Source organism: Pseudomonas sp. FR229a (genome assembly GCF_030209115.1).
Lineage (GTDB): Bacteria > Pseudomonadota > Gammaproteobacteria > Pseudomonadales > Pseudomonadaceae > Aquipseudomonas > Aquipseudomonas moraviensis_A.
This window is the reverse complement of record NZ_JARVSP010000025.1, coordinates 281964-329252: the sequence shown is the minus strand read 5'-3', so window position 1 is coordinate 329252 and position 47289 is coordinate 281964. Positions and strand designations below refer to the sequence as shown.

General features: G+C 60.1%; 46 protein-coding genes and 1 pseudogene (1 of these 47 cut by a window edge). 21 read left to right on the top strand and 26 right to left on the bottom strand.

Annotation, left to right across the window (positions count from 1 at the left end; translation table 11 throughout):
- Nucleotides 1-370: 370 nt before the first annotated feature.
- A complete protein-coding gene (locus tag QRN33_RS21630) occupies nucleotides 371-970 on the bottom strand; it encodes an FMN-dependent NADH-azoreductase (protein WP_042607457.1) in 600 nt (199 codons plus the stop codon).
- A gap of 233 nt (nucleotides 971-1203) precedes the next feature.
- Entirely contained in the window at nucleotides 1204-1518 is a 315-nt protein-coding gene (locus QRN33_RS21625; protein ID WP_042607456.1) for a hypothetical protein, read from the bottom strand.
- A gap of 49 nt (nucleotides 1519-1567) precedes the next feature.
- Between QRN33_RS21625 and QRN33_RS21620 the strand changes: the two genes are divergently transcribed.
- From QRN33_RS21620 to QRN33_RS21605, 4 genes and pseudogenes are all read left to right on the top strand, one after another.
- The gene (locus QRN33_RS21620; RefSeq protein ID WP_016771199.1) at nucleotides 1568-2491 is read left to right on the top strand and encodes a PA3225 family LysR-type transcriptional regulator; all 924 of its coding nucleotides are present in this window, start codon (nucleotides 1568-1570) and stop codon (nucleotides 2489-2491) included.
- 14 nt (nucleotides 2492-2505) lie between these two features.
- Nucleotides 2506-3306 (top strand): annotated as a pseudogene (locus tag QRN33_RS21615) (alpha/beta fold hydrolase); the annotation flags it as partial.
- Between the two features lie 6 nt (nucleotides 3307-3312).
- A complete protein-coding gene (locus QRN33_RS21610; protein ID WP_042607454.1) occupies nucleotides 3313-3876 on the top strand; it encodes a peptidylprolyl isomerase in 564 nt (187 codons plus the stop codon).
- 88 nt (nucleotides 3877-3964) lie between these two features.
- Nucleotides 3965-5797 carry an ABC transporter ATP-binding protein gene (locus tag QRN33_RS21605; RefSeq protein ID WP_123417976.1) on the top strand — a complete coding sequence of 611 codons (1833 nt, stop codon included), beginning with the start codon at nucleotides 3965-3967 and terminating at the stop codon, nucleotides 5795-5797.
- A gap of 108 nt (nucleotides 5798-5905) precedes the next feature.
- Here the strand turns inward: QRN33_RS21605 and QRN33_RS21600 are convergent, their stop codons facing one another.
- Entirely contained in the window at nucleotides 5906-7030 is a 1125-nt protein-coding gene (locus QRN33_RS21600) for a GNAT family N-acetyltransferase (protein ID WP_285410014.1), read from the bottom strand.
- A gap of 281 nt (nucleotides 7031-7311) precedes the next feature.
- Between QRN33_RS21600 and QRN33_RS21595 the strand changes: the two genes are divergently transcribed.
- On the top strand, nucleotides 7312-8634 hold the full coding sequence (locus tag QRN33_RS21595; protein WP_039760990.1) for a putative porin: 1323 nt from the start codon (nucleotides 7312-7314) through the stop codon (nucleotides 8632-8634).
- A gap of 184 nt (nucleotides 8635-8818) precedes the next feature.
- Here QRN33_RS21595 and QRN33_RS21590 read toward each other — a convergent pair whose 3' ends face one another.
- The 5 genes from QRN33_RS21590 to aceK all read right to left on the bottom strand — a co-directional run bounded on the left by QRN33_RS21590 (nucleotide 8819) and on the right by aceK (nucleotide 17051).
- The gene (locus QRN33_RS21590; protein WP_123417979.1) at nucleotides 8819-9058 is read right to left on the bottom strand and encodes an anti-sigma factor family protein; all 240 of its coding nucleotides are present in this window, start codon (nucleotides 9056-9058) and stop codon (nucleotides 8819-8821) included.
- Entirely contained in the window at nucleotides 9052-9663 is a 612-nt protein-coding gene (locus tag QRN33_RS21585; RefSeq protein WP_042607450.1) for an RNA polymerase sigma factor, read from the bottom strand. The genes QRN33_RS21590 and QRN33_RS21585 overlap by 7 nt, the downstream gene beginning before the upstream one ends.
- Nucleotides 9664-9798: 135 nt before the next feature.
- Nucleotides 9799-10920 (bottom strand): beta-ketoacyl-ACP synthase III, encoded by a 1122-nt coding sequence (locus tag QRN33_RS21580; protein ID WP_042607449.1) that lies wholly within the window; start codon nucleotides 10918-10920, stop codon nucleotides 9799-9801.
- Between the two features lie 328 nt (nucleotides 10921-11248).
- Nucleotides 11249-15160 carry an ATP-dependent RNA helicase HrpA gene (gene hrpA / locus QRN33_RS21575; protein ID WP_285410013.1) on the bottom strand — a complete coding sequence of 1304 codons (3912 nt, stop codon included), beginning with the start codon at nucleotides 15158-15160 and terminating at the stop codon, nucleotides 11249-11251.
- Nucleotides 15161-15329: 169 nt separating this feature from the next.
- Nucleotides 15330-17051, bottom strand: a complete 1722-nt coding sequence (gene aceK, locus QRN33_RS21570; RefSeq protein ID WP_285410012.1) for a bifunctional isocitrate dehydrogenase kinase/phosphatase — start codon at nucleotides 17049-17051, stop codon at nucleotides 15330-15332.
- Nucleotides 17052-17265: 214 nt separating this feature from the next.
- Between aceK and QRN33_RS21565 the strand changes: the two genes are divergently transcribed.
- Nucleotides 17266-18174, top strand: a complete 909-nt coding sequence (locus QRN33_RS21565; protein ID WP_285410011.1) for a DMT family transporter — start codon at nucleotides 17266-17268, stop codon at nucleotides 18172-18174.
- A gap of 119 nt (nucleotides 18175-18293) precedes the next feature.
- On the opposite strand, the gene QRN33_RS21560 is transcribed toward QRN33_RS21565, so the two are convergent.
- Entirely contained in the window at nucleotides 18294-19157 is an 864-nt protein-coding gene (locus QRN33_RS21560; RefSeq protein WP_285410010.1) for a DMT family transporter, read from the bottom strand.
- A 447-nt stretch (nucleotides 19158-19604) separates the two neighbouring features.
- On the opposite strand from QRN33_RS21560, the gene QRN33_RS21555 reads away from it, so the two are divergent.
- Together QRN33_RS21555 and QRN33_RS21550 are read left to right on the top strand one after the other, a co-directional pair.
- Complete coding sequence (locus QRN33_RS21555) at nucleotides 19605-20141, top strand: hypothetical protein (RefSeq protein ID WP_285410009.1); 537 nt, start codon at nucleotides 19605-19607, stop codon at nucleotides 20139-20141.
- A gap of 43 nt (nucleotides 20142-20184) precedes the next feature.
- Nucleotides 20185-20361 (top strand): hypothetical protein, encoded by a 177-nt coding sequence (locus tag QRN33_RS21550; protein WP_161806070.1) that lies wholly within the window; start codon nucleotides 20185-20187, stop codon nucleotides 20359-20361.
- Between the two features lie 47 nt (nucleotides 20362-20408).
- Here the strand turns inward: QRN33_RS21550 and QRN33_RS21545 are convergent, their stop codons facing one another.
- Both QRN33_RS21545 and cysK read right to left on the bottom strand, forming a co-directional pair.
- Nucleotides 20409-21347, bottom strand: coding sequence for an aspartyl/asparaginyl beta-hydroxylase domain-containing protein (locus QRN33_RS21545; protein ID WP_039760974.1), 939 nt, complete (start codon nucleotides 21345-21347; stop codon nucleotides 20409-20411).
- Nucleotides 21348-21531: 184 nt separating this feature from the next.
- The gene (gene cysK / locus QRN33_RS21540) at nucleotides 21532-22506 is read right to left on the bottom strand and encodes a cysteine synthase A (protein ID WP_064362519.1); all 975 of its coding nucleotides are present in this window, start codon (nucleotides 22504-22506) and stop codon (nucleotides 21532-21534) included.
- A 141-nt stretch (nucleotides 22507-22647) separates the two neighbouring features.
- On the opposite strand from cysK, the gene QRN33_RS21535 reads away from it, so the two are divergent.
- Complete coding sequence (locus QRN33_RS21535) at nucleotides 22648-23724, top strand: DUF748 domain-containing protein (protein WP_285410004.1); 1077 nt, start codon at nucleotides 22648-22650, stop codon at nucleotides 23722-23724.
- On the opposite strand, the gene QRN33_RS21530 is transcribed toward QRN33_RS21535, so the two are convergent.
- Nucleotides 23721-24218, bottom strand: a complete 498-nt coding sequence (locus QRN33_RS21530; protein WP_285410002.1) for a helix-turn-helix domain-containing protein — start codon at nucleotides 24216-24218, stop codon at nucleotides 23721-23723. The genes QRN33_RS21535 and QRN33_RS21530 overlap by 4 nt on opposite strands.
- A gap of 225 nt (nucleotides 24219-24443) precedes the next feature.
- Here QRN33_RS21530 and QRN33_RS21525 point away from each other — a divergent pair, with 225 nt between their 5' ends.
- Nucleotides 24444-25289 (top strand): AAA family ATPase, encoded by an 846-nt coding sequence (locus tag QRN33_RS21525; protein WP_285410000.1) that lies wholly within the window; start codon nucleotides 24444-24446, stop codon nucleotides 25287-25289.
- Between the two features lie 12 nt (nucleotides 25290-25301).
- Nucleotides 25302-26480 (top strand): vWA domain-containing protein, encoded by a 1179-nt coding sequence (locus tag QRN33_RS21520; protein ID WP_007956512.1) that lies wholly within the window; start codon nucleotides 25302-25304, stop codon nucleotides 26478-26480.
- 88 nt (nucleotides 26481-26568) lie between these two features.
- Here QRN33_RS21520 and QRN33_RS21515 read toward each other — a convergent pair whose 3' ends face one another.
- The 4 genes from QRN33_RS21515 to QRN33_RS21500 form a co-directional block, all read right to left on the bottom strand.
- Nucleotides 26569-27492, bottom strand: a complete 924-nt coding sequence (locus tag QRN33_RS21515) for a 5-oxoprolinase subunit C family protein (protein WP_285409998.1) — start codon at nucleotides 27490-27492, stop codon at nucleotides 26569-26571.
- Entirely contained in the window at nucleotides 27489-28193 is a 705-nt protein-coding gene (pxpB, locus tag QRN33_RS21510) for a 5-oxoprolinase subunit PxpB (protein ID WP_285409996.1), read from the bottom strand. The genes QRN33_RS21515 and pxpB overlap by 4 nt, the downstream gene beginning before the upstream one ends.
- Nucleotides 28190-28942: a 5-oxoprolinase subunit PxpA gene (locus tag QRN33_RS21505; RefSeq protein ID WP_285409994.1), complete on the bottom strand. Its 753-nt coding sequence runs from the start codon at nucleotides 28940-28942 to the stop codon at nucleotides 28190-28192. The genes pxpB and QRN33_RS21505 overlap by 4 nt, the downstream gene beginning before the upstream one ends.
- Before the next feature lie 62 nt (nucleotides 28943-29004).
- Complete coding sequence (locus QRN33_RS21500) at nucleotides 29005-30291, bottom strand: MFS transporter (RefSeq protein ID WP_258640765.1); 1287 nt, start codon at nucleotides 30289-30291, stop codon at nucleotides 29005-29007.
- Nucleotides 30292-30450: 159 nt separating this feature from the next.
- On the opposite strand from QRN33_RS21500, the gene QRN33_RS21495 reads away from it, so the two are divergent.
- Entirely contained in the window at nucleotides 30451-31365 is a 915-nt protein-coding gene (locus QRN33_RS21495; RefSeq protein ID WP_281922619.1) for a LysR family transcriptional regulator, read from the top strand.
- A 145-nt stretch (nucleotides 31366-31510) separates the two neighbouring features.
- Here the strand turns inward: QRN33_RS21495 and QRN33_RS21490 are convergent, their stop codons facing one another.
- Genes QRN33_RS21490 through QRN33_RS21480 form a run of 3 tightly spaced genes read right to left on the bottom strand, consistent with a single transcriptional unit; the run spans nucleotide 31511 to nucleotide 33355 of the window.
- Nucleotides 31511-32053, bottom strand: coding sequence for a DUF2937 family protein (locus QRN33_RS21490; protein ID WP_042607436.1), 543 nt, complete (start codon nucleotides 32051-32053; stop codon nucleotides 31511-31513).
- Between the two features lie 12 nt (nucleotides 32054-32065).
- On the bottom strand, nucleotides 32066-32842 hold the full coding sequence (locus QRN33_RS21485; RefSeq protein WP_024012022.1) for a class II glutamine amidotransferase: 777 nt from the start codon (nucleotides 32840-32842) through the stop codon (nucleotides 32066-32068).
- A 15-nt stretch (nucleotides 32843-32857) separates the two neighbouring features.
- Nucleotides 32858-33355: a hypothetical protein gene (locus QRN33_RS21480; RefSeq protein WP_064362536.1), complete on the bottom strand. Its 498-nt coding sequence runs from the start codon at nucleotides 33353-33355 to the stop codon at nucleotides 32858-32860.
- A gap of 225 nt (nucleotides 33356-33580) precedes the next feature.
- Between QRN33_RS21480 and QRN33_RS21475 the strand changes: the two genes are divergently transcribed.
- Together QRN33_RS21475 and QRN33_RS21470 are read left to right on the top strand one after the other, a co-directional pair.
- The gene (locus QRN33_RS21475; RefSeq protein WP_285409989.1) at nucleotides 33581-35635 is read left to right on the top strand and encodes a S9 family peptidase; all 2055 of its coding nucleotides are present in this window, start codon (nucleotides 33581-33583) and stop codon (nucleotides 35633-35635) included.
- 191 nt (nucleotides 35636-35826) lie between these two features.
- A complete protein-coding gene (locus tag QRN33_RS21470) occupies nucleotides 35827-36300 on the top strand; it encodes a Crp/Fnr family transcriptional regulator (RefSeq protein WP_116659273.1) in 474 nt (157 codons plus the stop codon).
- Here the strand turns inward: QRN33_RS21470 and QRN33_RS21465 are convergent.
- Nucleotides 36297-36581, bottom strand: a complete 285-nt coding sequence (locus QRN33_RS21465; RefSeq protein WP_042607431.1) for a hypothetical protein — start codon at nucleotides 36579-36581, stop codon at nucleotides 36297-36299. The genes QRN33_RS21470 and QRN33_RS21465 overlap by 4 nt on opposite strands.
- A gap of 80 nt (nucleotides 36582-36661) precedes the next feature.
- Here QRN33_RS21465 and QRN33_RS21460 point away from each other — a divergent pair, with 80 nt between their 5' ends.
- From QRN33_RS21460 to QRN33_RS21445, 4 genes are all read left to right on the top strand, one after another.
- Nucleotides 36662-37348, top strand: coding sequence for a spermidine synthase (locus QRN33_RS21460; protein WP_042607430.1), 687 nt, complete (start codon nucleotides 36662-36664; stop codon nucleotides 37346-37348).
- 48 nt (nucleotides 37349-37396) lie between these two features.
- Entirely contained in the window at nucleotides 37397-37768 is a 372-nt protein-coding gene (locus QRN33_RS21455; protein WP_003222612.1) for a YajD family HNH nuclease, read from the top strand.
- A gap of 130 nt (nucleotides 37769-37898) precedes the next feature.
- A complete protein-coding gene (locus QRN33_RS21450; RefSeq protein ID WP_007911337.1) occupies nucleotides 37899-38369 on the top strand; it encodes an RNA methyltransferase in 471 nt (156 codons plus the stop codon).
- An 81-nt stretch (nucleotides 38370-38450) separates the two neighbouring features.
- Nucleotides 38451-38828: a YgaP family membrane protein gene (locus tag QRN33_RS21445; RefSeq protein ID WP_285409985.1), complete on the top strand. Its 378-nt coding sequence runs from the start codon at nucleotides 38451-38453 to the stop codon at nucleotides 38826-38828.
- Between the two features lie 118 nt (nucleotides 38829-38946).
- On the opposite strand, the gene QRN33_RS21440 is transcribed toward QRN33_RS21445, so the two are convergent.
- The gene (locus tag QRN33_RS21440) at nucleotides 38947-39396 is read right to left on the bottom strand and encodes a YcgN family cysteine cluster protein (protein WP_016771232.1); all 450 of its coding nucleotides are present in this window, start codon (nucleotides 39394-39396) and stop codon (nucleotides 38947-38949) included.
- Nucleotides 39397-39560: 164 nt separating this feature from the next.
- Between QRN33_RS21440 and QRN33_RS21435 the strand changes: the two genes are divergently transcribed.
- Nucleotides 39561-40154, top strand: a complete 594-nt coding sequence (locus tag QRN33_RS21435) for a nitroreductase family protein (protein ID WP_042607428.1) — start codon at nucleotides 39561-39563, stop codon at nucleotides 40152-40154.
- Between the two features lie 125 nt (nucleotides 40155-40279).
- Here the strand turns inward: QRN33_RS21435 and QRN33_RS21430 are convergent, their stop codons facing one another.
- From QRN33_RS21430 to QRN33_RS21415, 4 genes are all read right to left on the bottom strand, one after another.
- Entirely contained in the window at nucleotides 40280-41212 is a 933-nt protein-coding gene (locus tag QRN33_RS21430) for a D-2-hydroxyacid dehydrogenase (protein ID WP_065617454.1), read from the bottom strand.
- 105 nt (nucleotides 41213-41317) lie between these two features.
- Nucleotides 41318-41611, bottom strand: a complete 294-nt coding sequence (locus QRN33_RS21425) for a YcgL domain-containing protein (RefSeq protein WP_041478850.1) — start codon at nucleotides 41609-41611, stop codon at nucleotides 41318-41320.
- Nucleotides 41608-42741 (bottom strand): ribonuclease D, encoded by a 1134-nt coding sequence (gene rnd, locus QRN33_RS21420; protein WP_064362548.1) that lies wholly within the window; start codon nucleotides 42739-42741, stop codon nucleotides 41608-41610. Before rnd ends, QRN33_RS21425 begins: the two co-directional genes overlap by 4 nt.
- Before the next feature lie 163 nt (nucleotides 42742-42904).
- Nucleotides 42905-44554, bottom strand: a complete 1650-nt coding sequence (locus tag QRN33_RS21415) for a phosphoethanolamine transferase (protein WP_285409980.1) — start codon at nucleotides 44552-44554, stop codon at nucleotides 42905-42907.
- Nucleotides 44555-44954: 400 nt separating this feature from the next.
- Between QRN33_RS21415 and QRN33_RS21410 the strand changes: the two genes are divergently transcribed.
- A complete protein-coding gene (locus QRN33_RS21410; RefSeq protein ID WP_285409978.1) occupies nucleotides 44955-46127 on the top strand; it encodes a cyanate transporter in 1173 nt (390 codons plus the stop codon).
- A 176-nt stretch (nucleotides 46128-46303) separates the two neighbouring features.
- Entirely contained in the window at nucleotides 46304-47239 is a 936-nt protein-coding gene (locus tag QRN33_RS21405) for a LysR family transcriptional regulator (protein WP_285409976.1), read from the top strand.
- A gap of 3 nt (nucleotides 47240-47242) precedes the next feature.
- Here the strand turns inward: QRN33_RS21405 and QRN33_RS21400 are convergent, their stop codons facing one another.
- Nucleotides 47243-47289: the end of a 5-carboxymethyl-2-hydroxymuconate Delta-isomerase gene (locus tag QRN33_RS21400; protein ID WP_065617457.1), read on the bottom strand. 319 nt of this gene lie beyond the right edge of the window; the window shows 47 of its 366 coding nt (coding positions 320-366); its start codon lies off the right edge, out of view; it ends in the stop codon at nucleotides 47243-47245.

Sequence of the window (47289 nt, the reverse complement as noted above, 5' to 3'; positions counted from 1 at the left end):
AAGCAAACCGGAGCCGCTGCGCCCGGATCGATCCCGCAGCGAAGGAACCCCGAGCCTAAGCGAGCGGGCCGAACGTTGGGGCACAGCCTTTTGGTTACTTTTTGGCGTTTGAAAAAGTGACCCGCTGTAAGAGCGGAACCGCCAGCCGCAACACCGCAGAAACGGATATTCACCCAAAACCCCAAGAACCTGGTCGGCCCAAAGGCCGCCAAGAAAACCCAGACAAAAAAAAGCCCGATCTCGCTAAAGCGTTCAATCGGGCTACAGCACTCAGGAGCAAAAGTGCAAAGGGAGGTTCGATGCGCGTGGAACCTTGAAGGGGTTGCGCCAGGTCACTAGACCATCCAGCGATTATCTGGCGATTAACCGATCAAGCAACCTGAGACAATTTGGCGTTGGCCTGATTCAGCCCCTTCTCCTGGAAGTCACCGCCAAGGTTCATGCCCTCGGCATGGATAAAGGTCACGTCGTTGATGCCGATGAAACCCATCACCTGACGCAGATACGGTTCCTGATGATCCGCCGGACCACCGGCATACACACCACCGCGAGCGGTCAACACAAAGGCACGCTTGCCATTGAGCAAGCCTTGCGGCCCGGTCTCGGTGTACTTGAAGGTCACTCCGGCACGCAGCACATGGTCAAGCCAGGCCTTGAGCGTGCTCGGGATTGCAAAGTTGTACATCGGTGCAGCCATCACCAGCACGTCGGCGGCGAGCAGCTCATCAGTCAATTCGTTGGAACGATCCAGCGACGCTTGTTCGCTGTCGTTGCGCTGTTCGGCGGGTTTCATCCAGCCACCCAGCAAGTTGGCGTCCAGATGCGGCACCGGGTTCACGGCGAGGTCACGCACGGTGATCTGATCGGCAGGGTGCGCGGCTTTCCACTGAGCGATGAAGGTCTGGGTCAGTTGACGGGAAACCGAGTCTTGCTGGCGGGCACTGCTTTCGATGATCAGAACGCGGGACATGGTGTGTAGCCTCCATCCGAGAATGTTGTAAGTCGATGGAGTGAAGGTTAAACAGAGTCGAATCGATGAAAAAGCGCAAATATCCGCTGTAACCCATCGATAAATTCGTTTATAAGCTAAACCCACAAACCCCTGTGGGAGCGAGCCTGCTCGCGATAGCGGTGTATCAGATACACCCATGTCGACTGACACAGCGCTATCGCGAGCAGGCTCACTCCTACAAGTGGAAACCGTTATTTCGGGGTGCAGGTCAGTTTGATGCGCAGCTTGATGATCTCGCGGGTGAACTTGGCCGTGGCGTTTTTGTGCGTGCCGGCCGGCACATCGATGCTGCGCGTGCGTGGTGCTTCCGGGCCGTTGCTGAATACGGCCCGGCAGGTCGCGTCGACATCACCGTAATTGGCCACGCGGATCGAGCCGATGTCGTTATCGGTGTCGAAGGTCTCGTAGTCGATCTTCATGCCGTTGAGATCCTTCTGCACATCGATCGGATAGGCAAACGCGGTCAACGGCAGCAGCGCCAGCACCACACAACAGAATTTTTTCATTCGGCAGTCTCCATGAGGGACGGCCAGCTTAGGACAAGAGGAGCTATTGATGAAAGCGCCCCGCGTGACCCTTGATCAATGGCGAACGTTGCAGGCCGTGGTCGACCACGGCGGATTCGCCCAGGCCGCCGAGGCCCTGCACCGTTCGCAGTCATCGGTGAGCTACACCGTCGCCCGCATGCAGGATCAGCTCGGCGTGCCGTTGCTGCGCATCGACGGCCGTAAAGCCGTGCTCACCGAGGCCGGCGGGGTGTTGCTGCGCCGTTCGCGGCAACTGGTGAAACAGGCCAGCCAGCTGGAAGACCTCGCCCATCACATGGAGCAAGGCTGGGAAGCCGAAGTGCGGCTGGTGGTCGATGCCGCCTACCCGAGCGCGCGGATCGTCCGCGCCCTGACTGCGTTCATGCCGCAGAGTCGCGGCTGCCGCGTGCGTCTGCGCGAAGAAGTATTGTCGGGCGTTGAGGAAGTGCTGCTCGAAGGCGTCGCGGATCTGGCCATCACCGGCCTGAGCATTCCGGGTTACCTCGGCGCTGAGCTGAGCGATGTCGAATTCGTCGCCGTCGCCCATCCTGATCACCCGCTGCATCGGCTCAATCGCGAGCTGAGCTTTCAGGATCTGGAAACCCAGATGCAAGTGGTGATCCGCGACTCCGGTCGCCAGCAGCCGCGCGATGTCGGCTGGCTCGGCGCCGAACAGCGCTGGACCGTCGGCAGCCTCGCCACCGCCGCGACCTTCGTCAGCAGCGGCCTGGGTTTTGCCTGGCTACCGCGACACATGATTGACCGGGAATTGAAGGATGGCTCGCTCAAGCTGCTACCGTTGGACCGGGGCGGCAGCCGCAACTCCAGTTTCTATCTGTATTCGAACAAGGACAAACCCCTGGGCCCGGCCACGCAAATCCTCATCGAGTTGTTGCGCACCTTCGACACCTTGCCGCTGGATGCCCCGTTCGCCGCCCCCGAGCAAGCCTGAGACGGAGTTCACCGATGGCGTATTTCGAGCACGAAGGTTGCAACCTGCACTACGAGGAATATGGCCACGGTACGGCGTTGCTGCTGGTTCACGGGCTCGGCTCGAGCACGCTGGATTGGGAAATGCAGATCCCGGCGCTGGCCGCGCGGTACCGGGTGATCGTCCCGGACATTCGCGGCCACGGGCGCTCGGACAAACCCCGCGAGCGCTACAGCATCGCCGCATTCAGCGCCGACCTGCTGGCCTTGATCGAACACCTGCGCCTCGGCCCGGTGCACTACGTCGGGCTATCGATGGGCGGGATGATCGGTTTTCAGCTGGCCGTCGATCAGCCGCAAGCGCTCAAGAGCCTGACCATCGTCAACAGCGCGCCACAGGTCAAATTGCGCACGCGCGATGATTATTGGCAGTGGTTCAAGCGCTGGAGCCTGATGCGCCTGCTCAGCCTGGAAACCATCGGCAAAGCTTTGGGCGGCAAACTTTTTCCCAAGCCGGAACAGGCTGATCTGCGGCGGAAAATGGCTGAACGCTGGGCAAAAAACGACAAACGTGCTTATCTCGCCAGCTTCGATGCAATTGTTGGCTGGGGCGTTCAGGAACGACTTTCCCGGGTGTCCTGTCCAACGCTCGTCATCAGCGCCGACCGTGATTACACCCCGGTGGCGTTAAAGGAAACCTATGTAAGACTGCTGCCGGATGCGCGGCTGGTGGTCATCGCGGACTCGCGCCATGCCACCCCGCTCGATCAACCCGAACGCTTCAATCAAACGCTGCTGGATTTTCTCGCCACAGCCGACCTTCACTCTCAGGATCACTGCCCCATGCTGAAAAAACTCGCCCTCGCCGCCGGCTCTGTACTGTTTGCCGCCAACCTGATGGCTGCCACCCCGGCCAAGGCGCCCCACGTGCTGCTGGACACCACCAACGGCCAGATCGAAATCGAACTGGACCCGGTCAAAGCGCCGATCAGCACCAAGAACTTCCTCGAATACGTCGACAGCGGCTTCTACAACAACACCATTTTCCACCGCGTGATCCCGGGTTTCATGGCTCAGGGCGGCGGTTTCACCCAGCAGATGCAACAGAAAGAAACCAAGGCGCCGATCAAGAACGAAGCCAGCAATGGCCTGCACAACGTTCGTGGCACCCTGTCGATGGCACGCACTTCCAACCCTGATTCGGCGACCAGTCAGTTCTTCATCAACGTTGCCGACAACGCCTTCCTCGATCCGGGCCGTGACGCCGGTTACGCGGTGTTCGCCAAAGTGGTCAAGGGCATGGATGTCGTCGACATCATCGTCAACTCGCCGACCATCACCAAACAAGGCATGCAAAACGTGCCTTCCGACCCTGTGATCATCAAGTCGGCCAAGCGCATCGACTGAGTTTCGCCGGGCATACCGAGCGGCGCCGGGCTGAGCCTGCGCCGCTCGCACTGATAAAAGGAGAGCCCGTATCCCGGGCGGTTATCTGATGCTCTATCGCCGTTTCGAACAACTGATCGATATCTTCCGCGACGCCCCGACGGCGTCCCCGCCGGACCGCGTCTGGCCCTTCTATACCTATTACCTGAAGCAGGTCTGGCCGAGTTTCGCCGCCCTGCTCGTGGTTGGCCTGTTCGCCGCGTTGATCGAAGTAGCGCTGTTCAGTTACCTGAGCCGCATCATCGACCTTGCACAAGGCACGCCCAACCCGAATTTCTTCAGCGACCATGCCCTCGAATTGACCTGGATGCTGGTGGTCGCCCTGGTGCTGCGACCGATTTTCTTCGGTCTGCACGACTTGCTGGTGCACCAGACCCTGAGCCCCGGCATGACCAGCATGATCCGCTGGCAGAACCACAGCTACGTGCTCAAGCAGAGCCTGAATTTCTTCCAGAACGATTTCGCCGGGCGCATCGCCCAACGCATCATGCAGACCGGCAACTCGCTGCGAGATTCTGCCGTGCAAGCGGTGGACGCGCTGTGGCACGTGGTGATCTACGCGATCAGTTCGCTGGTGCTGTTCGCCGAAGCTGACTGGCGTCTGATGATCCCGCTGCTGACCTGGATCGTCGCCTACATCGGCGCGCTGTACTACTTCGTGCCGCGGGTGAAAGAGCGTTCGGTGGAAGCCTCGGATGCGCGCTCGAAACTGATGGGGCGCATCGTCGACGGCTACACCAACATCGCCACGCTGAAGCTGTTCGCTCACACCAACTTCGAACAGCACTATGCCAAGGAAGCCATCGAAGAACAGACCGTCAAAGCACAGATGGCCGGTCGCGTGGTTACCAGCATGGACGTGGCGATTACCACCATGAACGGCCTGCTGATCGTCGGCACCACGGCGCTGGCGTTGTGGCTGTGGACGCAGTCGCTGATTACCGTCGGCGCGATTGCCTTGGCCACCGGTCTGGTGATCCGCATCGTCAACATGTCCGGCTGGATCATGTGGGTGGTCACCGGCATTTTCGAAAACATCGGCATGGTTCAGGACGGTCTGCGCACCATCTCGCAACCGGTCGGCGTCACCGACCGCGAGCAGGCCAAACCGCTGGCCGTGGCCTCGGGCGAAGTGCGTTTCGAACACGTGGATTTTCACTACGGCAAGAAGAAAGGCATCATCGGCGACCTCAACCTGACGATCAAACCGGGCGAGAAAATCGGCTTGATCGGCCCGTCCGGCGCCGGCAAATCGACCCTGGTCAACCTGTTGCTGCGGCTGTACGACGTAGAGGGTGGGCGGATCATGATCGACGGGCAGAACATCGCCGAAGTCGGCCAGGAAAGCCTGCGTGCGCGGATCGGCATGATCACTCAGGACACCTCGCTGCTGCACCGCTCGATCCGCGACAATCTGCTTTACGGCAAACCCGACGCCACCGACGCCGAACTGTGGGAGGCGGTGCACAAGGCCCGCGCCGATGAGTTCATCCCGCTGCTGTCCGATGCAGAAGGCCGCACCGGTTTCGATGCGCACGTCGGTGAGCGCGGGGTGAAACTGTCCGGCGGTCAGCGCCAGCGCATCGCGATTGCAAGGGTGCTGCTCAAGGACGCGCCGATCCTGATCATGGACGAAGCCACCTCGGCGCTGGACTCTGAGGTGGAAGCGGCGATTCAGGAAAGCCTCGAGACCTTGATGCAGGGCAAAACCGTGATCGCTATTGCGCATCGTCTCTCGACCATTGCGCGGATGGATCGCCTGGTGGTGCTGGAGAACGGCAAGATCGCCGAGAGCGGCACCCACGCCGAATTGCTTGCGCATCGCGGCCTGTATGCGCGGTTGTGGGCGCACCAGACCGGAGGCTTTGTCGGCATCGACTGATGCACCACATTCCCCTGTAGGAGCGAGCCTGCTCGCGAATGCGGTGTATCAGCGACAGATCCGTCAACTGAGCCGACGCTTTCGCGAGCAGGCTCGCTCCCACAGAGGTCAGGCCTGGCGATAGGGCAACGCCGTTCTCGCTTCTTCGGCATAGGCCAGAACGCCGGCGCGTTCTTGCAGGAGGAAATCCTTCACCGCCGCTTTCAGCCCCGGATGGCGCAGGTAGTGCCAGGAATGGGTGATCACCGGTTCGAAGCCGCGAATCAACTTGTGCTCGCCCTGCGCCCCGGCATCGAAACGCTCGATGCCATGGGCAATCGCGTAATCCATGCCCTGATAAAAACACGTCTCGAAATGCAGCCGATCGAACTCGGCCAGGCAACCCCAGTAACGCCCGTAGAAACTGTCGCCACCGACCAGGCTGAAAGCCATTGCTACCGGCCGTGATCCCTGTTTGGCCAAAACCACGCGAATCGCCTCGGGCATGCGCTCGGCCAGCAGGCTGAAAAACTCGCGGGTCAAATACGGCGCCTGACGCCGCACCGCGTAGGTGTTGGCATAGCAGGCGTAGACAAAATCCCACCGCGCCTCGTCCAGTTCCCGCCCTTGCAGCCACTCGAAGTCAAAGCCCTGCCCCGCCACCTGCTCGCGTTCCTTGCGCATCTGCTTGCGCTTGCGTGAGCTGAGGGCGTCGAGGAAATCCTGAAAGTCGCGGTAACCGCGATTCTGCCAGTGATACTGACAGCCAATGCGTTGCAGCCAGCCCGGTTGTTCGGCCATCGCCGCGTCGGTGAAGGGGTCGGTGAAATTGATGTGCGCGCTGGAAAGCCCTTCGATCTCCAGATAGCCGGGCAGGCTCTTGAGCAGTTCAAAACCGTCTTCGACACTAGCCGCCAGCAGGCGCGGGCCGCTCACCGGACTGAATGGCACAGCCGTTAAAAGCTTGGGGTAGTAATCGATGCCGGCACGCGCACAGGCGTCGGCCCAGCCGTGATCGAACACGTACTCGCCGTAGGAATGCCACTTGCGATAACTGGGCAGCGCGGCGATCAGTCGACCCTCTTCGATATGCAGCAAATGCTCGGGCTGCCAGCCTGAATGAGGGCCGACGCTGCCGCTGTCTTCCAGCGCACTGAGGAAGGCGTGGCGCAGAAAAGGCTGGTTGTCCGGGACCAGCTCATCCCAAATGGCCGGGGCGATTTCTGACAGGTCTTGCAGGCGTTGCAACGGCATTCACTGGCACTCCACAGCTTGGCGACAAAGCCCGGCGAGTATCGCTGATCGCGACCCGGTTGCACACGCTCAATCGGCCGACAGCGCTCTAACTCGATAGTTCACGCCGGATATGCATCGTCATCAACCTGCCATCACTGTGCCACCGCTCTGTCATAAACCATCGCGATACTGGCGCCTGTTTTTAGAGCGCCGGGTTCTAACCCGGACACAGTTTTCCGGCCTTCGGGTCGGTTGTGCCCAGGATGGTTCAGCCATCCCCTTCATCTTCGGAGATTGCTATGCGTCTTGCTTCCACGAAAACTGCAGCGGCCCTGTGCGGCGGCTTGTTGCTGGCCATGAGCGTTCCGGCCAGTGCTGCAGTCGACGCCAAACTGCTCGACATGCTCAAGGCCAACGGGTCGATTTCCCAGGCGCAGTACATCGAGCTGCAAACAGAACTGGCCAAGGATCAGAAGGCTCAGCAAATCGCCCAACAGGCGCAGCAGGAAACCAACGAACAAGTGGCAGCGGTCGCGAAGAAGACCAACGAACAGAGCCTGTTCGACCAGAAACTGGCCTGGGCGGCCAAGACCCAGTTCAAGGGTGACGTGCGCATCCGTCAGGAAACCATCAAGATCGACGGCGAGCCGAACAATGGCGGCCGCGACAAGGATCGCCAGCGCATCCGTGCGCGTCTGGGCGCCTACACCGAGATCAACCCGCAGGTCGACACCGGCATCCGTATCGCCACCGGCGGCGGCGACGACGCCCGTTCGACCAACCAGGACCAGGACAACTACTTCGACAAGAAGCAGATCTGGCTCGACCTCGGCTACATCGACTACCACCCCGATCAGATCAAGAACCTGCACGTGATCGGCGGCAAGATGCTGCAACCGTGGGTGAGCATGGGCGACGTGATCTGGGACAGCGACATCAACCCGGAAGGTCTGGCCGTTACCTATAAGTACCCACTGGGCGGCAGCGCCGAACTGTTCGGCAGCCTGGGTAACTACAACCTCAAGGACAACGTTGACGGCGACGGCGTGCAATTCCGTCACGATCTGCGCCTGACCGCTGGCCAGTTGGGCAGCCGCTTCAACATCACCGATAACCTGAAGATGACTTTGGGCGGCAGCGTCTACGCCTACCAGAACGACGAAGACAGCCGCTGCACCGGCACCTCGACGCCGTGCGCGCTGGCAGTCAACGGCAACTCGGCGAACAACGAATTCCGTCTGTATGAAGGGTTCAGCCAGATCGACATTGGCGGCCTGCCAATGCCGTTGTCGTTCTACGGCCAGTACGTGAAGAACAACGATGCCGTGACCGATCAGGACACTGCGTGGTTGCTCGGTGCCAAGTCGAAGGTCTTCGGCTTCAACCTCGACTACAACTACCGTGACGTGCAGCGCAACGCCGTGGTCGGCGCCTTCACCGACTCCGACTTTGCCAACGGCACCACCGGTTCCCGCGGGCACAAGTTCAAGGTCGGTTACGACATCGACAAGAACTTCGCCGTCGGCGCCACGTACTTCCTGACCAAGGCCGACTTCGCCAGCCGCGGCCAGCGCGATGCAGATGCCAACACCCTGCAACTGGATGCTGAAGCGAAGTTCTAAGAAAACAGCTACAAGCTTCGAGCGACAAGCTGCAAGCCAAGAGTTGCGAGTGAATGCCTTTACTTGCAGCTTGAGGCTTGAGGCTTGAAGCTGCCCCTGTAGGAGCTGCCGAAGGCTGCGATCTTTTGATCTTGATCTTGAAAACAAGATCAAAAGATCGCAGCCTCGTTTCACTCGACAGCTCCTACAGGGGGTTATCTTTTCGTCGTTGATCGGCGAGGCGTTCGGCCAACGCATCGACATGCTCGTCCGGTTGTTCCGGCAACGCCTTCAGCGTCGCCTGCATCAAGCGCATCTGCCGCATGAAACGCCGGCAGTTGGGGCAGAACAACAGGTGATGACGCACCATCAGCGTCTCGCGAAAGCTCAGTTGGCCGTCGAGATAATCGCTGGATCGTGCTACTTGCTCCTTGCAGGTCAACATTCTCCTGTCTCCTCAAAATGTTCCACGGTCGCAAAAACCTTCAGGCGTGCCCGGTGCAGCAGCACGCGGACATTGGAGAGCGAGATCTCCAGAAGATTACAGATTTCTTCCAGCTCCAGGCCCTGGCGTTCGCGCAACAGCAGGACACTGCGCTGCAACTCGGAAAGACTCAGCAACGTATGTTCGAGGCATTCGCGCAGTTCGTTTTCGGTGAGCAGCGCTTCGGGGGTGTCCTGATGCCAGGCGAACGGCGCCACCAGCCAGTGACCGTCGCTTGATGAAAACCGATCGTCGCCGATAGTGCCGTGCGGCGATGGCAGGTCATCGAGCAGGACTTCCCGGCGATTGAGCTTGTAGCGACTTTTGGCCGAGTTGGCGGTGATGGTCAGCAACCAGGTCTTCAGGCTGGAACGGCCCTCGAAGCTGCCCAGATGGCGCACCACCGACAGCCACGCATCCTGCACGACTTCCTCGACATGACGCTGGCCGACAATCGCGTAAGCCACCGCGCGCATGGCGCTCTGATAGGTAGTAACCAGTTCCTTGAAAGCCTTTTGCTCCCCCGCCAGCAAGCGCGCGAGCAGTTGGGTGTCATCAGCCGCCATCCATCAATCCCCTTGTCCGGACTTCGAAAATGAACGCGGCAGGTATTCACCTGCCGCGACGTCCGAAAAATTACAGCGTTTCACTCGCTTCGAATGTAGGAAAAATCGACGCGATTAAGGGGAAATTAACCTGTTTCAGCGTTTGCGCAGCAACACACTACCAATCGAGTAACCGGCACCGAACGAACTCAATACCGCCAGCGAACCCGAGGCCAGGTCATCCTGGTATTTGTGGAAGGCAATGACCGAACCGGCCGAGCTGGTGTTGGCATAGCTGTCGAGAATCACCGGCGCTTCTTCTTCGCTGGCTTCGCGGCCGAGCAGCTTGCGCACGATCAAGTGGTTCATGCTCAAGTTGGCCTGGTGCAGCCAGAAGCGTTTCACGTCGCCGACGTTGAGCTGGTTCTCTTCCAGGTGCTCGCCGATCAGCTCGGCAACCATCGGGCAGACATCCTTGAACACCTTGCGGCCTTCCTGCACGAACAGCTTGTCGCGGGCGCCCACACCCTCCTCGGCAGCGCGATTGAGGAAGCCGAAGTTGTTGCGGATGTTGTTGGAGAACTTGGTCAGCAATTTGGTGCTGACCACGTCGAACTGGTACGGCGAGGTCGCCAGATCCGCGCGTTCGATGATCACCGCAGTCGCGGCATCGCCGAAGATGAAATGACTGTCGCGGTCACGGAAGTTCAGGTGCCCGGTGCAGACTTCCGGGTTGACCATCAGGATCGCCCGCGCCTGGCCCAGTTGCACGCTGTTGGCGGCGGCCTGGATGCCGAAGGTGGCCGAAGAACAAGCGACGTTCATGTCGAAACCGAAACCCTCGATGCCCAGTGCTTCCTGGACTTCGATGGCGATGGCCGGATAAGCGCGTTGCAGGTTCGAGCAAGCGACGATGACGCCGTCGATGTCGGCTGCGGTTTTGCCGGCTCGTTGCAGCGCTTGTTCAGCCGCGCCGACGGCCATTTGGCAGAGCACCGACCATTCGTCGTTGGAACGCTCTGGCAGGCGCGGGGCCATGCGTTGCGGATCGAGGATGCCGTCCTTGTCCATGACAAAGCGGCTCTTGATGCCCGAGGCTTTCTCGATGAATGCGGCGCTGGATTCGGTCAGGGCCTGGACTTCACCGCTGGCGATGGCCTCGGCGTGATCGGCGTTGAACTGGGCGACGTAGGTATTGAAAGACTGCACCAGCTCTTCGTTGGAGATGCTGTTGGCCGGTGTGTACAGGCCGGTGCCGCTGATGACGACGTTATGCATGGTCGTTTCTCTAATCTGTTCAGGCAGAAAGTGCTGGAACCGTCGTACCAACACGCAAAGGGTCTATTCCCATCCGGGGGACGCAAACCTGGCATCGTTTTATTCCGCAACGCGACACGGCCGAAGGCTCTGGGTCGCGAAACGGCGGGTTATGGGGGCGAAGTTTGCCATAAACCTTGGCTTTTGGCGCCATTCCCGACATTCCGCCATTCCCGATGTGGGAGCGAGCCTGCTCGCGAAGACGGTGTGTCAGTCACACAAAGGGTGTCAGACATGACGCTTTCGCGAGCAGGCTCGCTCCCACAGGGGATGACACAAACTCTGAAGGTCAGGGTTCGACCTGACTCCACTGTTTGCTCAGGCGTTTGTCGGAGATCGGCACTTTCGTGCCCAACTGCTGGGCAAACAGCGAGACGCGGTACTCCTCCAGCCACCAGCGGTACAACTCCAGTTGCGGGTCGCGCTTGCCTTCCTGCGCATGCTTGGCCGCGCGGCTCTGGTATTGCGCCCACAGGCCCGCGAGTTCGCCACTCCAGACCCGATCCTTCTGCACCTGCGCGCCGAGTTTCTCGAAACGTTGCTCGACCGCTTTCAGGTAACGCGGCAACTCCTTGAGCCATTGCATCGGCGTTTCACGGACGAAGCCCGGATAGACCAGATTGCCGATCTGCTGCTTGATGTCATTCAACGCTACGGCCTGGGCCAGATCGATCTTGCCCTTGAAGCGTTTTTGCAGACCGTGCCAGATCTTCAGGATTTCCAGGGTCAGCCGCGCCACGCGCTCGGCGTGCTCGGTCCAGTTGCCGCGTTTGCGCTCGGCCAATGCCGCCAACCCGGCACCATCCCGGGGCAGCGGGTCTTCGCCTTCGAGAATGCAACTGTCGAGGCTGGCCAGCAGAATGTCTTCCACCAGCGCATCGACGCGGCCCAGCTCACGATAAAGCAAGCCCAGTTCAGTCTGCCCCGGCAACCTGCCGCGCAGGAACTTGGCCGGCTCGGCCAGTTGCTGCATCAACAAGCGCTGCAAGGCGCGACGATGCTGGAACTCGGCTTCGGCCGGGGTCGAGAACCGCCCTTCCTTGACCGTGCCGCCCTCTTCCACCAACGCTGGGTAAACCGTCATCGACAGCCCGGCGATCTTCTGCTGGGTCTTTTCCGCCACCGGCGCGAAAACCTTCGCCTCGACCGGTTGCTGGCTTTTCGCACTCTGCGGCACCGCCAGCGCGGCCTGACTGGCCTCGGCAAAGCGTGCGGTCAGCTCAGCCAGATCGCGACCTTCGCCAAGAAACTTGCCTTGGCCGTCGACGATTTCGAGGTTCATGCGCAGATGGCTTTCAACCTGCTGCGCCGCTTCCGCCCACGCTTCATCGCTGACCCGCGCGCCGGTCATGCGCAGCAGCTCGCGACCGAGCGCTTGCGGCAGCGAACCTTCGGCGAACGTCATGCGCTGCAGCGCGGCTTTGATGAAGTCCGGCACCGGCACGAAATTCTTGCGCAGGGCTTTCGGCAGGTTACGCACCAAGGCAATGCACTTGGCCTCGATCAGGCCCGGCACCAGCCATTCCAGACGCTCCGGTGGCAGCATCGGCAGCAGCGGCGCCGGCACGCGCAAGGTCACGCCATCGCGCGGGTGATTCGGTTCGAAATGGTAAGTGAGCGCCAGCTCCAGATCGCCGATGTGCAGGGTGTCCGGGTAATCACGGGCGGTGACTTCACTGGCCTCGCGGGCCAGCACGTCTTCTTCGCGCATGATCAAAAGTTGCGGGTCTTTCTGGCTGTTGACCTTGTACCAACTGTCGAACGTCGCGGTCTGGTGGATTTCCGCCGGCAGACGCGCATCGTAGAAGGCGTAGAGGGTTTCCTCGTCGGCGAGAATATCGCGACGGCGCGCCTTGGCCTCGAGTTCGTCGAGCTGCTCGAGCAGTTTCTGATTGGCGCTCAGGCATTTGGCCCGCGACTGAATCTCGCCGCGCACCAACCCTTCGCGGATAAACAGCTCACGGGAGACCACCGGATCGACCGGGCCGTAATGCACCGGGCGGCGACCGACGACGATCAGGCCGAACAGGGTGATCTGCTCGTAGGCCACAACCTGGCCGCGCTTCTTTTCCCAATGCGGTTCGAAGTGGTTCTTCTTGATCAGGTGCCCGGCCAGCGGTTCGATCCAGTCGGCATCGATCTTGGCGACCATGCGCGCGTAAAGCTTGGTGGTTTCCACCAGTTCGGCGGTCATCAGCCACTGCGGGCGCTTCTTGCCGATGCCCGACGACGGATGAATCCAGAAGCGCCGTTGCCGCGCGCCAAGGTAATCGCCGTCTTCGGTTTTCTGGCCGATCTGGCTGAGCAAGCCGACCAGCACCGCTTTGTGCAGCTTCGGATAATCCGCCGGCTCTTTGTTCAGGCTCAGCTGCATGTCGCGGCAGATCAGGCTCAACTGCCGATGGGAATCTCGCCACTCGCGCAAGCGCAGGTAGTTGAGGAAATTCTTCCGGCACCAGTTACGCAGCGGGTTGGCGGTCAGCGCCTGGCGCTGCTCTTCAAAACCCCGCCACAGATTGACCAGTCCGGCGAAGTCCGAATCCGGATCCTTCCATTGCGCATGGGCCTGATCCGCCGCTTGCTGACGCTCAGGCGGACGCTCGCGCGGGTCCTGAATCGACATCGCACTGGCGACAATCAGCACTTCCTGCAGGCTGCCGAGTTTGGCCGCTTCGAGCAGCATGCGGCCCATGCGCGGGTCGACCGGCAAGCGCGCCAACTGTCGACCGAGCGGCGTCAGCTGGCTGTTGCGATCGACTGCGGAAAGCTCTTGCAGCAGGTTGAAACCGTCGCTGATGGCCTTGCCGTCCGGCGGTTCGATGAACGGGAACGCGGTGATTTCGCCGAGACGCAGATGGAGCATCTGCAAAATAACGGCGGCGAGGTTGGTGCGCAGAATTTCCGGGTCGGTAAATTCCGGGCGACCGAGGAAATCCTCTTCGCTGTACAACCGCACGCAGATGCCCGGCTCGACCCGCCCGCAACGACCTTTGCGTTGATTGGCGCTGGCCTGGGAAATCGCTTCGATCGGCAAGCGCTGGACCTTGGCCCGATAGCTGTAGCGACTGATGCGCGCGGTGCCGCTGTCGATCACATAGCGAATACCCGGAACGGTCAGCGAAGTCTCGGCAACGTTGGTCGCCAGCACCACACGGCGGCCCGGGTGCGACTGGAAAATCCGCTGCTGTTCAGCCGGCGACAGGCGCGCGTACAGCGGCAGGATTTCGGTGTGCTTGAGCTGGGCCTTGCGCAGCATGTCCGCGGCATCACGAATCTCGCGCTCACCGGGCAGGAACACCAGCACATCACCCGGACTGCGGCGTTCGCTGCGCTCGTAGGCGGCGATTTCGTCGAGGGTGGCGAGGATCGCCTGATCGACGGTAAGGTCGTCCTCGACCCGGTTGCCCTCCTCGTCCTGCTCCAGCGTCAGCGGGCGATACCAGGTGTCCACCGGGAACGTGCGACCGGACACTTCAACAATCGGCGCATCATCGAAATGCTTGGAGAAACGCTCAAGATCGATGGTCGCCGAGGTGATGATGACTTTCAGATCCGGGCGACGCGGCAGCAGGGTTTTCAGGTAACCGAGGAGGAAATCAATGTTGAGGCTGCGTTCGTGCGCTTCGTCGACGATGATCGTGTCGTAGCGTTCGAGATAACGATCGTTCTGGGTTTCCGCCAGCAGAATGCCGTCGGTCATCAGCTTGATCAGGGTGTTGGCATCGCTCTGATCTTCGAAGCGCACCTGATAGCCGACCAGTGCACCGAGGGGCGTGCCGAGTTCTTCGGCGACGCGGCTGGCGACGCTGCGCGCGGCGATCCGACGCGGCTGGGTATGGCCGATCAGACCGTGCTGGCCGCGACCGATTTCCAGACAGATTTTCGGCAACTGAGTGGTTTTGCCCGAGCCGGTTTCGCCAGCGATGATCAGCACCTGATGTTGCTCCAGGGCCTTTTTGATCTCGTCGCGTTTGGCCGCGATCGGCAAACTGTCGTCGTAGCGAATCACCGGCAGGCTGGCATGGCGCGCCAGCACCTGATCACAGGACGCCTGCATCCGCGCCACCCACTGGGCCAGCTTGGCCTCGTCGGGTTTCTTGCGCAGCTCAAGCAACTGCCGCCGCAGCCGGTGACGGTCGGCGAGCATGGCGTGATCGAGGTTTTTCAGCAGTTTGTCGATGGAGGGCGATTCGTCGGTCATCGGGTAGGCAATTCGGTCGTCTATTTATGCAGGGGGCGGATTGTCGCAGATTTGCCTGCAGTTGACCTGCTTCCCCTGTAGGAGCTGCCGAAGGCTGCGATCTCTTGATTTTGCTTTTGAAGATCAAGATCAAAAGATCGCAGCCTTCGGCAGCTCCTACAATGGGTTGTTATTCGTTATCGAGGCCTTTGCGCCGATATGGGAAGACGTCAATCACCTTCCCCGCCCGAATCGCCTCCTGCAGGCTCTTCCAGTAATCGGCGTCATACAACTCGCCGTGCAACTGATCGAACAATTTGCGTTGCCCGGCATCGGCGAACAGAAACGGCGGAAACTCCTCGGGAAACACGTCCAGCGGGCCGATCGAGTACCAGGGTTCGGAGGCCATTTCGTCCTCCGGCGTGCGTGGTGCCGGGATGTGGCGGAAATTGGCTTCAGTCAGAAAGCAGATTTCGTCGTAGTCGTAAAACACCACTCGCCCGTGGCGGGTGACGCCGAAGTTTTTCAGCAGCATGTCCCCGGGGAAAATATTCGCCGCGGCCAATTGCTTGATCGCCAGGCCGTAATCCTCCAGCGCTTCACGTACCTGGGCGTCGTTGGCATTTTCCAGATAGAGATTGAGCGGGGTCATCCGGCGTTCGGTCCAGCAGTGGCGGATCAGCACGGTTTCGCCCTCGACCGACACCGTCGACGGCGCGACTTCTAGCAATTCCTCCAGACACGCCGGATCGAACTTGCTCAGAGGAAAACGGAAGTCGGCAAACTCCTGGGTATCGGCCATACGCCCGACCCGATCGACGCTTTTCACCAGCCGATACTTTTCGATCACTGTGGCGCGGTCGACGTTTTTCGATGGTGAGAAACGGTCCTTGATGATTTTGAACACGGTGTTGAAACCCGGCAGGGTGAACACGCTCATGACCATGCCGCGCACGCCCGGGGCCATGATGAATTGGTCGTCAGTGTTGGCCAGGTGATTGATCAGCGCGCGGTAGAACTCGGATTTGCCGTGCTTGTAGAAGCCGATCGAGGTGTACAACTCGGCGATGTGCTTGCCCGGCAGGATGCGCCGCAGAAAACCGATGAACTCCGCCGGCACCGGCACATCGACCATGAAATAGGAGCGGGTGAAAGAGAAGATGATCGACACATCGGCTTCGTCGGTAATCAACGCGTCGATCTGAATGCCGCGACCTTCGCGGTGCAGCAGCGGAATCACCAGCGGCCATTGCTCATCGCGGGTGTAGATGCGCCCGACCAGATAGGCGCCCTTGTTGCGGTAAAGCACCGAGGAAAACAGCTCGACGCTCAGCTCCGGGTCCTTGCACACCCAGTCCGGCAGGTTTTCGCGCAACTGCGCTTCGAGCCGCAGCAAGTCGCCGGGCAGATCAGCGTAATCCTCGCTGAAGCGGTAATCGGCAAAAATGCTCGCGAGCATGGCGGACAACTGGCCCTGCGGCTTGTACGTGCGGGTTTGCGCAGCGCGGGCTCGGCGCAGGCTCGGGCGCGTGGTATGGATGAACATGCAGCCGTCGCTGATCAGGTCGTGGCTGAACAACCCGCAGAAAATCGAGTTGTACCAGGTCTCGGAAAGCTCATCGTCGAAGCGCAGATCGATAACACTGATATAGGCGCTTTTCACCAGCGGCCAGCAGCTGACGTTCATCAGCGTTTCTTCGTCGAAATACTCGCGCAGGCGAGCAACGGTTTCGCCGACCTTTTCCTCATACAGACTGATCCGCGCCGCCGACGCGGCCTGCGCCTCCTGCCAGCGCGCCTGCTCGAAGCGCTCCCGCGCGCCATCGGTGATGCGACGGAAATGCTCGCGGTAATCGTCAAAGCCGACGAGGATCATCCGGGCGATCTCGGTGGCTGGCCATTGCTGCGACATAGAGGAAACCTCGGCGGGAATTCGATTCGTCTGAGCTTAGTCACGGATCGGCTCGCAGGAAAAGCGCAATTTCTGCCAAAACCGATACAGGGCTGACCGTTGACGCGCTTTCTCGGGCCGATGCATCGGCAGGCAAAATTAAAAGCCCGAATAGCGGTTGCCATGATCCGGACGCTCGGCAACACTCTCGTCCCGATCAAGGAAGGAGCCCGCCGTGAGCCCTGTCGATATTTTCCGTATGTTGTCGCTGGCCGCTATCTGGGGTGCGAGCTTTCTGTTCATGCGCATCATTGCGCCGGTGATCGGCACGATCCCGACCGGGTTCTTTCGCGTGTCGATTGCGGCCGCCGGGTTGCTGGTGATCCTTGGGCTGATGCGCATCAGCTGGGATTTCAAGGGCAAGCTGAAAACCGTGATGCTGCTGGGGGTGATCAACTCGGGGATCCCGGCGACGCTGTATTCGGTGGCGGCGCAAGTGCTACCGGCCGGCTATTCGGCGATTTTCAATGCCACCACGCCACTGATGGGCGTGTTGATTGGCGGCCTGTTCTTCAGCGAAAAACTCACGATGGCGAAGCTGGGCGGCGTATTCCTCGGCCTGTTCGGCGTCGGCGTGCTGACGCGGGCGGGTCCCGTGGCCTTCGACCTGCAACTGCTGATGGGCGCGGTTGCCTGCCTGCTGGCAACTACTTGCTATGGCTTTGCCGGATTTCTCGCGCGGCGCTGGCTGGATCAGGCCGGTGGGCTGGACAGCCGTTTGTCGGCACTGGGCAGCATGCTCGGGGCGACGTTGTTTTTGCTGCCGCTGTTCGCCTACAGCGTGATCACTGCACCGCCGGTCAGTTGGGGCGGTTGGCACGTCTGGCTGTCGCTACTTGGCTTGGGTCTGGGTTGCACGGCGTTTGCCTACATCATCTATTTCCGCCTGCTCAGCTCGATCGGCCCGGTGAAATCGATGACCGTCACCTTCATGATCCCGCCGTTCGGCGTGTTGTGGGGGGCGTTGTTGCTGGATGAGCCGTTGTCGATGGCGCACATTTATGGCGGGTTGCTGATTGCAGCGGCGTTGTGGCTGGTGTTGAAGCCGGCGGTGGTGAAGCCTGCTGAGATGATCAATCGGTAATCCGCTTTGTTGGCAAAATCGCTATCGCGAGCAGGCTCACTCCTACAGTTGGAATACGTTCCCCTGTAGGAGTGAGCCTGCTCGCGATGGCGCCCGAACAGCCACCGCTTATCTTTCTTTTATCCGGTTTTACGGAACACAAAAGCCAATCCAATAATGATCAGCAGCATCCCCAGCACACTCAACGCGGCCAGCCGATTACCGAAAATCAGATAATCCATCACCGCTGTCACCGCCGGCACCAGATAGAACAGGCTGGTGACGTTCACCAGATTGCCCCGCGCGATCAGCCGATACAGCAACAACGTCGCCAGCACCGAGACCACCAGGCCCATCCACAACACCGGTACGATGAAACCTGTGCTGTGCTCGAAGTGGAACGGCTGGAACGGCACGAAGATCGCACACAGCAACAGCCCCGCCAGATACTGCACTGGCAGCGTGCCGAGAGGATTGTCGGTGATGCGTTTTTGCATGATCGAGCCCAGCGTCATGCTCGCCAGCGCGAGCAAGCCCAACAACATGCCAGCCCAGGACATTCCGGCCAGACCGATGCCCTGATAAACCACCATGATCAACCCGGCCAGCCCCAGCGCCAGGCCGAACAGACGGCTCGCCGACCGCTGACGCTCCATGAGCACCACCGTGAGGATCGGCTGTACCCCCATCAGAGTCGCCATCACCCCCGGCGTGACTTTGCAGTCCAGCGCCAACAGATAAAAAATCTGATACGCCCCGAGCAACACCAACCCCGTGGTGATCGCAAACAGCATCGGTTTGCCGCCCTTGGGCAACTTCAACTCGAGCAGCGGCGCCAGCAGCAACAGCCCGCACAGGGCGATGGCGAAGCGAATCAACAGAAAGGCAAAGGGTGAAGCGTGGGCCAGGCCCCATTTGGAGAAAATCGCCCCGCTGCTCCACAGCAGAACGAACAGGCTCGTGGACGCCGCCGCGAGCGCGGATTGTTTCGAAAGGACAAACATGAATACCACCTGTAGTCAGGCAAGAAGCCAACTCAGCCGAAGCTGAAATCCAGTAGTTTTTTCTGGCGGGCGCAGGGGTCAGCAGAAACTGCCGATCAGCCCCGAACACCAACGCCCGGCGGCGATACAACTGCGCACACCGGCGTGCTACTGACAGGTGGAGGGTAATGACTGATCTGCACAGGCTGCTGATTCCCGCACGGCACGACGCCAGCGTTGACCGCTGAATCGACTACCGCATTGATGAGGGATGCAGGCATGGAGGCAGATCTTTATTGAGGAAATGAAAGCGTGAGCACGGCGCTCAAGCGGGCTGACTATAACCAGCCCGGGACACAGATTGCAATGACTTGGGCAAAGGGCCGGCAGCGACAGTTTGGGGCGGGATGATTAGGGTGATTGGCGGTGGCAATGGATTGCCAGGAGACATGGAATGCAAGAGATCATATGCCAAGGGAACGGACGTATTTGCGGTATCAGGTTTATCGGTCAGAGGCCAGGAAGCGCGCCGCACTTACATTTGCGAAGCTACACAGCGAACTTGAGACGCGCGCAATTGTTGACGTTGATTATTCCAGGGTTCGCTTCGAGGCGATTGATGCGTCCGCCATGAAAGCTTATGAGCAATGGCTCGATCCGCATTTCTGCTGGGAGGAAATTGTCCGATGGAAAGCCAAAGAACCAATGAGCTTCGATTTGGCAATCTGGTTTGATCGTGAACTGTGCGGACTTTGTTTCGCCAATCCGAACCAAAGCCGGCTGAGAGTCAGGATTGTGCGTCTTGAGGGGCAGCCAAACGAACACCCCCTCAAGAGCCGCATAGCGACCTTCGCCCTGACTGCGGTCACTCACTTCGCCCGTATCATCGGCAGCCAGCAAATCGAAATTCAGGAGCCTCTTTCGGGAGCTATACCTCTATACCGTCAACTGGGTTTCGAATTCGACTCTGAGGGCCGTCTTGTGAAGCGCATTGACCAAGTCTAGTATCTGAGCACCTGCTCATTTACTCATCAACGTCGGAGATCCCATGAAAGCTGTCGTTGAAAAGAAAGCATCAAACTCCAAATCCAGAAAGATGGAGAAAAAGCAGCCATCTGTTGAGTTATCTGAAACCGAGATGCATCGCATCAGGAATGCACTGGCCAATCCAGCCGTTGAAGAGCCAAGCGGCGTATTAGCCGGGTCGTCCTTTTCCTTCCGCTAACAAAAAACCGCTCGCAAAGAGCGGTTTTTTCATTGCCTGATCCAGCCTCAACCAAACAGCCAATACCCCAACAACGTCAGCACCAGCACCGCCAGCACCGGGCGCATGACGCGGTAGGCCTTGGGATGCCGGCGTTTCCACTGTTTGACCACGCCGCTGAAACGGTCGCTGAAGTTCTTGCTCCAGGCATAAGCCTGGTTGATGCCGCCGACGCGTTCATCGTCAAGGTTCTGCGGCGCAGTGGCGCGGCCGAGCCAGCCGCTGATGAAGCGATTGATGCGGGTCATCAGGCGATTGCTCAGTGGGCGTTCGATGTCGCAGAACAGAATGACGCGAGTCTGATCGGTTTCATTCTTGACCCAGTGCACGTAGGTCTCGTCGAACATCACGTCATCGCCGTCGCGCCAGGCGTAAACCTGACCGTCGACGAAGATCCGGCAATCGTCAGAGTTGGGTGTCGACAGACCCAGGTGATAACGCAGGGAGCCGGCAAACGGGTCACGATGCGGATTGAGGTGACTGCCGCCCGGCAGCAGCGCGAACATCGCGCCCTTGACGTTGGGAATGGCACTGACCAGTGCCACGGTTTTCGGGCACAGGGCTTCGGCCGATGGCAGCGGTTTGTCGTACCACTTCAGATAGAAGCGCTTCCAGCCCTTCTTGAAGAACGAGCCAAAACCGGCGTCGTTGTTCTTTTCGGCGGCGCGAATATAGCCCTCGTCAAACAGATGCATGGCTTCGTCGCGGATGGTTTCCCAGTTATCGCGCAGCACATCCAGTTCCGGAAACTTGCTGCGATCCAGATACGGTCTGGACGGCACTGCGGAGAACAGGTACATCAAAGCGTTGTACGGGGCGAACAGCGCCGAGTGGTTGACGAACTGGCGCAATACCGGCAAACGCGCCTTGCCGCGCAAATGCACATAGAGCGTGCTGCCCAGAAACAGCAACAGCACAAACGCCTTGGCGGCAAACGAAACGGTCATCAACGACTCCTTGAATAAAGACAACGCTGCGCAATGCCCTTTTCCCGGCATGGCAGCCGGCCATGATAAACACTACCGGCTCCGGGAAAAACCCGCCTGATACAAGATTCAGTGTTATGCATCGCGCAACAAAGCCTTTATTAACATGCAGCGCCTGAACCCCGGCTGACCTGAATCAACAGGATTACTGCTGGTTCTCCTGCTCGGTGAACAGGTCACTGAACAACATGCTCGACAGATAACGCTCACCCGAATCCGGCAGCACCACGACGATGGTTTTGCCCTGCATCTCCGGGGTTTCCGCCAGACGCACTGCCACCGCCATGGCGGCACCGCAGGAAATACCACACAGAATCCCCTCTTCCTGCATCAGGCGCAAAGCCATGGCCTTGGATTCTTCGTCAGTCACCTGCTCGACACGATCGACCATCGACAGATCCAGGTTCTTCGGCACAAAACCGGCGCCAATGCCCTGAATCTTGTGCGGGCTAGGCTTGATCTCGTCACCGGCCAGCGCCTGGGTGATGACCGGCGAAGATGCAGGCTCCACAGCCACCGACAGAATCGGTTTGCCGGCGGTGTTCTTGATATACCGCGAGACGCCGGTGATGGTTCCGCCGGTGCCGACGCCAGCCACCAGCACGTCGACGGCCCCATCGGTGTCATTCCAGATTTCCGGACCGGTGGTCTTTTCGTGAATCGCCGGGTTGGCCGGGTTATCGAATTGCGCCGGCATGAAATATTTGTCGGCATCACTGGCGACGATTTCCGCGGCTTTCTCGATGGCGCCCTTCATGCCCTTGGCCGGCTCGGTCAACACCAGTTCCGCCCCCAGGGCCTTCAGGACCTTGCGGCGCTCGATGCTCATCGACGCCGGCATGGTCAGCATCAGTTTGTAGCCACGCGCAGCAGCGACGAAGGCCAGGCCGATGCCGGTGTTACCGGAGGTGGGCTCGACAATGGTCATGCCCGGTTTGAGTTTGCCGCTGCTTTCGGCGTCCCAGATCATGTTGGCACCGATCCGGCACTTGACCGAGTAACCGGGGTTGCGCCCTTCGATCTTGGCCAGGATCGTGACCCCGCGCGGCGCGATGCGGTTGATCTGGACCAGCGGCGTATTGCCGATGGAGTGGGCGTTGTCAGCGTAGATACGGCTCATGGCTGGGTCCTTATGCAGCGTTGAATTCAGCCTTTCAAGGTAAGCCTGTTACCGATCACAGTCCAGTCGGGGCGAACGTCTGCGAACGCACGCAGTCAATCGCTTTGAATCGTCAAGGCACACTCTTGAAGGAACAATGGCATGAAACGTCGTTACAGCTGGCCGCTCTGGACCCTGGCGGGTGTCGTGGTGCTGCTGGTCGCTCTGCACTTCGCCCTACCCTATCTGGTACGCGACTACCTCAATGACAAGCTCGCGGACATGGGTGATTACCGTGGCCAGATCACCGATGTCGACCTCGCACTGTGGCGAGGTGCGTACAAAATCAACGGTCTGAAAATCGTCAAGGTCGACGGCAAGGTGCCGGTGCCGTTCGTCGATGCGCCGTTGATCGACCTCTCGGTGAGCTGGCATTCGCTATGGTACGACCATGCCGTGGTTGCGCAGGTGCAATTCCTCAATCCCGAAATCAACTTTGTCGACGGCGGCCCCAACAAGCAGAACTCGCAGACCGGTCAGGGCACCGACTGGCGCGAGCAACTGGGCAAGCTGCTGCCGATCACCCTCGATGAAGTGCAGATCAACGACGGCCGTATCACTTTCCGCAACTTCAATTCCAAGCCGCCGGTGAACATGAATGCCAGCAACGTCAACGCCAGCATCTACAACCTGACCAACGTGGTCGACAAGGAAGGCAAGCGCGACGCCCGCTTCGAAGGCAAGGCGCTGCTGCTGGGCCACGCGCCACTGGAAACCACCGCCACCTTCGATCCGTTGAGCAACTTCGAAGACTTCGAATTCCGCCTGCGTGCCCGCGACATCGAGCTCAAACGAATGAACGACTTCGCCTCGGCCTATGGCAAGTTCGACTTCAACGCCGGCCACGGCGATGTGGTCATCGAAGCCAAGGCAGAGAAAGCCCGACTCACCGGCTACATCAAACCCCTGCTACGCGACGTCGATGTATTCAACTGGCAGCAAGACGTCGAAAACAAGAACAAAGGCCTGTTCCGCTCGGTCTGGGAAGCGCTGGTCGGCGGCACCGAGACCGTTCTGAAAAACCAGAACAAAAACCAGTTCGCCACCCGGGTCCAACTCAGTGGCAATGTGCACCAGCAGAATGTCAACGCGTTCGAGGCGTTTTTGCAGATTTTGCGCAATGGATTTATTCAGGCATTCAATGCGCGGTATGAAAGGCCCGAGCCGGATGAGGGTTAAGTTTTGCGGTTGACGACATATCTACCAGTGTCTTCGGCCGCGATCGATGAGCGCTGTTGCAGCGAATCCCAGCCCAGACAGGCCAATGCCAAAGAACGTGGCACTGCCTCTCGCCCATTGCTGTAACGGCTGATGCTCCGAGCGCTCACACCCAGCGCCTCGGCCGCCTCACTGAGCGAAAGTCCCGTACGGGCGCGCCAGTCGATAAAAATGCGCGTGTTCTCGTCTTGGGCATTTTGCGCCAGCGCATCCATGTACAAGGTGTCTGCGCCAATCTGTATGTCGGGCTCTAGCCATTCGACGATCCAGCCATCGTCACTGACTACGGCAGTCGCGAACACTTCGGGATCAAGCAGTGGCCGCAGACCTGGATAAGCATGGATATCCATCCCCAAATCAACTGTCAGTTCCTGACCATTGATAAATGTCAGCGCCAACCTGAAATCCGACAGGACGTGCGCAGATCGCAGACGCGGCCGTTTCATGGGTAACATCGATTTTCTGCCTTTTTACTAACCAAGTAAGAAAGGCTATCGCCAATCGGCGATACCGGAATACTGGCCATCCGCCGAGACTGAGTCAACATGTGACGCCCCATTCAGAGACTGAATAAGCCGTCTGCGTTCACAGTCGACCGGCGTGCGCGTTATAGTCGGGGCATCCGATTATTCGCCCCCGCCCTGCCCGCAAGGTCGGCGTTACCTTTCGAGGATTTGCAGATGAAGTTCGAAGGCACCCAGGCCTACGTCGCCACCGATGACCTGAAGCTGGCGGTCAATGCCGCCATCACCCTGGAGCGGCCGCTGCTGGTCAAGGGCGAGCCGGGCACCGGCAAGACCATGCTCGCCGAGCAACTGGCCGAGTCGTTCGGTGCCAAGCTGATCACCTGGCACATCAAGTCCACCACCAAGGCCCATCAGGGTCTTTACGAGTACGACGCGGTGAGCCGTTTGCGCGACTCGCAGTTGGGCAATGAAAAAGTCCACGACGTGCGCAATTACCTGAAGAAAGGCAAGCTCTGGGAAGCGTTCGAGTCCGAGGAGCGGGTGATTCTGCTGATCGACGAAATCGACAAGGCTGACATCGAGTTCCCCAATGACTTGCTGCAAGAACTCGACAAGATGGAGTTCTACGTTTACGAGATCGACGAGACCATCAAGGCCAAGAAGCGCCCGATCATCATCATTACCTCCAACAACGAGAAAGAGCTTCCGGACGCCTTCCTGCGCCGCTGCTTCTTCCACTACATCGCTTTCCCCGACCGCACTACCCTGCAGAAAATCGTCGACGTGCATTACCCGGACATCAAGAAGGATCTGGTCAGCGAAGCGCTCGACGTGTTCTTTGACGTGCGCAAGGTACCGGGTCTGAAGAAGAAGCCATCGACGTCGGAACTGGTCGACTGGCTGAAACTGCTGATGGCCGACAACATCGGCGAAGCGGTGCTGCGCGAGCGCGATCCGACCAAAGCCATTCCGCCGCTGGCAGGCGCACTGGTGAAGAACGAACAGGACGTGCAACTGCTTGAGCGCCTGGCGTTCATGAGCCGTCGCGGCACCCACTAAGAGGCTGCTGCCATGCTGCTCAACCTGTTCAATGAGATGCGTGCAGCCAAGGTGCCGGTGTCGGTGCGTGAGCTGCTCGACCTGATCAACGCGCTGAAACAGCGCGTGACCTTCGCCGACATGGACGAGTTCTATTATTTGTCGCGGGCGATTCTGGTGAAGGACGAACGTCATTTCGACAAGTTCGACCGTGCGTTCGGCGCTTACTTCAATGGCCTCGAAAAACTCGACGACCACTTGCAGGCGCTGATTCCCGAAGACTGGCTGCGCAAGGAGTTCGAGCGCTCGCTGACTGATGAAGAACGCGCGCAGATCCAGTCCCTGGGCGGGCTGGACAAGCTCATCGAGGAGTTCAAGAAGCGTCTGGAAGAACAGAAGGAACGTCACGCCGGCGGCAACAAATGGATCGGCACCGGCGGCACCAGCCCGTTCGGCTCCGGCGGTTTCAACCCGGAGGGCATCCGGGTTGGCGATGCCGGCAAGCGTCAGGGCAAGGCAGTCAAGGTCTGGGATCAGCGCGAGTACAAGAACCTCGATGATTCAGTGGAACTGGGCACCCGCAATATCAAGGTCGCCTTGCGTCGTCTGCGCAAGTTCGCTCGACAGGGCGCGGCGGAAGAGCTGGACATCGATGGCACCATCGACCACACCGCCAAGGATGCCGGCCTGCTGAATATCCAGATGCGCCCGGAACGGCGCAACACGGTGAAGCTGTTGCTGTTGTTCGATATCGGCGGCTCAATGGATGCGCACGTGAAGATCTGCGAGGAATTGTTTTCGGCCTGCAAGACCGAGTTCAAGCATCTGGAGTACTTCTACTTCCACAACTTCATTTATGAATCAGTGTGGAAGAACAACATGCGCCGCACTTCCGAGCGCACCTCGACCCAGGATCTGCTGCACAAGTACGGTGCCGACTACAAAGTGATCTTCATCGGCGACGCCGCCATGGCGCCTTATGAAATCACCCAGGCTGGCGGCAGTGTCGAGCACTGGAACGAAGAGCCGGGCTACGTGTGGATGCAGCGCTTCATGGAGAAATACAAGAAACTCATCTGGATCAACCCGTATCCGAAGGACACGTGGGGCTATACCTCGTCGACCAACATTGTCCGCGACCTGATCGAGGATCAGATGTATCCGCTGACGTTGCGCGGGCTTGAGGAAGGGATGCGGTTTCTTTCCAAATAATCGTTAACCCGACGAACGCCTTCGCGAGCAGGCTCGCTCCCACATTGGAATGCTTTTACCTGTGGGAGCGAGCCTGCTCGCGAAGCTTTTAGCGATCTTTAAAGCGCTGCAAATACTCGACATGCTCGCGGTGCGCGACGTCCTGCACCACCGGCCGCAATCTCACCTTCGCTCCCGGCAAGCACTGCGCCAGCCGCGCCAGTGCCAGCGGCGTCAACGCGCCCAGGCGCGGATACCCGCCGATGGTCTGGCGATCATTGAGCAACACAATCGGCTGCCCGTCCGGTGGCACTTGCACCGCGCCCAAGGGAATCCCTTCGGAAATCATCGCCGCGCCCTGATAGTGCAATGTCGCGCCCAGCAGGCGGATGCCCATGCGGTCGGCGCGGCTGTCGATTGTCCAGGTGCTGTTGAAGACATCAAACAGACTTTGCCCGCTGAACTGGCCGATCTGTGCACCAATCACCAGATCCAGCGGTTTAACCGAGCGCAGGTCCGGTTGCTGCGTCTGTGGTACGTCACGCACCGGCCGGGGTTCGCCGTGATAACTCAGGATCGCTCCTTTTGTCAGCGGCACGCCCAGACCATCAAGCCCTCCGAGCTCTTCGCGCACGACCGTCGCGCAACTGGCCAACACGGACGGCGCGGCAAAACCGCCGGGAGCCGCCAGATAAGCCCGGGCGCCAAGCAAGGGTTGGGTGAACTGCAACCTCTGACCTTTGTGCAACGTGAAACCGCGCCACGGCGCCAGCGCCTGTCCATCGATCTGCGCGCCGAGATCCGCTCCGGCCAGCGCCAGCAGGCAATCCTCTTCAGCCACCACGGCAAACCCGCCGAGGGTGATTTCAACCACCGCAGCATCCAGCTCATTGCCAAGCAGCCAATTGGCCCAGCTCATGGAACACCAATCCGCCGCGCCGCCCTGGGTAACGCCCAGGTGTCGCACACCGAAGCGCCCGGCATCCTGCAACAGGCACAGCGGTGTGCTGGCTTCGATCGTCAGTCGACTCATGCCAGCGCCTCCAGTGCTGTGTCGTCACCGCCCAGACGAATGAATTCGGCGTGATCGACCGCTTCGAAGCGTACCGTGTCACCGGGCTGCATCAGGCTGTAGCCGTCGCGATGGCGATCGAACAGTTTCGCCGGGGTGCGGCCGATCAGGTTCCAGCCGCCGGGTGAAACGACCGGATAAGCCGCGGTCTGCCGCTCGGCGATACCCACGCTGCCGGCGGCGACTTTTTTGCGCGGTGTGCTCAAGCGCGGCGCGGCGAGAATCTCTTCGACCAGGCCCATGAAGGCAAAGCCCGGCGCAAAACCAAGGGCGAATACCTGATACTCCCGTGCGCTGTGCCGACGGATCACCTCCTCCACCGCGAGCCCGCTACGGTCAGCCAGCAGGCTCAGTTCCGGGCCGACACTGAGGTCGTACCAGACCGGCAAGACGTGACACTGCCCAGCGCTTCGCGCATTCGGCGACAGGTCGACCAGCGCTTCGGCGATCAATTCGCGCGCCTGAGACGGACTCAGCAGCGTCAGATCGTAATGCACCATCAACGTCGTATAGGACGGCACCAGATCGATCAGTTGGGCGCCAAACGCCGTGCGCAAACGCTCGGTGGCGGCGAGCATCCACGGCATGTTGGCTTCGGCGATTTCATCGAACAGACGCAGCATCAGGCAATCGAGCGCCACCACTTCAATCCGTGGATTCATGACGCACTCGACTGCTGTAAGGCTTGGCGAATGCGCTGCACGGCGACCACGGAGCTGGCGTTGTCGCCGTGTACGCACAAGGTGTTGGCGCGCAGGATCAAGGCGCTGCCGTCGCTAGCGGTGAGCTCGCCGCCATGGGCGATGGTCAGCGCTTGCTCGATGATTTTCTCGGGATCGTGATGCACCGCGCCCGGCAACTGCCGTGAGACCAGTTTGCCCGCACTGTCGTAGGCGCGATCGGCGAAGGCTTCGAACCACAGCGTCACGCCATATTCATCGCCGACTTGCTGCGCCGCAGCGTTGTCGCGGGTCGCCATGAGCATCAGCGGAAGATTGCGGTCATACGCGGCCACGGCCTGCACTACCGCACGCAGTTGCGCCGAGTTGGCCATCATGTCGTTGTACATCGCGCCGTGGGGTTTGACGTAGCTGACCCGCCCGCCCTGCGCCTTGCAGATGCCATCGAGCGCACCGATCTGGTAATGCAGGATGTCTTGCAGCTCCTGCGCGGAATAGGCCATGGAGCGCCGGCCGAATCCGACCAGATCCTGATAGGCCGGATGCGCGCCAATCTGTACGCCGTGCTCAAGGGCCAGCGCCACGGTCTTGCGCATGATGCTCGGGTCGCCGGCATGGAAACCGCAGGCAACGTTGGCGCAATCGATGAAGGGCATGACCTCGGCGTCCAGACCCATGGTCCAGCTGCCGAAGCTCTCGCCAATGTCGCAATTCAATAGCAGGCGGCTCACGGTGAACACTCCTGTAGCTGCTCGTCTTTTTATCTGTAGGACACTGCCCAGCAGGTTATCAGTTACTGCGCGTCGAGTTGTTTGCCGCGGGTTTCCGGCAGGCTCAACGCCGCAATAATCACCACGCCGTAGGACACCGCCGCGAAGGCACCGATGCCCATGCTCAATGGCACTTTCTGGCTGAGCAGGCCGATCAGCAGCGGGAACAACGCCGCCAGCGCGCGGCCGATGTTGTAGCAGAAACCCTGGCCCGAGCCGCGAATCCGCGTGGGGAACAATTCAGTGAGAAACGCACCCATGCCGCTGAAAATCCCCGAGGCAAAGAAGCCCAGCGGAAACCCCAGCCACAGCATCACGCCGTTGCTGACCGGCATCTGCGTGTACAGCAGAACGATGGTGAACGAGCCGACCGCGAACAAAATGAAATTCTTTTTCCGCCCGAGCAGATCGGTCAGATAAGCGCTGATCACGTAACCGACGTAGGAACCGACGATCACCATCGCCAGATAACCACCGGTGCCAAGCACGCTCAAACCGCGTTCGTTCTTGAGGAAGGTCGGCAGCCAGGAGGTGATTGCGTAATAACCGCCCAGCGCACCGGTGGTCAGCAACGACGCGCGAAACGTGGTGAAGAGCATGCCCGGAGCAAAAATCTCGTAGAACTTCGCCGGGTTCTCCGGGGATTGCGCGGCTTTGGCTTCGCGATAGATTTCCGGATCTTTCACCAGGCGTCGGACAAAAATCACGAATATCGCCGGCACGATGCCGAGGATGAACAGCGCACGCCAGGCATCTTCCGGTGGCAACACCGAGAACAGCAGCGCATACAGAATCGCCGTCAGCCCCCAGCCCAGCGCCCAACCGGATTGCACCATGCCCACCGCTTTGCCGCGATCCTGGGCGCGGATCACCTCGCCGATCAGTACTGCACCGGCGGTCCACTCACCACCGAAACCAAAGCCCATCAGGGTGCGGGCGATCAACAGTTGTTCATAGTTTTGCGCGAAACCGCAAAGAAAAGTGAAGAAGGCGAACCACAGCACCGTCAGTTGCAGGGTGCGCACGCGGCCGATGCGGTCGGAGAGAATCCCGGCGACCCAGCCGCCGATCGCCGACGCGATCAGGGTGCTGGTGTGAATCAGCCCCGCTTCGCCAGTGGTAATGCCCCACATCGCGATCAGCGTCGGCACGACGAAGCTGAGCATCTGCGTGTCCATGCCATCCAGACCGTAACCGATCTTGCAGCTCCAGAACGTGCGGCGCTCCTGCTGGTTGATGTTGCGATACCAGTCGAACGGCCCGGGCCGCGCCGCAGGCTTGGATAAAGGGAGGGTGTCAGGAGCACTCATGGCAAATCTCCGCAGGGCTTTTATTGGTCTTGTTCGAAGCTCCGACGACGCCTATCGTGGGAACCGGATGCGCCGATTTTTCGTCGCCCTGCCCCGCGCCGTCCAACGAATAAAAACCCGCCTTAGGCATAAGAAAAATTTGTCAGCCGAGCCTTGCCCATGAACCTGAAGTTTCTCGAGACCTTTGTCTGGGTCGCGCGCCTGAAGAGTTTTCGCCTGACCGCCGACAAGCTCTTCACCACTCAGGCGTCGATTTCCAGCCGCATCGCAGTGCTCGAAGGCGAACTGGGAGTGAAGCTGTTTCTACGCGACTCACGCGGCGTCAGCCTGACCCCGGAAGGTCTGAAGGTGCTCGATTATGCCGAACAGATGCTCGACACCATGGCGGCGCTGAGACAGTCGATCGAGACTCGTTCGAGCAAGGTCGGGCGGGTGCGGATCGGCGTGATGGACACAGTGATCCATACCTGGCTGAGCCCGCTGGTGGCGCAGATGACCGATCTGTACCCGCGAGTGGAAATCGAGCTGGTCGCGGATACGGCGCTGAATCTCTGCGATCAGCTGCAAAAAGGCTTCCTCGATCTGGTTCTGCAAACCGATCTGGTCCGTCACGAAAGCGTGCGTAGCCTGGAGTTGGCCAGCCATCCGTTGGGCTGGATCGTCGCGAGCAATTCGATCTACAACCGCGACTACGCCGACCTCGCCGAACTGGCGCAGGAGCGGATCGTCACTTACTCGAAAAACTCACGACCGCATCAGGATATCGTCGCGCTGATGCAGGCCAACGGCGTCATGGCGCCACGCTTGAATTGCGTGAACTCGGTGTCAGCGATCACCCGGTTGTTGCGTGACGGCTTCGGTATCGGCGCGCTGCCACCGGTGCTGGTGGCCGAGGAACTGGCACGCGGCGAACTGACCCTGCTCGACATCGCGCAGCGGCCGGCGAATCTGCCGGTGGTGGTGTCGTGGCGGGTCGGGGTTGAGTGGGTCGAGGAGATAGTGACGTTGTGTCAGCAGGTCTTGGCGGGGTATGCGCAAAAGGTGGGCAAGGACTGCATCACCCTCACTGACTGAGCACATTTGTGGCGAGGGAGCTTGCTCCCGCTCGGCTGCGCAGCAGTCGTAAAATCGTTACCTGCGCTCGTTCAGAATAAATGGACGGGAGCGCTTCGCACTCCAGCGGGAGCAAGCTCCCTCGCCACAGGGGAAATGAGCGATCTCAAAGGCCGCGCACGTCGCGATCTTCGATCGGCCGGCTCTGGCGCAGACGGCGGCCGCCGAGTACTACCCAATCGATCAGGCGGAACAGGCATTCGATGCCGAACGACAGCAGCAACGCCCCGCTCATGCCCCAGATCATTGCCTCTGGCGTCAGCAGGATCTGATAGCTGTAGCCATTCCAGGTTTCCTTGCGAATGTCCGGATCGGCGGCCAGCACCACTTGCAGGAAGCGCACGTACCACGGGCCTTGCATCGCCTGGAATTGTTTATCCAGCGCGACCTGGCGAGTGAGCAAGGTGTTCAGGCTGTCGGCATCGCTGCGAAAAATCGGGTCTTCGCTCGCCCGGTAATGCGCGACCAGCGCCTGCATGTCGCCCTTGAAAAACTGATCGGCGGTGCCCTGAAAGCCGCGCAGGCCGGTCTGCGCTTCGATCAGATGCGCTTCGACCCGCTGGGCATAATCGTTGATGAACCCCGGCACCTGGACACCGATCAACAGGCCCGCCGCAAACAACACCAGCCGTACATAACTGAGCAACATGGGTGCAAATCCTTATTCGGTCTTGCCCTGGCTGACGCATTCGCCGCGTCGCCACAGGCTCCATTGGCCCGGTTCGTAGCGGGTCCAGGTTTCGTTTTCGGTCAAAGGCTCGGTGGCGATCACCGTGACCACGTCGTTGGGCGTGGTTTCGGCCTGGAAGTCGACAATCACGTCGACATCCTTGAGCCGTGCGGGGCCGAACGGTGCGCGCCGGGTGATCTGGGCCAGTTTGGTCGAGCAATAACAGAACAGCCAGTCGCCGTCGCTGAGCAGGCAATTGAACACGCCTTTGCTGCGGTATTCGGCGCAGGCGGCGACCAGATCCGGCAGCAGCACTTCGATATCCACCGGTTCCGGAAAGGCTGCGCGCACACGGTTGAGCAAATCGCAGAACGCCGCTTCGCTGTCGGTATCGCCGACCGGGCGGTAGAAACTCTTGATCGGGGTGAAGTCGGCGAGCTGCCCGTTGTGCGCGAAACACCAGTTGCGCCCCCACAGTTCGCGGACGAACGGGTGGGTGTTGGACAGGCAGACCTTGCCGACGTTGGCCTGGCGAATATGGCCGATGACCACTTCGCTCTTGATCGGATAACGCTGCACCAGATTGGCGACTTCCGACTCGCTGCTCGCCGCCGGGTCCTGGAACAGCCGCAAGCCCCGGCCCTCATAGAAAGCAATGCCCCAGCCGTCGCGGTGCGGGCCGGTGCGGCCGCCGCGCTGCATCAGGCCGGTAAAGCTGAACACGATGTCGGTCGGCACGTTGGCACTCATGCCCAGTAATTCACACATGTGCGGACTCTCGGGTTACAGACGCGGCTCGACCCGCATGCGCTGCGGATTGTTCGGCACGGGCGGGCGACCGTAGCGGTCGTCACCGGCGCCGCCGAACGGCTGATCATCTTCGCGTTCTTCGGCACGGGCCGCAGCCTTGGCGGCCTCGGCGCGTTCGCGTCGGGCTGTCGAAGCACGCTCGATCGGCATACGGATCAAGACGAAAACCAGATAAATCCCGAAGGCGATCATGCCGTACATGAACAGATCGGAAACCGCGCGCCAGGCGTTGTTGCCGACCTTGAACAGCGTGTCCAGCGCGGTGATGGCGATGGCCGGCGCAACCTTGGCTTTCACTGGATCGACGATGGTCGGGCTGAACAGCAACACCGCCATCAGCACACGCAGCGGCTCGCGCAGCCAGCGCCACATCCAGGTGGTCAGGCGCATCCATACCAGCAGGCAGCCTACGGCGGCAAAGGCGTAAAGGCCCCAGGCGATCAGATAGTCGTTCTCGGTCATGGTGTCCATGGCAAGGCAGGCAAAGAGGCGCTTATAGTAACGACTTTTCGCCCATGCGGCTTGTCCCAATAGACACATCCCCTGTAGGAGTGAGCCTGCTCGCGATAGCAATTGATCAGTCAAAGTTATTTTGAATGACACACCGCTATCGCGAGCAGGCTCACTCCTACAGGGATTGCGGCAGTTTCAAAAGCTGCGAAAAACCCTATTTGTATATCTGTCCGAGAGCCTTCCATGCCCCAATCCGCCAATGTCATCCCAGCCCCGATTGCCCACCGGGCGCCCGGCGCCGACCCGTATGCCTGGCTGCAGGAGCGCGATACCGACGCGGTGCTCGACTACCTCAAGGCCGAAAACGCTTATCAGGAAGCGCAAACCGCTGATCAGGCCGAACTGCGCGAAAGCCTGTTCAACGAGATCAAGGGCCGGATTCTGGAAACCGACCTGTCCCTGCCCTCGCCCTGGGGCCCGTATCTGTATTACACGCGCACCACCGCCGGTGACGAATACGCCCGGCACTACCGCTGCCCGCGTCCGGCGGACGACAGCCTGACGCTCGACGAAAGCCGCGAACAGCTACTGCTCGATCCGAATGCGCTGGCCAATGGCGGCTTCTTCTCGCTCGGTGCTTTCAGCATCAGCCCCGATCACCAGCGCCTGGCTTACAGCGTCGATGCCTCGGGCGATGAGATCTACACGCTGTTCGTCAAGGAACTGTCCAACGACAAGGTCAGCGAACTCGAATTCGCAGACTGCGACGGCAGCATGACCTGGGCCAACGACAGTCTGACCCTGTTCTTCGGCGTGCTCGACGACACCCATCGCCCGCACAAACTGTTCCGCTATCGACTCGATGGCACCGCCGCCGAAGAGGTTTTTCACGAGCCGGACGGGCGTTTCTTCCTGCATTGCTACCGCGCCAGCTCCGAGCAGCAATTGCTGCTGTCGCTGGGCAGCAAGACCACCAGCGAAGTCTGGGCGCTGGACGCCAATCAGCCGCACCTGCCGTTCGCCTGTCTGGCGCCCCGGGTCGAAGATCACGAATACGACGTCGACCACGGCCTGCTCGATGGCGTCTGGACGTGGTTCATCCGCACCAACCGCGACGGCATCAACTTCGCCCTGTATCAGGCTGCGGATACCGGCGTACCGCCGAGCGAGGCCGACTGGCAGAACCTGATCCCGCACAGCGATGAAGTGATGCTCGACGGCGTCAGCCTCAACACCGAGGCGGTGACCTTGAGCCTGCGTGAAGGGGGTCTGCCGATCATCGAAGTTCATCCGCAGGGCCAAGCTTCATATCGCGTGCAACTGCCCGATGCGGCCTACAGCCTCCATGTGCAAAACAGCCTGGAGTTCGAGAGCGATCGCATTCGTTTGCGCTACGAAGCGTTGAATCGCCCGGCCCAGGTGCGCCAGTTGATTCTCGCCACGGGCGAGCAAACGGTGCTCAAAGAAACCCCGGTGCTCGGCCCGTTCGATGCCGACGCCTATGTCAGTCAGCGCCTGTGGGCCACCGCCCCGGACGGCACGCAGGTGCCGATCAGTCTGGTGATGAAGCGCGAGATGGTCGGCAAACCCGTGCCGCTGTATCTGTACGGTTACGGTGCATACGGCTCCAGCCTCGATCCGTGGTTTTCCCACGCGCGCCTGAGCCTGCTCGATCGCGGCATGGCCTTCGCCATCGCCCACGTACGCGGCGGCGGCGAGCTGGGCGAAGCCTGGTATCGCGCCGGCAAGCAGGAACACAAACCCAACACCTTCAGCGACTTCATCGCCTGCGCTGAGTTTCTGGTGCTCAACGGCATCACCACGGCGGACAAACTGGCGATCAGCGGTGGCAGCGCCGGTGGCCTGTTGATCGGCGCGGTGCTTAACCAGCGTCCGGACCTGTTCGGCGTGGCGATTGCCGAAGTGCCGTTCGTCGACGTACTCAACACCATGCTCGACCCAGAACTGCCGCTGACCGTCACCGAATACGACGAATGGGGCAACCCGGAAGAACCGGACGTCTATGATCGGATCAAGGCTTATGCGCCGTACGAAAACGTCACCGCGCAGGCTTATCCACCACTGCTGGTAATCGCCGGCTACAACGACAGCCGTGTGCAATATTGGGAAGCAGCCAAGTGGGTAGCGAAATTGCGCGCGACCAAGACCGACGACAACCCGCTGCTGCTCAAGACCGAACTGGGCGCCGGGCATGGCGGCATGAGCGGGCGCTATCAGGGATTACGTGACGTAGCACTCGAATATGCGTTTGTGTTCAAGGTTTTGCAGATTGCCTGAGGAACTCTGCGGGTGGCCTGGGTCTTAACAGCAGACCCAACGCCTCCACCGATTCCCCTGTGTAGGAGCTGCCGAAGGCTGCGATCTTTTGATTTTTTAACAGCAAGATCAAAAGATCGCAGCCTTCGGCAGCTCCTACACAAGGAACGTGTGATACCCGGAAAATGTGAAAACAAAAAGACCGCATCGACATGTCCGAACCGACCTTCCTGAACAACGAAATCCGCGACTGGCTGATGGACTGTGGCCTGTTCGATCAATTGCAGCTGGCCGACTTCGCGGCAGCTTCCGGCTACTTCAGCATCAGCACCGTGGCTGAAGGCGAAGCGATTTTTCGCGAGGGCGATGCCGGCAGTTTCATGTGCATCATCCACACCGGCCAGGTCGCCGTGCAGAAAACCGCCGTCGACGGTCAGGTCATCACCATGGCCACCCTGCGCAGCGGCCGTGCCTTCGGTGAAATGGCCGTGCTCGATGGCGAACGGCGTTCGGCCACGTGCATCGCGGCAAGCAACTGTCAGTTGCTGAACCTAGGCAAGGACTCGCTGGAAAAAATGCTCAACGACGCACCGAAAATCGCCGCAAAGATCATCCGCGCCCTCGCCGTCTCGCTGTCCAAACGCCTGCGCATGGCCGACGGCCAACTCGCCGCGCAACAGGTTTAACCGCCGGGGGATTTAGCCTTGTTGCCGTTCGGCTCGATACCCGGCACCGGTTGATCCTTGCTCGGCGGGCTGGGCATTTCGATCGGCACCAGCGGCGGGCTGCCACTGCCGGCGCCCGACTTGGGCAGGGTAATCGGGGTGATCTGCGGATACGGCGTCGGCGTCGCGGTGCCGGGCGAGCCGGGTTGCGGCGTCGGACTGACCGGAATGCTCTGCTGGGCCTGGGCCGCAGTAATCGCGAGCGCGGCCAGGGTAATGACCGTTAGAATGGTGCGCTTCATCAAGGGCTCCGTTTGGCCTTTAGTCTGTGCTCAGGCTACTCCCAACGCGCCTGCTTGCCTTCCCCCCTTTAGAGATTTCCATGAAACGTTTCGTTCTGCTCGACACCACCCCGATCCCCGAAAACGGCGGTGCCCTGTGCCTGTTCGAGTATGGCGAGGACTTCGTCATCAAGATCCAGGGCGGCGACGGCGGGCAATTGATGAACACGCGCATGCACGGTTCCGAAGACGCATTGGCCGAGATTCCCTGCCGCAAAGTCGCCGGCCGGCCGAATTCACGCGTGCTGATCGGTGGCCTGGGCATGGGCTTCACCCTCGCCTCGGCACTCAAGCATTTGGGCAAGGCCGCCGAAGTGGTGGTCGCTGAGCTGGTGCCCGGCGTGGTCGAGTGGAATCGCGGCCCGCTCGGAGAAAAGTCCGGCCGACCATTGCTCGATCCGCGCACGGTGATCCGCATGGAAGACGTGGCCAAGGTGCTGCAAAGCGAGCCGAACGGGTTCGACGCGATCATGCTCGATGTCGACAACGGCCCTGAAGGCCTGACCCAGAAAGCCAACAGTTGGTTGTACTCGGCCGCTGGTCTGAATGCCTGCGCCAAGGCCCTGCGCCCCAAAGGCGTGCTGGCGGTGTGGTCGGCCAGCGCTGATCGGCAGTTTTCCGACAAATTGAAGAAGGCCGGTTTCAAGGCCGAAGAAGTCCAGGTCTTCGCCCATGGCAACAAAGGCACCCGCCACACGATCTGGATTGCCGAGAAGCTCAAGGGCTGAGCTAAACTCTGCGCATAACCGTCATCAGTCTTTTACAAAGGTGAACCCATGAGTTCGTCCACCCCCACCAACACGTCGAAGCTGGACCGCATCCTCGCCGACAACCAGCGCGACAAGGAAATGGGCTACCGCGACAAAGCCCTGAAGATGTACCCGCACGTCTGCGGCCGCTGCGCCCGCGAGTTTTCCGGCAAGCGCCTGAGCGAGCTGACCGTGCACCACCGCGACCACAATCACGACAACAACCCGCAGGACGGCTCGAACTGGGAGCTGTTGTGCCTGTATTGCCACGACAACGAGCATTCGCGTTACACCGACCAGCAGTATTTCGGCGACGGCTCGCTGAGCACACCGAAAATCGCCAAGGCCACGCATAACCCGTTTGCGGCCCTCGCTGGCCTGATGAAAAAAGAAGATTAAAAGCAAAGATCGCAGCCTTCGGCAGCTCCTACACGGTGTACGCCATTAGACTGTAGGAGCTGCCGAAGGCTGCGATCTTTTGATCTTATCCCCGTATAATCGCCCTCTTTTTCCCGAAGGCACCCCGCTCGTGGCAGACAAACGGTACAGCTGCATTGGTTTGTATAACCCCAAATCACCGGAGAACGTCGGTTCGGTGATGCGCGCCGCAGGCTGTTATGGCGTGGCCTCGGTGTTCTACACCGGCAAGCGTTATGAACGCGCCGCCGATTTCGTCACCGACACCAAGCGCGTGCACTACGACATCCCGCTGATCGGCATCGACGACCTGAAAAAAATCCTCCCGCTCAACTGCGTGCCCGTCGCTGTGGAACTGGTGGAAGGCGCCCGCCCATTGCCGGAATACACCCACCCCGACCGCGCGCTGTACATCTTCGGTCCGGAAGACGGTTCGCTGGATAAAGAGATTCGCGACTGGTGCGAAGACGTCGTGTACATCCCGACCACCGGCTGCATGAACCTCGCCGCTACGGTCAACGTCGTGCTTTACGACCGCATGGCCAAAGGCCTGAACACCCGCTCCGGGCCGAAATTCCGCTGAAGCGTCGCACATTCGATGGAACAAGCTGACCGCCCCGGCAGTCAGCTTATCTATCAATCGCACCCTGCCTGGAGATAGATCATGAGCGAGCTCAAACGCGTAGAACGCATCGAATCCACCCCGTTCCAGTCGCCTTCGCACAAGAACGTGCACGGCTGGGAACGCGTCGGCTCGTTGACCGGCGGCGTGCTGATGGTCGGCAAGGGCCTGCGCCGTGGCGGCGTGTTCGGCCTGATTCAAGTGGCGCTCGGCGGCATGGCCGTGGCCCGCGGCATCACCGGCCATTGCTCGGCGAAAAGCCTGTTGGAGAAAGGTCGTCAGGACATGAACAACGTACGGACGAAGATCGAACGCGCCGGAGAAGAACTGAGCAAGCTGAAGACCAACGCCGAAGTTGCCACGGAAACGGCGACCGTTACCGGCAATGATTCGCTGCCCTCGCCGAAAGCCGGCGTTTGATCCAAATAATGCGTTGAGGCGAATTACGCCATCGCGAGCAGGCTCACTCCTACAATTGAAACGCGTTCACCTGTAGGAGTGAGCCTGCTCGCGATAGCGGTTTCGAATCCCTTCACCATCAGCCCGCGCGAAAAATCAGGTGATCTTCCCAGTCATCCTCCGGCACGCTGCCTTCGGCGAGCATGCGTCCGGATTGGGAAATTCGCTCGTGGTGCACTGCATCGCGATCACCGCACACCAGGTGATGCCATAACGGCAGATCCTTGCCCTCGCTGACCAGACGATAACCGCAGGTCGGCGGCAGCCACTTGAACTCTTCCGCCTGCCCCGGGGTGAGCTGGATGCAGTCAGGGACAAACTTGATCCGGTTCGGATAATCGCTGCACTGACAGGTCTTCAGATCCAGCAGTTTGCAGGCGATGCGCGTGTAATAGACGCTGTTGTCTTCTTCATCCTCGAGTTTTTGCAGGCAGCACAGACCGCAGCCGTCGCACAGCGATTCCCATTCCTCGTGATCGAGTTGATCGAGGGTTTTGCGTTTCCAGAACGGTTCGACAATGGCGGCCATGGTTCAAGCATCAACATCAAGGTGGTGAAAAGGCCGCCAGTCTAGTGCCAGCGGGCGCGGTGGCCAAGCGCCGGCGACTGTCGGTAAATCCGCTTGTCAGCCCCAGCGCCGCCCAGTAGGGTTTTGCAGCGAACTTCTCCCCATCCGTTGCAAGGAATCCGTGCATGAGTGCCAACCCTCGCGTTGCCGATTACGCCATTCACCCGCAGTTCACCGAGCGCTGGTCGCCCCGCGCTTTTAACGGCGAAGCGATCCCTGAAGAGACCTTGCTGAGCTTCTTCGAAGCCGCGCGCTGGGCGCCGTCGGCGTACAACTCGCAACCTTGGCGTTTTCTCTATGCACGCCGCGATACGCAGAACTGGCAGCGTTATCTGGGCCTGCTCAACGAATTCAACCGCAGCTGGGCGCAGCATGCTTCAGCGCTGGTGATCGTGATTTCGAAGACAACTTTCGTGGCACCGGGCGCTACCGAGGAAACCCCGGCGCTTTGGAGCACGTTCGATACCGGCTCGGCGTGGGGCCATCTGGCGCTGCAGGCGAGCCTCAGCGGCTGGCACACCCACGGCATGGCCGGTTTCGATCAGGAATTGACCCGCAAGGAACTGAACATTCCTGAGGAATATGCCCTGCATGCGGCGGTGGCGGTGGGCAAGCTCGGTGACAAGGCAACCCTGGCCGAGTACCTGCAAGCCCGCGAAACGCCGAGCCCGCGTCGTCCGCTGAGCGAACTGGTGGCCGAAGGCGATTTCACTTTATAAGCCACGCCATAAAACCACTGTAGGAGTGAGCCTGCTCGCGATGACGCCGTGTCAGTCGACATCAATGTTGACTGACACACCGTTATCGCGAGCAGGCTCACTCCTACAAGGGGTACCGCGCAGAATCAGTAACCGCGGGTGAAATCCACTTCCCCACGCAACGCCTCACCCGCCTCATACGCCTTCAGGTTCTGCACAAACAAATCCACCATCAGCGCCGGCGACGTTGGTGCCGAGCTGTGCCCGGTCAGCAGCAAGCCCCACGCGGTCCAGAATGGATGGCGTTGCGGCAATGGCTCCTGACGGCAGACGTCAATCACCGCACCGGCCAGGTGCCCTTCCTTCAAGGCCTCGACCAGATCGGCATCGACCACCGCGACACCGCGCCCGGCGTTGATGAACAACCCGGTCGGCTTGAATTGCTTGAACAGCGCCGCGTCGTAGATATCGTGGGTGTGTTCGGTGTTCGGCAGCAGGTTGACCACGTAATCCACCTCGCCCACCAGACGCGGAAGATCGGCCAGCGCGCCGACTTCGACGAACGGCGCCTGTGCGCGGGCGCTGCTGGCGATGCCGTACAACTCGACGCCGAATGGCAGGAGAAATTGCGCGACACTCTGGCCGATGTCACCGGTGCCGACGATCAGCACCTTGCGCCCGACCAGACTCTGGCCGCTGCGGTTGTCCCACTTGCGCTCGACCTGGCTGACCAGCCGCGCGAGCACTTCGCGCTCATGGCCGAGAATGTAGGTCAGCACGTATTCGGCCATGACCTGACCGAAAATCCCCACCGCACGGGTCAGGCGATAATCGCGGCGCAAGCCGTCGGCGAGGAGCGGCGTGATACCGGCCCAGGTCGATTGCAGCCATTGCGGTTGATGGCCCTGGCGCAGCAGGGTCGCCAGCAGGTCCGGCTGGCCCAGCCAGACCGGGCAATCGGCGGCCTGACGCGCCAGTTCGGCGGAGTCGCCGCTGGTCAGGACTTCAAGCTCGGGCAGTGCCTGACGCAGCAGTCGGGCGTATATCGCGTGGTCGTGTTCGGCAATCAGAACGCGCATCTTCAAACCTTTCGCAAACCGTGCAGACGGCCGCCGGGATCGGGCCGGCCATCGCGGTAAAAACAGTTCCAGGGTTAACCGAGGCCCAGGACAGGGCCTCGCGGGTCAGACCGGGTCGTTGCGTCGCAGCAACTCTTCGGGCAAGTGCTCGATGTACTCGTCCTCGGCCGGTGGCATTTGCAGGTGATAGCCCTGCTTGTCGAGGTTTTCCAGGACCACGGTGATGTCTTCGCTGGCCAGCTTGCGCTCGGGCGACAACACCAGATCGAAGGAATGCTTCGCTTTGCCGAAAGCCGTCATCAGCGCTTCCGGCACGCGCTCGAGCGCATCGCTCTTGAGCACATAGAGATACATGCCGCTGCGCTTGGAGCTTTGGTAGATGGAGCAAATACGTTTCAAGGCTGTTCTCCGGCGGTGGACAGGCTGTCGAGCAGCTTCTGACCGAGCAATTCGCGGCGCCAGCCACGCAGCGAATCGGGCAATTGGTAAGGCCCCTCGGGGAAGCCGCTTTTGACCAGGGCTTCGAGGGTTTTCTTGCGCAGCATCAGTTCCGGGGCGATCCCGAGGCGTTCGGCCTCGGCCTGACCCAGCGCGCGCAGTTGCTTGATCAACGCAGCAGCTTCGATCGGCAACGGCTCCGGCACTGCCGGTGGCCATTGATCAGGGCCCACACTGCCAGAGCGCTTGATCAGATCAAGCAGAAACTGGCCGTCCTGACGCACGGTACGCGGGTGCATGTCTTCGATCTTGCCCAGCGCCGCGAGGTTATCCGGCTGCGTGCGGGCCAAGGGCCACAGCGAGTGTTCACGAACAATGCGGTTACGCGGCAAGTCACGGGCGCGGGCTTCTTTTTCGCGCCAGGCGCACAGCTCACGCAGCACGGCCAGTTGCGCGCGGGACAGCTTCCACGCCAGTTTCGCCTCGCGATAGACCTCGTAAGGATCGGTTTCGCGGCGCAGGTTGGCGACCAGTTCGGCGCCATCTTCCAGTACCCAGGCGAACTTGTCGTCGGACAGCTTGGGCCGCAACTCGACGAACACCTCGGCCAGATGCACGGCGTCTTCGGCGGCATAGCTGATCTGGGTTTCCGATAACGGACGCTGCAACCAGTCGGAGCGGGTTTCACCCTTGGGCAGGTCGATGCCGAGCACTTCCTGCACCAATCGCGAGTAGCCCATGGAAAAACCGAGGTTCAGGTAAGCGGCGGCCAGTTGCGTGTCGAACAGCGGCGCCGGCAGGCTGCCGGTCAGGCGCAACAGCACTTCGAGGTCTTCGCTGCAGGCGTGCAGGACTTTGAGGACCGCCGGGTTTTCCAGCAACGCGGCCAGCGGTTGCCAGGCGTTGATGGTCAGCGGATCGATCAGGTAGGCGCGTTTGCCGTCGCCGATCTGCAACAGGCCGGCAATCGGGTAGAAGGTGTCGACCCGCATGAATTCGGTGTCGAGGGCAACGAACGGCAGTTGCTGCCACTCGGCGCAAAACTGCGCGAGGCTTTCGTTGTCGCGAATCCAGTGAATATCGATAGCCACACGGCTCTCCCTTGAAGAATGGCGCGCAGTATATATCGCCACTGGCGATTTACGCGCCTTTGAAGGGCAAGAGCTGTAAGGAAATGTCTTGCCTGCCAGCAAGAATAGTCTGACAGCGGAAACAGAAAGGCCCGTCGCATCAGCGCGACGGGCAGGAAACGCCTCACTGCTTGGCCAGTACGCCGTCGATCACCGCGCCGCGACAGCCGGCAAACATGTCCAGCGCCGGCTGGTACACGCTGCTGCGCACCTCGAGCAGGCCGAGCATGGAGTGGAACAGGTTGTCCTGACTCAGCGGCTTGTCGCGGCTCAGTTGCAGGCAATGCGTATCGACCGAGTAGGCTTTCTGATAGCTGTCGGAGAACCACGCCAGCATCGCTACATGCTTCTGCTGCTCGGGCGCCAGCATGTACGGCGTGCCGTGCAGAAACAGGTTGTATTCGCCAAGCGATTCACCGTGATCCGACAGATAGAGCATGGCGGTGTCGACTTTGTCCTGATTGCTGCGCAGCACATCGATCAGGCTCGCCAGCACATGGTCGGTGTAGACCAGCGTGTTGTCGTAACCGTTGACGATACTTTCGCGGCTGCAATTATTCAGCGCGTTACTCTCACAGACCGGGGTGAAGTGTTCGTACTCCTTGGGATAACGCTTGAAGTAATCCGGGCCGTGACTGCCCATCTGGTGCAGAACCAGCACCGTGTCTTTATCCAGGTGATCGATAAAGCTCTGCAAACCCTGCAGGAGGATTTCATCGCGACATTCGCTGTTGGCGCACAACGCCGGGTCCTGCAATTTGCTGACATCCTGCACCGTGACCCGGTCGCAAGTGCCTTTGCAGCCGGACTGGTTATCGCGCCAGATCACATCGATGCCGGCGCGCTTGAGCACATCGAGCAAACCCTCTTCATTCTTGGCCTTGCTGGCGTTGTAATCCTTGCGGCCCATGTTGGAGAACATGCATGGCACCGAGACCGCGGTCTCCGTGCCGCAGGAATGCACATCGGTAAAGGCGATCAGCCCCGCCTCTTTGTCCAGTTGCGGCGTGGTGTCCCGGTCGTAACCGAGAATGCCGAAGTTCTGCGCCCGCGCACTTTCCCCGACCACCAGCACGGTCAGCGATTTGCGGGGCTGGAATTGCAAGTCGGGATTGCGCTGGGCATCTACGCCGATCTTGATGAACGGCTGCTGTGCCGAGACGACTTGCTCTTGCAGGTAGCCGAGGGACGCGCCGATGTAATTGCTCGGCACCAGCATCAGGCGAATCTCATGATGGTTGCGAAACAACGAAGACAACCCCTGGTAGTTGGCCAGTGCCACGACACCGATCACCGCCGCAGAGGCGACACTGACAATAACTTTGCTGAACAACTCGTGATGCCAGCGCCGATAAGTGACCGGCACTTTCCATAACACCAAACACGGCAAAATACCCAGAAAGACAATATAGGCAAACAACTTCATTGAAAGCAGATCACGCACTTCCGTCGCATTGGTTTCAGCGAAGTTTCGCAACATGCCGGCATCGATCATCACGCCGTATTGGCTCATGAAATAAGCCACGCCAGCGCTGATTAAAAACAACAGGGTCAATAACGGTTTGAGCAGGGGGCGGAAAGCGCACAACGTTAGGACAATATTGAACGCGGCGAAGATCATCACGCCGAACGCCAGGCGCAGGACGCTGCCCTTGCCATCGGCGGCGGTTATCTCGAACAGATGTTGCCAGAGCACCAGGTTGAAACCGAGCAACAAAAAGGCGCTGGCGAACAACGTCACCCATTCCGGGCGCACGGCTTTTAACTTCAACATGATGAATGACTGTTCCTGAAAGAAGAGCCTCGTCACTTGTGAAAATTTCATTCACCGAGGCATGACAAACTTTAGGCAGCCATGGATCAATTTTTCGTGAAAAAGATGCTAATGATTAGTTGCCTTCGGGCATTGTCCTGGAAGTTTGCGCGTATTTGCGAATGGTTCAGGTTTCATTCAGTTAATTGCCCACCTACGCCCCCTGTAGGAGTGAGCCTGCTCGCGATAGCGGTGTGTCAGTCAATATTTATTCATCTGATACATCGCTATCGCGAGCAGGCTCACTCCTACAGGGGGATGCGGTGTTATCGAGTTTTCAGGTCTGGCGCGGGATTTTCTGATTTGCCGATCTGCGCGACGCGACGCCTAATCACCAGCTTCCGCAATCGAAGGCCTGCTGATGAATCATCACCGCCCCGCCGCTTGGCTGATGTTCGCGATCATCCTTGTCGCACTTAATCTGCGCCCATCAATGGCCGCCGTGGGACCGCTGCTGTCGGCGATCCGTGGCGATATCCCGTTGAGCTTCAGCGCTGCCTCCCTGCTGACGATGTTGCCGGTCATGGCCATGGGGCTGGCGATGTTCTTCGGCCTGAGCGTCAGCCAGCGCTTCGGCGAACAGCGCACGGTGCTGCTGTCGTTGCTGATCATCGGGCTCGCGACGCTGTCGCGGCTGTTTATCGATTCGGCCCTTGAACTGATCCTCAGCGCCATAGTGGCCGGCATCGGCATCGCCATGATTCAAGCGTTGATGCCGGCGCTGATCAAGTCGCGCTTTCCCGACAAAGTAGCGTTATGCATGGGCGTCTACGTGACGTCGATCATGGGCGGCGCGGCGATTACCGCATCATTGGCGCCGCTGGTGATGGTGCAGACCGGCAACTGGCGCGCAGGGCTGGCCGTTTGGGCCGGGCTGGCGGTGCTCGCCTTGCTGGTCTGGTGTCTACAGCCCGCGCGTGCCATATCAAGAGGGATCAAGCGGGAGTCTGTTATCACCCGCCGTCGCGCCTGGTTGCTGGCGATTTTCTTTGGCCTCGGTACGGCGTCCTACACCTGTGTCCTCGCCTGGCTCGCCCCGTACTACGTGGAAAAGGGCTGGAGCGAACAACACGCCGGGCTGCTGTTGGGTTTTCTCACAGCGATGGAGGTCATTTCCGGCCTGGCGGTGCCTGCGATTGCCAACCGAAGCCGTGATCGACGCGCAATATTGGCGACTCTACTGTTGCTGATCATCGGCGGTTTCTGCGGGCTGATTCTTGCCCCGGCGCAGCTGGCCCTGCTCTGGCCGTGTCTGTTGGGACTGGGTATTGGCGGTCTGTTTCCGATGAGCCTGATCGTCGCGCTCGATCATTGCGACGACCCGCAGCAGGCCGGTGGCCTCACTGCATTTGTGCAGGGTATCGGTTATCTGATCGCTGGCCTCTCGCCGCTGTTGGCAGGGGTGATTCGCGATCGGCTAGGCAGTTTTGAAGGCGCGTGGTGGGCGCTGACTGCGGTGATGGTGAGCATGTTGCTGATGGTCGTGCGCTTCAATCCTCGCCATTACACACGTCACTTGCCTTGCCCGGGCTAGAGGCCTCTGGCCATCTTTTCCGCACGAAATTGGCAACGTCGTATTACTAAAAGTTTCTGTCCCACATGTGTCCGTGAAATGTCCTACGAGGGTTTCTCCTGGCACCATCGTTCCGCTAGGATCGTACGCACACGTTTGCGCGAATTCTGCGCAAGGGGCACAGCGAGACGGAACTCATGCTGAACAGTAATTTGCTTCGCAAGCTCGATATGCAGGATTTGATGGTATTTGTTGCTGTGTATGAGCAGAGCAGTGTCACCGATGTCTCGGAAACCCTGTTTGTCAGTCAGTCCACTGTCAGTTATTGCCTGAAGAAACTGCGCACCAGTTTCGAAGACGAATTGTTCATCAACACCCGTACGGGCATGCGCCCGACTTACAAGGCCTGCAGCATGTACGGCCATGTGCAGAAGATCCTCGAAAGCATCAACCTCTGCCACGCCGGAGCACCGGCCTTCGACCCGAGCCGGCGGGCGGTGACCTTCAACATCTGCGCCCCGGAATATTTCGAGCAGTTGATCCTGCCGCGCCTGTTGAAGCGCTTCGACTTCGACGATTTGCCGGTGATGGTCAACATGCACAAGTTCGAAACCGACGTGCCCGCCGATGAGTTACGCGACGGCTCACTCGACCTGGTGATCAGTTTCGGCCCGCACTTTCATCGCCAGCATGCGGATCTGAAATCGCGGATGTTGCTTGAAGATGACCTGGTCTGCGTCTTCGACAAGCGCGCCACGCCATTGGAACCGCGTTTGAGCCTGCAAGCATTTACCGAGCGTCGGCATGTGTTCCCGACGCCGTGGACGTCGAGCACCAACATGGTCGACGGCTGGCTGGCGCGCCAGGCGCAGAAACGCCAGATCGTCGCGCGATCGAACAGCTACAGCGCCGCGTTGAAGATGATCACCGGCACTGACTTCATCCTCACCCTGCCCCGGCGCATCCAGCGTTTGCTGACCAATGACGCGGTATTCAAACACTGCGAGGCACCCAACGGTTTGCCGGGCTTCACCCTCGATATGCAGTGGAGCCAGAACGTCGATCAGGACAGCGCCAATGTCTGGCTGCGCGAGCAGGTGATTCAGGTGTGCAGCGAGCTGGAAAGCGCCTGAGCCTCAGATGCCGATCGCGGCCTTGCTGTAGGACTCGCGATCGATGTCGA

Coding starts and splice junctions, on each gene's coding strand:
- QRN33_RS21630 (WP_042607457.1), bottom strand. CDS start 970: ATGTCCCGCGTTCTGATCATCGAAAGCAGTGCCCGCCAGCAAGACTCG.
- QRN33_RS21625 (WP_042607456.1), bottom strand. CDS start 1,518: ATGAAAAAATTCTGTTGTGTGGTGCTGGCGCTGCTGCCGTTGACCGCG.
- QRN33_RS21620 (WP_016771199.1), top strand. CDS start 1,568: ATGAAAGCGCCCCGCGTGACCCTTGATCAATGGCGAACGTTGCAGGCC.
- QRN33_RS21610 (WP_042607454.1), top strand. CDS start 3,313: ATGCTGAAAAAACTCGCCCTCGCCGCCGGCTCTGTACTGTTTGCCGCC.
- QRN33_RS21605 (WP_123417976.1), top strand. CDS start 3,965: ATGCTCTATCGCCGTTTCGAACAACTGATCGATATCTTCCGCGACGCC.
- QRN33_RS21600 (WP_285410014.1), bottom strand. CDS start 7,030: ATGCCGTTGCAACGCCTGCAAGACCTGTCAGAAATCGCCCCGGCCATT.
- QRN33_RS21595 (WP_039760990.1), top strand. CDS start 7,312: ATGCGTCTTGCTTCCACGAAAACTGCAGCGGCCCTGTGCGGCGGCTTG.
- QRN33_RS21590 (WP_123417979.1), bottom strand. CDS start 9,058: ATGTTGACCTGCAAGGAGCAAGTAGCACGATCCAGCGATTATCTCGAC.
- QRN33_RS21585 (WP_042607450.1), bottom strand. CDS start 9,663: ATGGCGGCTGATGACACCCAACTGCTCGCGCGCTTGCTGGCGGGGGAG.
- QRN33_RS21580 (WP_042607449.1), bottom strand. CDS start 10,920: ATGCATAACGTCGTCATCAGCGGCACCGGCCTGTACACACCGGCCAAC.
- hrpA (WP_285410013.1), bottom strand. CDS start 15,160: ATGACCGACGAATCGCCCTCCATCGACAAACTGCTGAAAAACCTCGAT.
- aceK (WP_285410012.1), bottom strand. CDS start 17,051: ATGTCGCAGCAATGGCCAGCCACCGAGATCGCCCGGATGATCCTCGTC.
- QRN33_RS21560 (WP_285410010.1), bottom strand. CDS start 19,157: ATGTTTGTCCTTTCGAAACAATCCGCGCTCGCGGCGGCGTCCACGAGC.
- QRN33_RS21555 (WP_285410009.1), top strand. CDS start 19,605: ATGCCAAGGGAACGGACGTATTTGCGGTATCAGGTTTATCGGTCAGAG.
- QRN33_RS21550 (WP_161806070.1), top strand. CDS start 20,185: ATGAAAGCTGTCGTTGAAAAGAAAGCATCAAACTCCAAATCCAGAAAG.
- QRN33_RS21545 (WP_039760974.1), bottom strand. CDS start 21,347: ATGACCGTTTCGTTTGCCGCCAAGGCGTTTGTGCTGTTGCTGTTTCTG.
- cysK (WP_064362519.1), bottom strand. CDS start 22,506: ATGAGCCGTATCTACGCTGACAACGCCCACTCCATCGGCAATACGCCG.
- QRN33_RS21535 (WP_285410004.1), top strand. CDS start 22,648: ATGAAACGTCGTTACAGCTGGCCGCTCTGGACCCTGGCGGGTGTCGTG.
- QRN33_RS21530 (WP_285410002.1), bottom strand. CDS start 24,218: ATGTTACCCATGAAACGGCCGCGTCTGCGATCTGCGCACGTCCTGTCG.
- QRN33_RS21525 (WP_285410000.1), top strand. CDS start 24,444: ATGAAGTTCGAAGGCACCCAGGCCTACGTCGCCACCGATGACCTGAAG.
- QRN33_RS21520 (WP_007956512.1), top strand. CDS start 25,302: ATGCTGCTCAACCTGTTCAATGAGATGCGTGCAGCCAAGGTGCCGGTG.
- QRN33_RS21515 (WP_285409998.1), bottom strand. CDS start 27,492: ATGAGTCGACTGACGATCGAAGCCAGCACACCGCTGTGCCTGTTGCAG.
- pxpB (WP_285409996.1), bottom strand. CDS start 28,193: ATGAATCCACGGATTGAAGTGGTGGCGCTCGATTGCCTGATGCTGCGT.
- QRN33_RS21500 (WP_258640765.1), bottom strand. CDS start 30,291: ATGAGTGCTCCTGACACCCTCCCTTTATCCAAGCCTGCGGCGCGGCCC.
- QRN33_RS21495 (WP_281922619.1), top strand. CDS start 30,451: ATGAACCTGAAGTTTCTCGAGACCTTTGTCTGGGTCGCGCGCCTGAAG.
- QRN33_RS21490 (WP_042607436.1), bottom strand. CDS start 32,053: ATGTTGCTCAGTTATGTACGGCTGGTGTTGTTTGCGGCGGGCCTGTTG.
- QRN33_RS21485 (WP_024012022.1), bottom strand. CDS start 32,842: ATGTGTGAATTACTGGGCATGAGTGCCAACGTGCCGACCGACATCGTG.
- QRN33_RS21480 (WP_064362536.1), bottom strand. CDS start 33,355: ATGGACACCATGACCGAGAACGACTATCTGATCGCCTGGGGCCTTTAC.
- QRN33_RS21475 (WP_285409989.1), top strand. CDS start 33,581: ATGCCCCAATCCGCCAATGTCATCCCAGCCCCGATTGCCCACCGGGCG.
- QRN33_RS21470 (WP_116659273.1), top strand. CDS start 35,827: ATGTCCGAACCGACCTTCCTGAACAACGAAATCCGCGACTGGCTGATG.
- QRN33_RS21465 (WP_042607431.1), bottom strand. CDS start 36,581: ATGAAGCGCACCATTCTAACGGTCATTACCCTGGCCGCGCTCGCGATT.
- QRN33_RS21460 (WP_042607430.1), top strand. CDS start 36,662: ATGAAACGTTTCGTTCTGCTCGACACCACCCCGATCCCCGAAAACGGC.
- QRN33_RS21455 (WP_003222612.1), top strand. CDS start 37,397: ATGAGTTCGTCCACCCCCACCAACACGTCGAAGCTGGACCGCATCCTC.
- QRN33_RS21445 (WP_285409985.1), top strand. CDS start 38,451: ATGAGCGAGCTCAAACGCGTAGAACGCATCGAATCCACCCCGTTCCAG.
- QRN33_RS21440 (WP_016771232.1), bottom strand. CDS start 39,396: ATGGCCGCCATTGTCGAACCGTTCTGGAAACGCAAAACCCTCGATCAA.
- QRN33_RS21435 (WP_042607428.1), top strand. CDS start 39,561: ATGAGTGCCAACCCTCGCGTTGCCGATTACGCCATTCACCCGCAGTTC.
- QRN33_RS21430 (WP_065617454.1), bottom strand. CDS start 41,212: ATGCGCGTTCTGATTGCCGAACACGACCACGCGATATACGCCCGACTG.
- QRN33_RS21415 (WP_285409980.1), bottom strand. CDS start 44,554: ATGTTGAAGTTAAAAGCCGTGCGCCCGGAATGGGTGACGTTGTTCGCC.
- QRN33_RS21410 (WP_285409978.1), top strand. CDS start 44,955: ATGAATCATCACCGCCCCGCCGCTTGGCTGATGTTCGCGATCATCCTT.
- QRN33_RS21405 (WP_285409976.1), top strand. CDS start 46,304: ATGCTGAACAGTAATTTGCTTCGCAAGCTCGATATGCAGGATTTGATG.